We start from the raw sequence: 57,671 nt of genomic DNA, 5'->3' as shown, positions 1-57,671 counted from the left end.
TCGTCCATCGGTTCTTCGGCTGCCGGTGCGGCGTCGGCGGGGGCGTCCGCAGCGGGCGCGTCGCCGAACAGGTCATCGAGTCCGCCGTCGGCCGGTGCGGGTTCTTCCGTTGCCGGTGCCGCGTCGGCCGGAGCCGGATCGCCGAACAAGTCGTCCATCGGTTCTTCGGCTGCCGGTACGGCGTCGGCGGGGGCGTCCGCAGCGGGCGCGTCGCCGAACAGGTCATCGAGTCCGCCGTCGGCCGGTGCGGGTTCTTCCGTTGCCGCCGGCTCGGGTTCGGTTGCCGGGGTTTCGGGAGCCTTGTCAAACGGATTCGGTTCGGCCACGGCGGGTTCGCTTTCGGCGGGCATGGTCGCCGCCTCGCCGGTTTCCGCTTCGGTGGTCTTCGGGGCGTCGGCGGCCGGCGGTTCGGGTTCGGTGGCAGCCGGCTCGGGAGTCGCGGGTTCCGGAGCAGCGGGTTCGGCCGGTGCCTCGGGTTCGGCCGGTGCCTCAGGTTCAGCTGGCGGTTCGGGCTCGGCCGGTGCCTCGGGGGCCGGCGGTGCCTCGTCGGTGGCTGAATCGCCCGGGGTGGTACTCATCGGTGCGGTTTCGTGGGCCGCGGGCGCCGCGGCGCTTTCGCAGCAATCGACGGAAACGACCGGCGAGCAGGGGATCGGTTCGCATGTCGGAACGGGGTCGCAGCAGATCACTGGTGCGGGATCGCAGCAGCTGACCACGGGAGCGGGGCAGATCGGCTGGGAAACACAAGCCGGTTCCGGGCAGCAGATCTCTGCGCATGAATCAGACGAGTTTCCGCGGAGGCGTTTTAACAAGCCGCCGGCCGATGCAGGGCCGATGCCGAGCATCACGGTCAAGCAGACGACCAGGGTCCACTGAAATACGTTTCGGACCTTTCGATTCATGGTTTTGGGCTCCTCAGCGGCCGATGTGCCGCACGAGACACGCGGATGTTTTGGGAAGAATTCGGAAAGTGGTCAATGCGTCGCCGAAATCGGCGAATGTGCGAACCGACCATGCTAATTCGCCCAAAATCGCGTCACAAGCAGATAAACTGGGCAAATTGCTCTTGTTCTCACTCCAAGAGAACGTCGGAATCAGTCTGTCGACAGCCTCAGCATAGGCGATAAAACCAAGGTCTGTAGAACAACGGTCGGGGCGCGTGCTGCAACCATCGCGGCGTCGTGTCGTTCCAATCCCACCCGATTCGCCCATTCCAAACGATTCAAACTATCATGTTTCGCCTGGTTCAAGGACTGTTTTCGTCGATGAGCCTGGAGCGAAAGTGCCTGCTCTTCTTCGGGTCGGCCTTCACGCTGTTGATGTGCGGCGCGTTCTTGGTCGTGCAGACGCTGGGCAACCGTTTGGTCCAACGGACCACACAGCAGCGGGCCCAAGACTTGGCCGATGCGGAGCTGATGCTACTGCACAGCGATGCCAAATGGGCCCAGACCAGCAGCCCCGAGGCGATCGCTGCCAACCAACCGATTCTCGCCGGCCTGCGGGCGGAAATGCTGGCCAAGGACATCGAATTCGAAATTCTGGGGCTGGAAGACCGGGTGGCCTACACCAACCTGCCCCCGATCTCGCCGCCGGAGGATCCCGCCGAGCGGAAACGACTGCAGACGCTCGAGCCTCAGTTTCGCAGCCAGCTGGCCCGGCGGATCGCCCAGCAGCAACCGGACATCTCCGAGTCGATCGACTTGGGCGAAAACGAATCGATGAGCATGATCGGGCTCGGCACGCTGCCGGTGCACCAGCAACTCGGGCCGGTCGACGGTCGCTACATTTACTATCGCCCCGTCTTCCCAAAACTGACGTGCATCACCTGCCATGCCCCCGAAGGCGAAAAGGCGGCGTTGGCGACATCGGGCAGCCCCATCGAACAAGCCAGTTTGGCGCCGTTTCGCGTGATCCGCGTCAGCATGCCCTACAAGGACACGGAGAACCAAACCACCTGGATCAGCTCGATCGTCGTCGCCTTGGCCTTGTTCATCGTCGCCGCGACGCTGTACATGTTGCACGCGTTGATTCGCTACCTGGTCCTCGAACCGCTGTATCACTTGCGCGACGTCAGCGATTCGATCACCCATGGGGACGTCACGCAGCGCGCGGTGATCGAATCGGAGGATGAGTTTCGCGAGCTTGCCGATGCCTTCAATCGAATGTTGCGGGGGATGTTGGAAAGCCAGGAAAAAGAAAAGATCATCAACGCGGAACTCGACGGCCGGGTTGACCAGTTGGCCCAGTTGAACTGGCAACTCTATGAAGCCAACCGCGTCAAAAGCGACTTCATGGCCAACATGAGTCACGAGCTCCGCACACCGCTCAACAGCATCATCGGGTTCTCCGATGTCTTGCAAGGGATCGACTCGTTGACCGACAAACAGCGGCGTTACGCCCAGAACATTCAAAAGAGCGGCCGGCTGTTGTTGGAAATGATCAACGACATCCTGGATCTGGCCAAGGTCGAAGCGGGGAAAATGGAGGTCCGGCGGAACGAATTCGACCTCGGCCGCCTGGTCACCGCCCAGTGCGACATGATCGGATCGCTCTCGGAAGAAAAAGACATCTCGTTGACCGTCGACGTCCCCGACGATTTGCCGACCGCGTTTCAGGATCCCAACAAGCTCGGTCAGATCGTCAACAACCTGCTTTCCAACGCGATCAAATTCACACCCGAAGGCGGCATGGTGACGGTCCGCGTCGTCGATCTGTCCGGGGGGATTGCGACCGGGCGGTTCCGTCTGATGATCATCGACACCGGCGTGGGGATCGCCGAAGAGGATCAATCGGTGATTTTCCAAAAGTTTCGACAGAGCCGCAAAGTGCTCGACGGCGAAGGGCTGACCCGCGAATTCGCCGGCACCGGACTGGGGCTCTCGATCGTCAAAGAACTGGCCAAACTGCTCGGCGGCGAAGTCGGTTTTGAAAGCGAACTGGGACGCGGCAGCACCTTTTGGGTGGAACTGCCGTGGCGATTGAGCGACGAGACGCTGCAACTTGCCGCGGAACTCTCCCAGCCGCGCGGGTTGCCCGCACCGACCAAAGGCACCGTCGGCGACGTGCCCGGTGACATGGTCGCCAAGTAACACCGCCGGCCCGGTGGATCCACCGACGCCGCCGATCGACTTGCCATGCGAGGTGCTTTTTTGTTAGCGGTAGGGCGCGAGCCTCTCCGGTCTTTCAAGCTGGAATCGGACGGCTCGCGCCGTTCCGATCACGCCTTCAGTGCCAAAGTCGATGGCGTTAGGCTAACACCAGTACCAACCTACTCCTGCATCCTCCCGGCGGCTCGACTGCGTTCCCAGTTGACAGCACCGGCGATCACCGAAAGACTCTCTCGCGATGAAACCAGTCCAGCTCTATACCGACGGCGCATGCAGCGGAAACCCAGGACCGGGTGGCTGGGCATTCATCTTGCGCTGTGGCAAAACCGACAAGGAACTCGAACGCGCCGCCGGTGATCCCCAGACCACCAACAACAAGATGGAACTGCAGGCGGTGATCGAAGGCCTGAAGGCCTTGAAGGAACCCTGCGAAGTCACCCTGTATGCCGACAGCAGTTACGTGCTGCAGGGGATGCAAAGCTGGATGAAGGGCTGGAAGAGTCGCGGTTGGAAACGAAAAGACGGTTCGAAACTGGTCCCCGTCAAGAACGTCGAGCAGTGGCAGGAACTGGATCGGTTGATGCAGAAACACCAGATCAAGTTCGAACACGTCAAAGGCCATTCCGGCCACCTGGAAAACGAACGCTGCGACCAGTTGGCCGTCGCCGCGTATCAACGCTATTTGGTCAAAAAGTAGGTGCTTCAAATGAGCGACACGCCGTTGGCGGGCAAGAACGTGCTGATCCTGGTCGGAGACATCTACGAGGATCTGGAACTGTGGTACCCGAAATTGCGTTTGATCGAAGCCGGTGCGTCGGTCACCGTCGCCGGTCCCGAGGCGGGGCGTTGTTACGCCGGCAAAAATGGCTACCCCTGTGTCTCCGATGCCCGCATCGACGCGATGGACGAAGCGGCTTTCGACGCGCTGGTGGTGCCCGGCGGATTCATGCCCGATAAATTGCGGCGTGATCCCGTCGTGCTCGATTTGGTCCGGGCTTTCAATGATGCCAAAAAACCGATCGCCGCGATCTGTCACGGCGGTTGGATTCCGATTTCCGCCGGCGTCTACCGAGGCATCAACGTGACCGGATCACCCGGGATCAAAGACGACCTGGTCAACGCCGGTGCGACCTACGAAGACGCCGCGGTGGTCGTTGATGCAAACCACGTGACCAGTCGCCGGCCGGATGACCTGCCGGATTTCTGCCGCGAGCTGATCAAGCTCTGCCGCTGACAAATCAGCGTAGGCTGTTCGCGCTGCGGCGCGAGCGGCCTGTCGATTTAGTGAGTGAGCCGCGACGCGTGAGCGGCCGGGCCGCCTGGCGCTGCCCGTGGCCTTACGGCCGGCGGCTCACCATTGGATCGACGAATCCCATCACAGCGACAGCCCGCGAGCGGGCTGTCGGCGGCCCGGTGCCTAAGTGTCCCTCTGAGACGATCAACTTCGTGATTCGCTGCGACCAAGCGACGCAGCGCCGAAGGCGCCGATCCCGCAAACCAGTGCCAGGCTGGCGGTGATGACCGCATTCCACCCCAGCCTGGACTTTTTCGTGACAACGACGTGGTAGGTATACGGCGACACCAGGTCGAGCGAGCGGACTTCCATGTCCTCGAATTCCAGGATCACCGAAGCGGGCTCCACCCGCGCATAACTCTCCTCGATCTCGGCCAGGTGTGATTCCGTGGTGGTCGTCGTTTCGATCATTGCCCAGCGAACAGCGTTGTATCCGGCTCCCACCAGCAGCGCGACGGCGATCAAGCCGAGCATCAGGAAGACAATCGTGCTGCCGCCCGAGGGCGCGGTCGCGGCCGGCTGGTCTGGGGCGTCCCCGACCTGTGGCAATTCTCGCAGCTCACCCAGTTTTGGGATCGCGACATCGGCGTGACACTGGGGGCATGACGTGCTATCACCCGCCTGTGCAGGGGTGACCGTCAGTTCAGCGTGGCAATTTGGGCAAGATAGCAGGTACATCGGCTAAAATATGAAGAAGTTTTGAAGTTGTTGCGGGTGGACCCGACCGGCGACCAGACTAAAATCTTAGACGTCCTCGATCACGCCACATTACACGCCGCTCCCACACCGAACTGACTGCACGTCGGAGTGCGAAACGATTCGTCACTCCGCCCAAGATTGTAGTCACGACGCCTGTCGGACATCCCCGATGACCCGCGGTCAAATAACGAACTACTTTGTTCGTACGAGCAATCCGATGGATTCGGATCTGCGATTCACCTTTGTGGCGTGAACACGTCGGGAACGGCCAGGAAGGCGAAGGTCGAAGTCCATTACGAGCAACGGTTGCACGCATTCCAGGAACGAATCTCCATCGGTCGGCACAATCCTTGGCGCCAATCTCCCACCGCTTACGACTTGGAACGGTTCCGGTCGGCCGTGGCAAGACAGGACGCGAAGAATCGTACGCGAGAAAATTGTACGCGAAAAATTGTACGCGAAAAATTGTACGCGAGCATGAATCTGATGGTTCGATCTCGGACGCTGGGAAGGCTGGTTTAATCGTCGCGGAGTAAGGACAGGGGGCATGCTTGGGGAGAATTTGCACGGGAGAGGAAAAATGGGAGCAGCGCGAGCGCGCCTTCTCGCTCCCGGCAAAGTCAACCAATCACGGCCAACTGGGACAACTGGAAAGTTTTTCCAATTAGCCGAGGCCACCAGGGAAGCGTAAGGGGGGTGGTAGAGTTTCACCAGCGAATTTGAATCAGACACCGTTGGATAGCTCGCCATGGTTCCCGGCGATGCGGATTGGTCACGATCAGCCCGCGAACTGACCTGGAGTAAATGGTTTGGTGATTTTCACCAAAACCCCCTACGCCGAACCGACACACCGATCATTATTCATTACAGATACCCTGCACTGTTCCTCTTGGAGTTTTAGTTTTGTTCGACACCCTTTTGGACGAATTTGAAGACGTCGCCGCACATTCCGCTGAAGCGGTCACCGGTGGCTTTCGCAAACTTCCCATTGATGAGAACGAGGAGGATGGTGGCGTGGGTTCGCCCGCGCAAGTGGCCGAAGGTGAAGTCCAATTGGACAGTCCCGATGAATTGTTGGCCGTCGAAGAGGCGGAAACCTGGTCCGACGACCCGGTGCGGATGTACTTGACCCAGATGGGTGAAATTCCCTTGCTGACCCGCCGCCAAGAAATCGAATTGGCCAAGCGGATCGAAGAGACCCGTCGTCGCTTCCGCACCAAGTTGCTGGAAAACCATTACGTCTTGGTCGAAGCCTACAAGACGCTGAAGAAGGTCTACCGCGGCCAATTGCCCTTCGACCGAACCGTTCAGGTTTCGGTGACCGATCGGCTCGAAAAAGAGCAGATCATCGGACGGCTGCCGCACAACCTGCTGACCCTGCAAACGTTGCTCAAACGCAACAAGCACGACTGGAAAGTCGCGCTCAGCAAGAGCGCCTCCAAACGCCGTCGCGCCGAAGCCTGGCGGGCCCTGGCCCGTCGCCGACGTCGAGCGGTCCGGTTGATCGAAGAATTGGGCCTGCGGACCCAACGCATCGAAACCCGCATCGATTTGCTCGATAAATTTAGTCGCCGGATTTCCGAAATCGATTCCCTGGTCCGCGACCAACGCCGCACCAAACACGGCCGCGAAACCCGTGACGCATTGCTGCACGAGCGACGCCAAATCCTGACCGCGTGCCAGGAAACCCCGACCTCGCTTCGCAATCGCGTCCGCATGCTGAGAATGGTCTACGCCGAGTACCAGCAGGCCAAACGGGAACTGAGCGAAGGGAACCTTCGTCTGGTCGTTTCGATCGCCAAAAAGTATCGCAACCGCGGCCTGTCTTTCTTGGACCTGATCCAAGAAGGCAACGCAGGCTTGATGCGGGCGGTCGATAAATTCGAATACCGCCGCGGGTTCAAGTTCTGCACCTACGCCACCTGGTGGATTCGACAAGCGATCACCCGCGCCGTGGCCGACCAGAGCCGGACCATTCGGATCCCGGTCCACATGGTCGAAACGATGAGCCGCGTTCGCAACGTCGCACGTCAATTGCTGCAAGAACTCGGACGCGAACCCACGATCGAAGAAACGGCACGCCGGGCCGATGTGACCGTCGAAGAAGCACGCCGCGTGCTCACCATGAGCCGCTTCCCGATCTCGCTGGACCGACCGGTCGGCAACAGCGAAGACAGCCAGTTCGGCGACCTGCTGCCCGACGGAACCGCCGAAAGCCCCCAAATCGGCGCCACGCAAGAAATGCTCCGCGACCGAATCACCAACGTGCTCAAGTCGCTCTCCTACCGCGAACGTGAAATCATCAAGCTCCGCTACGGGCTCGGTGACGGATACAGTTACACGCTGGAAGAGGTCGGGCACATCTTCAAGGTGACCCGCGAGCGGATTCGACAGATCGAGGCCAAGGCGGTGCGCAAGCTGCAACAACCCAGTCGCAGCCAAGACCTGGTCGGGTTCCTCGACTAACCGCATCCAAGCAGTGGGGTAAGCATCCTGCTTGCCGTCAGCTTACAAACGCAAGCTGGAAGCTTACGCCACGCAGCCAATCTCAGAAATTAGGGCGACGATTGCAAAATCGCCGCCCTTTTCTTTTGGGTTAGACTCCTCCTGCCTCCCCGCTCTTCTCCCCCCAGACAGCTCGTTCCAATGCCGACCGTCGCCGATGTCCTCTCACAAGGCTGGAAAGTTCATCAAGCCGGCAAGATCGAGGAGGCGTTGCGTGTGTATCAGCACGTCATCAAGCAAGCGCCACGCAACCCCGAAGCCCATGTCTATCTCGGCATCGCGCTGTTTGACCAGCGACGCTACAACGACTCGATCAGCGCCTATCGCACCGCGCTCGCCCTCAAGGACGCGTTCCCGATCGCATGGAACAACCTGGGCAACTCGCTCCGCATGACAGGCGACGTCCAAGAGAGCGACGCCTGTTTCGAAAAGGCGTTCAAGCTGGATCCCAGCTACCTGTCGGTCTACAAGAATCGCGGAACGCTCTGGATCTGGTCCGGCGAAATCGAGCGGGGGCTTCGCTGGTACGAAAAGGGGCTGCAGATCGCACCCGACGACCCCGAACTGCATCGCAATCTCGGCGTGATCTATCTGTTGTTGGGCGATTTCGATCGCGGCTGGTCGGAGTACCGTTGGCGGTGGAAGATGGGCGGATTGCGCCGCCCCCAGTCGCACGCCCCGTTGTGGAACGGGGAGCCGATTTCCGGTCGTTCGATCTTGCTGTATCCCGAGCAAGGTCGCGGCGACGAGATGCACTTCATCCGCTTGGCCAGTGTGCTGGCGGCCGAAGGTGCCCGCGTGGTCGTGCAGACCGACCCGCAGATGATCCCGCTGTTCACCTCGGTCCGCGGCGTGCACACGCTGCTGCCGGTGGGGAGCCAATTGCCGCCGGTCGATTTCCAAGCGTCGTTTATCGATGCCGTCGATGGCTGGTACCAGGCGACCGGCCAATTGCCGTATGTCGCCAAGCATTTCGGCGAACGGGATGACCGCAGCGGTTACCTGAATGTCTCCGATCCGCTGGTCAACTACTGGCATCGCTGGATGGAAAAAAACGCGCTGGGCAAGGATCATCGAAAACGAATCGGCATCGCCTGGCAAGGCAATCCGAAGCACCACGCGGATGTCTACCGCAGTATTCCATTGGAAGCGTTTCGACCGCTTGCCGAAGATGAGGATTTGCATCTCGTCAGTTTGCAGTTCGGATTCGGCAGCGAGCAACTCGATCAAGTCGATTTCGGCAACGTCATCAGTCGGCTCCCTGCCGACACCGACACCAGTGGCGGCGCCTTCACCGACACCGCAGCGGTCATGAAAAACCTGGATCACGTGATCACCACCGACACATCGGTCGCCCACCTGGCCGGCGCCTTGGGTGTCCCGACCACCGTGATGCTGGGCCGCGTCCCCGATTGGCGCTGGCTATGCGATGGCGACCGCACCGAGTGGTACCCCAGCATGCGCCTGGTGCGACAACGTGAAATGGGCCACTGGAACGACGTCGTGCAGGAGGCGCACCGTTCACTGAAGCAGGTCGATCAAGTGCCGTAGGGCATGCTGTGCATGCCGATGGTCTTAGAACGTGGCGTAAGCTTTCAGTTCGCGATTCCAGCACCGCAAGCTGGACACGACAGCGAGTGGTTTTGTTGCACATGATATTGGCCTGATGGATCGACGACGTACGCTACAATAAATTGCGTTGCCGTTCCAACGTCTGTATCGCACCGATAACCGAATTCATGTCCGCGGCTCCAAAATACATTCCCCAATACACCGTCTCCGATTACCTCGGCTGGGACGGGGACTGGGAGCTATGGTCCGGTATTCCCATCGCGATGAGCCCCAGCCCCTTCGGCCGCCATCAAGCGGTTGCGTCGCGAGTCGCGTACGAATTGCGTAAGGCGATCGTCGTCGAAGTGCTTTCCGATGCGACACGCGAACGTGATCTCACCTTCAAGCAAGAGCTCTACCGTGATCACGATGTCGGTTCCTACCTGGTCTTGGATCCGGCCGACAAGAGTATTGTGATGTGGTTGCGTGGCAGTGATCGTCAGTGGCTGCGTTCGAGACCGGGCAGCCAGATCACGCTTCGTGTTTGCGAGGACTGCGAACGGACCCTGGATTGCGGCAACCTCTTTCCCTGAACCTTTCCCGAATTTGACCGACGACTTGATGACACACCACCGATTCGCGCGCGCGAATGCCGTTGCGCTTGCATTTTCCGCGTTTGCACTGACCGCGTTCACTCATGCGGCGGAGCCCACTGGTTCACCCACCCGGTTCGAAGCCAGGGCCAGTGAAATCGATCCCCGCTGTCAGGCCCATCCCGAAATCGGGTTCTTGATCGAAGACGCCAAGGGCCGCCCGGCCGACGTGCAACACGCGTCGGTCGACACGAGTGTCCCCGCCAAAGGCAAGCTGGTGATCTGGCTGATGGGCAACAACACCGCCCTGTTCGATCGTCTGAACAGCTACGGGTTGCATGTGATCCGGCCGCACTACGCCAACCGCTGGTTTTCGATTTGTTGCCGCGAGACGCCGGTCGGCGAACACTGTCGCGGAAACATTCGCCTGGAAGCGGCCACGGGAGAAGACTTCAGTGACGAAGTCGACATTCCCAAGCCCGATGGCATGATGGAACGGTCGCTTCAGTTCGTCCGCTGGCTCAGCGAGAAACATCCCGAAGGCAACTGGGATCAATTCTTGACCGAAGACCGTTCTCAGCTTCGTTGGGAAGACGTGATCATGTCGGGCAGCTCGCACGGATCGACCACCGCGGCCCGCTTCGCAAAACACGTGAAAGTCAGCCGCGTCGTGGCGTTGTGCGGCCCGCGGGACCAGCATCAGGTTTGGCAAGCCCTACCGTCGGCCACGCCCGAAAATCGGTACTTCGGGTTTTCACACGTTTTGGACGGAGGTTGGACGGGCGACCATTATTGCCGCAGTTGGGAATTGCTGGGGATGCACAAGTTTGGCCCGATTGTGAACGTCGACCAGGCGTCACCGCCGTACTCCAACACCCGTCGGCTGATCACCGATTTTGATGTCGGCGGCGACGCAGGCCGTGCCCACAGCAGCGTCCAACCGGGCAGCCGAGCCTACAAGAACCCGTCCGACGGTTCGTTCATGCACGATCCGGTCTGGCGCTATCTCTACACCCACCCGGTCGATCAAGTCGGTGAAGCCACACCGCCCGACGAGAGTTGCGACAAAGAACAGCGACAGTGAACCGGGTATCGCGGGGGACGTCGATTCTTTGACTGCAGGATTGGGCAATCGATTTAGTTTCTCTCCCTCTGGGAGAGACGGCGTTTGCGCAGCAAGCAAACGCCAGAGAGGGCCGGCGGCTTGCGAAAGTCTTGGCGCCTTCCTCCTTGTTCCCGGGCTCCGCCTGGGGACACATTGCTTTAGAGGCTCCCGCCTCTCGGCCGCGTACCGCATGTGGCAGAGCCACACCGACCTTGCGTTCCAAGGCGGAGCCTTGGAACGAGGGCAATGGTGAGCCGCTGGCCGTAAGGCCTCGGGCTCGCGCCTGGATGCCCGGCCGCTTACGCGTCGCGGCTCACTCAATCGACAGCCCGCTCGCGCCCTGCCGCTAACAAAAACCACCCCGTCTCCTTGTTCCCAGGCTCCGCCTGGGGACACATTGCTTCAGAGGCTCCCGCCTCTCGGTCGCGAACCGTGTGTGGCAGAGCCACACCGACCTTGCGTTCCAAGGCGGAGCCTTGGAACGAGGGCAATGGTGAGCCGCTGGCCGTAAGGCCTCGGGCGAGCGCTTGGATGCCCGGCCGCTTACGCGTCGCGGCTCACTCAATCGACAGCCCGCTCGCGCCCTGCCGCTAAAAGAACCACCCCGTCTCCTTGTTCCCAGGCTCCGCCTGGGGACACATTGCTTTAGAGGCTCCCGCCTCTCGGCCGCGAACCGCGTGTGGCAGAGCCACAGCGACCTTGCGTTCCAAGGCGGAGCCTTGGAACGAGGGCAATGGTGAGCCGCTGGCCGTAAGGCCTCGGGCGCGCGCTTGGATGCCCGGCCGCTTACGCGTCGCGGCTCACTCAATCGACAGCCCGCTCGCGCCCTGCCGCTAAAAGAACCACCCCGTCTCCTTGTTCCCAGGCTCCGCCTGGGGACACATTGCTTTAGAGGCTCCCGCCTCTCGGCCGCGAACCGCGTGTGGCAGAGCCACACCGACCTTGCGTTCCAAGGCGGAGCCTTGGAACGAGGGCAATGGTGAGCCGCTGGCCGTAAGGCCTCGGGCGAGCGCTTGGATGCCCGGCCGCTTACGCGTCGCGGCTCACTCAATCGACAGCCCGCTCGCGCCCTGCCGCTAAAAGAACCGTGCCAACGTCTTTTCGCTCGGCTTCGGTGTGACCAACGACACCGCGATCATGGTCACCAGCGAACTGGCCAACATCACGACGACCGGCATGATCTCGTACTCTTCACCACCCAAGGGTAACTTCAGCACAAACGTTCGCAGCGCGTCTTGCTCCAGTGCCTGATAGAACATCACACTCCAGCTGACGATCGCCGCAAAGATCCCGCTGATCGCGCCGGCTGCGGTCAGACCACGCCAATAGAGCGCCGCAAAGACGATCGGGAACAGGGCACTGAATCCGCTAAAGCACCAGACGCCCATCGCAAACACGCTTTTCACGTTGCCCAGGCTCAACAAGTACGTGATCGCGACGATTCCGATGATGAACAACCGCGTGTACAGCACTTGCTGGGCATCGGTGACGTTTTCTTTGCCCTTGTAATGCGTCAACACGTCGTTGGTGAAGATCGTGCCGATGCACAGGAATTGGCTATCCAGGCTGCTCATGATCGCCGCCAGGATGCCCGCGGCCAACAAGCCACCGAGCACCTTGCCGGTTTGCGTCTTGACCAGGAACGGCAAGATCGTGTTCGGGTTGCTCGGCAATGGAGGTTTCGCCGGAATTAAATCACCCGTCGCCCAGATGCCGACCAGCACGCACGGCACCCAAACGATCATGATAAAGATCGGGTGGCAGATCACCGGAACCTTGAACGTGTTGGCGCTTTTGGCCGTCATCCAGTGTTGGAACAGGTGGGGGAACATGCCCACCGACAGCGGAATCAGCAGGTAGGTGAAAAACTTCGTCTTACTCATCTCCATCCGCGTGATCTTTTCTTCGGGGACCGATTCGGCCAACGCGTTCAAGTTCGCCATCAATCCGTCTTGTCCGCCCAGGCGTGTCGCGATGATGTAAAACGTGACCACGCCCAAAATCATGAACACGATCGTTTGCAGTGTGTTGGCCCAGGTGGTGCCACGCATGCCGCCGAAGAACACGTAGATCAAGACCACGACACAAATCACCAGGGATCCCAGCCAGGGAGGGATGCCACCGTTGAGTGCGATGATCGGGTTCCCGTCGGGCGTGAGCGCCGGAAACATGTCCGGTGACAACCCGGCCGTCAACGATTGGATCACCGTTCCGCTGCTGATCACGCCGATCAACAGGTAGGGCACCACCAGTCCGACCAGGATCGGAAACAGCAGCAAGCCGATGAAGTCGCTTTCCAGCCGATCGCGAAAGAATTCGATTTGAGTCGTGTACTTGTGCCGCCGCGCGAATTTCCAAACCTTGACGCCGATCAAGAAGAAGCACAGCGAGTGGATGATTCCGCTGCTGCTGGCCAGCATCCCGTAGACGCCGATGCCTTCCTTGAACGCTTCGCCGCTGCTGCCGACCAACGCGAACGCCGTCATCGTGGTCCCGAACAGACTCATCAACAGCAGGAACGGGCCGATCGAATGGCTGGCGACCTGATAGTCTTCTTTGGTGCCCTTGAACAGGCGGCTCGACGACAGCCCGAGCAGCAGCAGCAAGCCCAGGTAGATCAGGATGATGATTAATTGGGGGAGTCCTGGATGGTTCACGATGCCGCCTCCTCGGTTGAAGACGCGTCGCCGTTCTCCGCCGCCTCGTCGTGAAGCGGCCACGCGATCACCGTTGCCAACGCCCAGGTCAAACTGGCGCCGATCGAGATACAGGCGTGCCAAAACAAGCCGATCGGCATGAAACCGAACACCAGCGTGTCATCGGTCCAAAACCAGTTGTCTTGGTGCAGTATCAGCAACAACACCACCAACGCGGCAATGATCCACATGCCGTTGGATTTCTGAGTCGTGGAACTCGTCATTGAATATCCGTCGAAAGTCGTTTTCTGAGGCGGGAAACGGGGTGGGCGAGTCCAAGAGTGTACTCCGTCCGCCAGGGTCGCTGGTAGTCGGGGCGAAATCGCCGAATCGACCCGTGGGATAGGCTTCCAGCCTGTCAGTCCCAGTGGGATAGGCTTCCAGCCTGTCGATCCCAGTGAAATAGGCTTCCAGCGCTTCACCCCGCCGATCCCCGCACCTATCCCGTCGCGACAGGTCTGTTATCCTCGGATAATCCTGCATCCGAACGAAATCCACCCCACGAAAAACCCCGTGCAATCGACCCACGATCTCATCGCCACCTGCGCCTTCGGACTCGAAGCGATCGTCCGCCGAGAGCTGGAATCACTCGGCGTGGAGGCTTCGATCGGGGAATCCGGGCGGGTGCACTTTCGCGGCGACCTGGAAATCGTCGCCCGGGCGAATCTGCAACTCCGCTGCGCCGACCGCGTGCTGCTCCGCATTGCCGAGTTCCCCGCGGCGGATTTCGACGCCCTGTTCGAAACGGTTCGCGCGCTCCCGTGGGGGGATCTGCTGCCGATCGATGCCGAATTTCCCGTCACCGGGCGATCCATCAAATCCCAACTCTCCAGCGTCCCGGCGTGTCAGCGAGCGGTCAAACGGGCGGTCGTCGATGCCATGATGCGCGATCATGCGACCACGGCGTTGGACGAAACCGGGCCCATCTTCAAAATCGACATCGCGCTGCTGAAAGACATCGCCACGCTGACGATCGACACCACCGGTCGCAGCCTGCATCGCCGCGGGTATCGCACCGACGTCTCCCAGGCCCCCCTCAAAGAGACCTTGGCCGCAGCGATGGTGCTGCTCAGCTTCTGGAAACCCGACCGTCCGCTGTTGGATCCGTTTTGCGGCAGCGGCACGATTCCGATCGAAGCGGCGCGCATCGGTCACAACATCGCCCCCGGCATTGACCGCGATTTTAGCTTCGAGTCCTGGCCCACAGTCCCCCCCTCGCTGTTGCCGGATCTGCGCAGCCAAGCACGGGCCGCACAAGTCGACTCGATCGAAGAACGGATTCTCGGCAGCGACATTGACGGACGTGTCCTCCGTGCAGCCCGAGACAACGCGACTCGCGCCGGGGTGGCCGATTCGATTCACTTTCAACCCGGCGACGCACTCAAGCTGACCAATCGACGCCGCTTCGGTTGTTTGATCACCAACCCGCCCTATGGCCAACGCATCGGCGAAGACCGAGAACTCGACACGCTCTACCGATCGCTTCCCGAAGTGCTGCGTGGGTTGCCGACGTGGTCGCATTACTTTCTGACCGCCTATCCGAATTTTGAGGCCGCGGTGGGGCGGCAGGCCGACCGGCGACGAAAACTCTACAACGGCCGGATTGAATGCACCTACTATCAGTTCCATGGCCCCAAGCGTGTCATCGGCCAGCAGGTCCCGGAATCCGACCAGCTGACAACCGACGCGGAAGCCGCATCCGATTACGAATCAAGCCCCAGCGAATCGAAGCCCAGCAAAGCCGCTACCCAAGCACCCGCCAAGCCGTACACGCACGCCGACGGACCGGCCGCGTTCGGTCACCTGGATGACAAGGCCGTCCATCAAGCCGACCTGTTCGCCACGCGGTTGCGAAAACGTGCAAAGCACCTGCGACGCTGGCCGACGAAACGCAACATCACGTGCTTTCGATTGTACGAACGCGACATCCCCGAAATTCCGTTGATCGTCGATCGTTACGAAGACCACTTGCACATCACCGAGTACGAGCGGCCGCACGATCGCGATCCCGCCCAGCACGCCAACTGGTTGGATCTGATGGCCCGGACCGCCGGCGAGACCTTGGACGTGCCGCCGGCCAATGTTCACTTCAAGCGTCGGGGGCGTCAGAAAGACAACACGCAACACGAGAAAGTCGATCACACCGGCAACCGGATCGTCGTCCAAGAAGGCGGCTTAAAGTTTCTCGTCAACTTGGACGACTACGTCGACACCGGATTGTTTCTCGACCATCGCATCGCCCGTTCGATGGTTCGTGACTTGGCCGAAGGGAAATGGTTGCTCAATCTGTTTTCCTACACCGGTTCGTTCACCGTCTACGCGGCCGCCGGCGGCGCGCGAAAAACGACCAGCGTTGATCTTTCCAACACCTACCTTTCCTGGACGAAAGAGAACCTGCGGATCAACGGGCTGATTGACGAGAAACGTCAAGACGGGCACACGTTCGTCGCCAGCGACGTCGCCCAGTTTATCGCCGATCATCCGCCGGGCGAACGCTATGACTTGGTGGTTTTCGATCCGCCGACGTATTCACGCAGCAAGAAGACCGAGCGTGATTGGAACGTCCAGACCGATGCCGTGCCGATGTTGCAAAGCCTGTTGCCGCTGGTGCGCAAGGGCGGCGTGATTTTCTTTTCGACCAACTTTCGCCGCTTCAAGTTTGATCCGGCAGATCTGGATGTATCCGAGTGCCACGAGATCTCCAAACAGACCGTCCCGGAAGACTTTCGCAACCGCCGCATCCACCGCTGCTGGCGCATCGTCCGCTAAGTGGGATAGGCTTCCAGCCTGTCGATGCCAGTGGGATAGGCTTCCAGCCTGTCATTCCAGCTTGCCTTCCCCCGTTTCACTCGTGAAACGCAAACTGCCAGCTTACACCACCTGCTCGCCGACCTTTCGTCTTAGCGTTGACAACGCCCGGATTCGCTCTTTGCCAACCGGCACGCCGGCAAGCCTAGAAAGCCCCGGCAGTCCGACAGCGCCCACTTCTTCTTTTGTGTCTACTTGTGCTTTTTGTGGCAATTGATTCGCCGTCGTTTGACCGTGACCCGAAGGACGCCCACCGGAATTCGTCGAACCTCAATTTCCTGGGATTCGCATTTGATGTCACGGTTTGATTGGTGCGCGGTCGACTCGGCCGACAAAGACAAACCGACGCCTGTCGATTTCAACTGTTGATCGTGACATCGCTGACTCCGACGATTGGATTCGGGTATGCCGGCAGAGCGAAGTGTCTTAGGCCCGGAGGGCCGGTAGAGTGTCTGCCGGTGGCGTCAGCCACCGGGGGCGGATTCAAAGGAATACTCAAGGCCCAGCGGGCCGACACAATGCCCGGGCTTCGAGTGGACCGGGAGACCCATTGTGCCGGCCTTCCAGGCCTCAGCAAATCCGCACTTTCGATACCGGTGGCTGACACCACCGGCAAGCATTGTGCCAGCCCTCCAGGCTTCATTGCGACTCCACAAAGACGTCGGTACAGCAACGGGAGTGAAATTTCCCACGGCGAACAAAACAAAGGTGTCAGGACTCTTTTTCGGACAAAGAGTCCTGACACCTTTGTGCCTTCTTCAGTGGGGCAGATAGTTCGACGTGACCCGGCGCCGTGTGCCGCGTCCTTGCGAGAGGATGCGTTGGCATCCTTGCCAACTTTCTCAACGGGAAGAGGAGCGGGGGGTATCGCTGATGAACCGCGTGTGTTGCAACGGCTGGAGATAAAGGTAGGAAGATTTTGGGTAGGAAGAGAGAGCACGGTGTTTGCCGGGTGTCTCGTTTTTCGGGCATCCGTTTTCCTACCCGAAATTTTCCTACCTTTCCTGCTGCGTTCTGTGGGTTGGAAAATCGGCTTGTCGCCAGTGATCGCTCCCGTTTTTTTGATCGGTCGCTCGCGATTCCATTGAGCGGGAGGCTGCAGACGGCGGGGTGTCGGAATTCGCTGCGACCCCGTCCGGGGTCGAGGGGAGGAACGGGGGCGTTGCCCGGAGGTGGCGCTGCGCTGACCTCCGGCTACTCGCTGTGATCCCTTCGGGATAGCTCGGATGCCGCGATGGGTGAAGGCTTTTCGCACTTGGTACGACTGGTAGCTGTTAAGAGAACAAGAAAGTGCAAGGGAGGCCGCGGCCGAATCGGATCGCCCTTCCGCCGCTCAGCTTGAATTCGCCTGGGCCTGAGAAACTGGCACCGTCTGGCAGGATCCGCTCTAATCAGCTTCGCGGGTGTCATCGTATCCGAAAATTCGGAGTAGAAAATCGGTGAGCCAGCGCATGCACACGAGCGACGGAGTCGAGTTGGTCTCTGTGTTTGGGGCTTTCGCCGTCGCCGTGTGATTCGTACCGTTCGCCGACTGAAACCTAAATGGATCGAAACGATGATCTCATTTCTCAAGCGATTGTTTGGACAGCCATCGAATGTGATTGATGTCGGACCGCCGACTGGCAAAACCGGCAACCAATGGACTGAGGACGACTTCTCACACCTGGAATCGGAACTCGCTACCGTTGGTGGAAACGAATTCGCGGACTTTTGTATCGCGCAGGGCAACTGCGATATCACCGGCGATGTGCTCGACAAATTCAAAGAAATACTGAAGCGTTATCCGACCGACGATGAAGAAGAGTACGACTTCCTCGGCGTAGTCGTGCGGCAGCGATTGGTTGCGGCAAATCTACTGCCCGACGGCGACCCAGATCGCTATCAATATAAAATCGCCCAGTGGGGATCGAGCCTAGCAAAACATGGCTAGGTTTTCACTGCGCCATCAGAGTAGTGTCGAATCTGCGGATGCACGTGAGATCCAGGGCGAGGATTTTCATGGTGACTGGCAGTCGTAAGCTGCCAGAATCACGGGGCCGAGTCGCCAGTTTACAAACAAATGACTCCCCCCCACCAAACCTCAGACTTACATGAATTCGTTCGTCGACGCAGACGATTGGCACCACGTTACCTGCCAGTGCCGCGTGTCGCTTCTTGATGACAGCGGCATCGAGACTCTGGCCGCCCAGTTCGACGGCGGTGCCCGTCAATGCGTCCGCGGTCGTGGCCCAGTAAACGGCGGACGGGCACAGGGCCACTTCGACGGGCCACTTCAAAGGGCCAATTCCACTCACGGCGAGCTACCGACCGCCTCCTCGACGCCATTGGCGAGCAGACCAGCGAACACCGCTTTTTCGAGATTGGGTCGGAAGAGCCAACCGAGTTGAGTTGGTACAGCAATTTCGTTTACAACGTCAGGATCGATGACGAAATGTTCGAGCGAACGTCACCTAACATCAATTGGTCGCTCGCCAATGATTCCCGTCACACTGATGAGGTTGATACCTCGCAGGACAGTTTCCCTGAAACAGATATTTCGAAACTCGGTCAGCGTGCACTGGTTGACGTCACCTATGAACGGCGTTCGTTCGACGACTCTGTGATCGTTAATCTTCGGACGATCGGACCATCGCATGACTCCGACTCCCGCGTTGAGTTCCCACGTGACGACATGCAGTTTGTCATCCAAGGAGCCAAGGGTGCTGTTGTCTTTGAATCCGGAATTCCGTGGAAAGATACGGGGAAAAAGACAATCGAAGGTATCCCGACATACACTGCGCGGTTTCTCGTACATCCTCACATGAAACACGGATTGATTTTGACTGAGTCTTCCGAGGGTCTGAAATTCGACACCGCAGTCGGGATCGTTACATTTCATTCTTTGTTCGAAAACTGAGAAAGCGACGAACCATCGATGCAACGGAGACGACCTTGACTTTTCATGGCTCAGACGGCCATTTACAATTGACGAAAGTTGCTGACGCATGGTGGCCCGAAGGTATTGACGAAAGGCGATAACCGTGGCATCCACCGGAGATCGCGAGTCGGCGTTTTTTAAGTGGAGCATCTACCGCGCGGCCCCGGTGATCCCCATCATTTGCCGACTGAACTACTCACTCTGCCTACGATCACACTCAACAAGCATGCTCCAGAAACCCGATCGCAAAACGACAATCGAAGAACGACGAATGGATTTGCGTTACCCTGACTTGGCCGCTGCATGCGAAGACATTTTGCATTTGCGCGAAGGTGGCTACGAATTGGTTGGGAACTGGAGCCTCGCCCAAATACTGGATCATCTGAACATGTCCATGCAAATGACGATTAGCGGTGCAGAGTTCACGTTTCCTGCGCTGTTGCGACCAGTGATGAAACTGATGTTCATGCCAACGATGCGGAAGGGCAAACCATCCAAACTTCGTGGCAAGGCGCCGCTGCAACTTCAGCCCGCCCTTGATCTCGATGAAGACGCTTGTGCAAACCGATTTTATGCGCTCGCGGAAACCTTAATGGACCCGTCGACTCAATTTGTCACGCACTATCCGATGCTGGGTCGACTCAATCGTGAACAATGGCTCTTATTGCAACAATGGCACGCTGCCCATCACTTAAGTTTCGTCGTACCGGACGCTTGACAGGCATTTCCCTTTCCACCCATCACGGACGTTCTGCCAACTTATGGGCAATCGAACGGTAATCATGGAATCGAGAAATAATCCATACCTCGCGCCGAATCATGCTATCGATGCCGAATCAGGTTCACGTCGAGGTTCGGTGCTCGGGTTGGTTGGGAAGATTCTACTCACTTCTGTCTGGACCATTGTGCTGTTCTTTGGCAGCGCGATGATTCTGGGATTTGCATCTGGCATCTATTTCGCGATGACGAGCTCATCAGCCGGAGCGCCATCGCAGCAAACTATGGAGTGGATCGGATTTGTTTGGGCTGTCGTTCCGATGTTCATGGGAGCCATTGGGGTTGTTTTGGGTGTCCTCGGCTATCTGCCTGGAACACGATGGCGGAAGCGATCCAGATCTGACACGCTGTCCAGCGAGGCAGGGCGATGAATTGCACCAAAGCATGGGAGTTGGGTTGGATTGAAGTGGCGGAGTCCTCCGCCTGTGCCTGGTGAAGTCCGGTGTTCGTGTTGCTGCCCCAATTTTTTCGCGACTTCTCGTGCTTTTTGTGGCAATTGATCTGTGGCGGTTGATGTGCGGTCGCAGTTGGGCGGGATTGCATGGGGCTCCGGGCCGAAAGGATGACGCCAGCTTCTCAAGTCCTCTGGCCGTAGGTCGTCGGCGTTTGGGTGTGGCAGCCGTCTTGATCTTTTGTGCCCCATCGAGTGATCCAGCGGCGCATGACTCCTCCATCACGCGCGTGTAGTCCGAGGGTGTTTTTCTTTGACTCTATGACGAATGCAATCGAACGCACGACGCGTCGTTGTTTGGGAGTCGAGCGCCTTTGGGGTTTTGAAGTGCACCAATGAGATCAAAATGCGGTAGGCGCCGTGACGCTGATGAACCGCGGGTGTTGCAACGGCTGGAGATAAAGGTAGGAAGATTTTGGGTAGGAAGACAGAGCACGGTGTTCGCCGGGGGTGTCGTTTTTCGGGCATCCGTTTTCCTACCCGAAATTATCCTCCCTTCCTGCTGCGTTCTGTGGGTTGGAAAAACGGCTTGCTGCCAGTGATCACTCTCAGTTTGTGGGTCGGTCTCTGAGGTTTCCATATCGCCGGAGGCTGGGCTCGGCGCGGTGCTGGTATTTGCTGCAACCCCGTCCGGGGTCGAGGGGCGGATCGGGGGCGTTGCCCGGAGGTGGCGCTGCGCTGACCTCCAGCTACTCGCTGTGATCCCTCCGGGATACCGCGGACGCTGCGATGGGTGAAGGATTTTCGCACTTGGTAGGACAGGTAGTGCGAAAAGTGAACAAGAAAATGCAAGGGAGGCCGTGACCGATCCGGACCGCCCTCCTGCCGCTCCGCTTGATTTCACCTGGGGCTGAGAAACTGGCACCGTCTGGCAGGATCCGTTCTAATCAGGTCCTGTGACCGGCCCACCTGAGAGGCGACAAAGTTCCGGCGCACGATGGATTCCCGAAAACAAAGGTGTCAGGACTCTTTTTCGAACAAAGAGTCCTGACACCTTTATGCCGGTTCCGTGAACCGGAGCGGCGAAGTCGGGCGGTTTTGAGACGGGCAATCTTTCCTCGCCGCCCGGGTGACCACCGACGTTCCCCGACAGACATCCACATGACGAAGAATCCTTACTCAACGCCATTGTTTGACGCGTCTTCCGCAACCGCAGATTCGCAAGCTGCATCCACGAAGTCACTTTCTCTTGGTTCGATCGCCAAATCGACCTTTCTGGCATGGGAACGGCTGCGACTCATCTTCGTCGTCGTGCTGGGGTTGCTCACGCTGTTACTCGCCGGACCCGATCTCACGAAACTGCGCACTCTCGTACTGATTGCCGAGGGCGCTATCATCGCCAACGTTTGCTTCTTCGCTGGCCCCATCATCGAAACCTACGTTCGATGGCTTGGATATGATCGCAAATGGGTGCGGTGGTTCCTTTTCGTGGGCGGTACGATGCTGACGGCGATGCTGGCCGTTGCTACGATGGCTTCAATTTTCCTGCCCGACCAAAACTGATTTCAATCAGCGGGGAACCACGAAATGCGGTCGAGCTCAGGAGTCGCGGTTTTGGGTCGGCTTGAACGTCTTTTGCCCCTCCCGCCTGATTTTTTCCGTTCTATGCATGAGGGGTAAATGCGAAAATTAATCCGTCGATGGTTGACGCCAGTTCCATCGGTTGCCGGAACGCATCGATTGATCGACAGCACAACGTTGAATGACGATGTTCTTGGTCAATGCACACGGCGCAGTGCCGACGATGCGACGTTCGAAACCTCCATCAGGCTAGATTCTGCTGGGCCTGTTCCGGTGACTTTCTTCGCTGATGAACCGCTTGACGACACACTCACATACGTCCGAGCAATCGTGTCTGCACTGCCGGCGAACGACGCTAGGTACCGCCGCTACGCCGCCGCCGATGTCCGGCATTTACACATTGCACTTCGAAATGGTGTCCCCCCAACGCCCGTCACCGAGTTTGCTTCGCGAATGCGTCTTTCTCACATCGTCGTCTACTATCCAACGCCTGAAGAAGGCGCGACACTCTGGTACACTTGCGATAACCTGATTCCCAACGCACTGGTTTGTGTGACCTTAGATCATGAGCGTCGATTTGCTGGCGGTGGCATCGGCTGAGCGTGGTTTTTGAAGTAGAAGCATCGGCTGGAGTTACAGGTAGGAAAATTTTGGGTAGGAAAAGAGAGCAGGGTGTTTGTCGGGTGTGTCATTTTTCGGGCATCCGTTTTCCTACCCGAAATTTTCCTGCCTTCCTGCCTGCGTTCTGTGGGTTGGAGTAACGGCTTGCCGCCAGTGATCGCTACCGATTTTCGGGTCGGTTGCTGGGGATTCCATTGAGCGAGAGGCTGAACACGGCGGGGTGTCGGGATTCGCTGCGACTCCGTCCGGGGTCGAGGGGGGATCGAGGGCGTTGCCCGGAGGTGGCGCTGCGCTGACCTCCGGCTACTCGCTGTGATCCCTTCGGGATGCCGTGGACGCCGCGACGGGTGCAGGCTTTTCGCACTTGGTAGGACTAGTACCTGATAAGAGAACAAGAAAGTGCAAGGGAGGCCGCGGCCGAACCGGATCGCCCTCCCGCCGCTCCGCTTGATTTCACCTGGGGCTGAGAAACTGGCACCGTCTGGCGGGATTCGTTCTAATCTGGTCCTGTGACCGGCCCACCTGAGAGGCGACAAAGTTCCGGCGCACGATGGATCCCCGTTCCTCCTGATGCGCGGATCGATCGCAATTCGTTATCCTCGTCAGGCGAATTCATGATTACAGCCCAGTCAGTGTTTCGCTTTACTGTCGATGACCTTGAAACATCTCAGTTGGCTTCGACCTTCAAGATATTGAAGAACCTCGACTCAACTCTCACCATCTCTGACGTGCGACGGTGCCTTTCCGAGCCCACTGCCGTGGCACAGTATCAGGTGGCGAATGCTGATTTCGGGGCATTTGTCTCAAACCTTGGCGTCGTGGTTGAAACGGCGGAATCACTCAGTGGCAACTCGATTCCGACAACAATCGAGGACTTAACCACTGCAGCAACGCTCTCGCTTTCACAGCTGCGGGCTTCTTATGACCATCACGTTTCATTCCTGAATGTCACTCTCAACTCTGCGGTGACATCTTTCCTTTCGTCACTGCGGGACGCCGATTGGTTTCAAAATCTCGGCAAGGATCTTGATGGCAACATTCGAGTCGTGCTCGAAGCACCTCCTTCGGGCACATTCACCTATCCGTGTATCGGAATTCAGAATGCAATTCTTGGGCAACTCATGGATGCCAACGAATGCCATTTTGCATGCCTTTCGCCGTTCTTCAGGATCGCGAATGATCAAGTCACTTCGTTGTTAGACTACAAACTTGCAGATCCCCCGGGCGATCTGCCAGATTTGCCGTTGGATGACGTGCAGGCGATTATTTCTCACGCATGTTTGGAGCTTCAATTCCTACCTGAACAAACGAAGAAGCATGCCGTAGAATGTTGCCAGTGGCTCTTGCGCGGAAAGCTTCCTGTTGGATGGGACGGGGATTTCCCTCAGGGTGAACTCCTCGTCACATAATCGAGAATGACACTGGCATGCCGCGCTTGAACAACAAGTGCTTGCGGTATTCATAGAATCACTTCGCCGTATTCCGATTGTCACCGCTTCATCTAAAACAAACGAAGCGTTTGTTCAGATGCTTAATTTTCCCGAACGACCAGTTTATTTCGCTGTGCCGTGGCCTGGCGACGATGTATCGGACGCCGAATTTGATACACTTTCAATGTTCAGCAACCACTACGTCGCCAATGTGTTGACGCAACACAGTGGGTAGCCACGCGATGATGCGGAGCGGCGATGGCGCGGGTTGTCGTCGTGGCCGGACGCGTGAACCATCCGCCCGCACACGCAGACGCGGAGTCGGCTTCAACCGAAAACACAATGTCGTTCGCCGTGCCGCGGTGAACGGCCAGACGTTCGTCAGAGTCTTATTTGCTAAAAGGGGTAGCGATGCGTTTTGCTTGTCAATTGTTTTCTGTTGTGATCGCATGGGCCACGCTGGGTGTGGAACTGAGTGCGGATGATGCTGGCGCCCTTCATTGCGACTTGGCAAATGCGACATACGTTCGCGTCACGTCGGATGCTTCACCGAAGGTCGTTATTGAATCACGGCTTATCCACGCAACAGAAAGGCAACGTACGGTGACGATCACGAAGCTGGCGAAGGAGACTCGACGTCGAACGGTGAAGGTGAACGGTATCGACACACAGCAAGTATTCGTTGTCACCGTTCCGATGCGGGAAGATGTTTCTCAGCGATATAGTGTCAATCCCGGACATGGCCATGGCTACGCGGAATTCGCGTTTGACGAAGTTGTGCTTTGGGACCTGTCAGGAAAGAAGCAAAAGCCGAAAGAGCTTTTGAAGCGGTCCTCTCGTTTTGCTGCAATACTCTTGCCTTTACCTTGGCCAACTGAGGTAACGCTATCAGACGCCCAGAAGGCGGTTTTGGGTGATGACACGCTTTTTGTTTACGCGCCGACGGCAATTTGGATCGGGCACCAAGTTAAGGCCAATGTCGATGAATGATGTGCGGTCACGATGGACTGAGGTTGTGTGGGACACTGGGCCGAAAGTCTGACGCCAGCTTCTTGAATCCTCTGGCCGTAGGTCGTCAGCGTTTTGGTGCGACAAGCGTCTTGATCTCTTGTGGCCCAACGTGTGATCCAGCGGCGCATGATTCCTCCGTCACGCGCGTCGTGTGGTCCGAGGGTGTTTTTCTTTGACTCTATGACGAATCCAACTCTGCGCACGAAGCTCTGATCTTCGGAAGACAATCTGCCCCAGCGATCGTTTCCGGCATTAAGGTCGGTCTCTGTGTTTGGGGCGTGCGCGGTCGCCATGTGATTCATACCGTTCGCCTAGGTAAGCTGTTCCTCCACACCAGCCATTTCGTCTTTCATCCCACATTCGACAGCACGCAATGCCAAACCCGTATCGCTCAAGCAGTTCGTCCGCCATCCTGAGTACACCGAATCATGAGACAGCGAGGCGAATCGTTGTCGGAATCGCCTGCTTTATGGTCGCACAATCGATCGTGTTGATGCTGCTGCAAGTCCTGTTGTTCGGTAATTCACCAGGGGTTACTCAGATTGTCAGGCTCGGCCTCACGGGACTGCTCGCCTTTTTTCTATTCGCTGGCAGCAACATCGCTCGATACCTGACGATGGTGTTCTATGGATTTTGGGCCGTCATGTCCGGAGTGGCACTTCCGACCGTCTACGAAACGCAAGGACTTGTGTTTACACTGATCGTGGGTTTGCTCGTCCTTGCCAATGCAGCAATTCCCGTTCTGCTCAAGGCACCGCAGGGGATTGACGATCAGTTTTCTTAAGCATTTTTGCGTATCGCACCACGGGAAACCGTCCCGTGGTGTTTGAAGTGCACCAGTGTGATCAAAACGCGGTTCGCACCGCGACGCCGATGAAGGGCGTGCAAGTGACTTCAGAAGCGGACGGTGATCGGAGAGCTGATCGTTCGACGTGGCCGGGCGCCGTGTGATGCATCCTTGCCAGCTTCCTCAATGTGAAGAGGCGCGGTTGTACTGATGATGGCCCGTGGTTGATGCATCAGTTGGAGTTGGAGGTAGGAAGATTTTGGGTAGGAAAAGGGAGCAGGGTGTATGCCGGGTGTGTCATTTTTCGGGCATCCGTTTTCCTACCCGAAATTTTCCTACCTTCCTGCCTGCGTTCTGTGGGTTGGAGTAACGGCTTGCCGCCAGTGATCGCTACCGATTTTCGGGTCGGTTGCTGGGGATTCCATTGAGCGAGAGGCTGAACACGGCGGGGTGTCGGGATTCGCTGCGACCCCGTTCGGGGTCGAGGGGAGGATTGGGGGCGTTGCCCGGAGGTGGCGCTGCGCTGACCTCCGGCTACTCGCTGTGATCCCTCCGGGATACCGTGGATGCCCGGGAGGGAAGGCACAATGTTTGTCGGCGGTGTTGTTTGTCGGCGGTGTGAACCGCCGACGATCACTGCTTGTTCTTTTTCGCCGCCTGGTTTCTGCGTTGGCGGTTGCGGACGGTACCCGGATCCGAATCTTCGGGGACACCAAACTGGTCCCTCGCGGCGGCCAACTGTTTCATCAGCCGTTTCTGGACGCCTGCGTAGTCGGTGCTTCCATAGACGCTTTGCAGTTCGTTCGGATCGGCTTTCAGATCGAACAATTCCCAATCGTCGATCTTCTTGCCTTCGAGCGCGTAGTAGTGAATCAATTTGTGCCGACCGTTCGTCACGCCGTAATGACGGGCGACGTTGTGGGCTCCGGGGTTTTCGTAGTAGTGGTAGTAGAAAACCTGACGCCAATCGTCCGGCGTGTTGCCCTTGAGCAGCGGTACCAGTGATCGGCCTTGCATGTCGCTGGGCACGTCAACGCCGGCCAGATCCAAGAACGTTTCGGCGAAGTCCAGATTTGAAGTGATGTCGTTGTTGGTGGATCCCGGCGCGATCTTCCCGGGCCAGCGTGCCAGCAGCGGCGTGCGCAGGGATTCCTCGTACATCCAACGTTTGTCGAACCAACCGTGTTCGCCGAGGTACCAGCCCTGGTCGGAGGAATAGATCACGATGGTGTTGTCGGCCAGCCCGCTTTCGTCCAGATAATCGAGTACTTGCCCGATGCCGTCGTCGACGCTTTTGACGCAGCGCAGATAGTCTTTGACGTAACGTTGGTACTTCCACTTGATGATCTCTTCTTCGGTCATCGAGTCTTTGGCGGCTTCGAAGGCTTCGTTCTTGGGGCCGTAGGCGGCGTCCCAAGCGATCTTCTGTTGGTCATTCATATTGCCGTATCCGGACAACTTCAGGTCGTTGGCGTTCAAGTGGGTCTTGATCGTCATCGTTTGCCGGCTGGCCGACTGGGTGCGGCCCTGGTAGTCGTCCCACAGCGTTTCCGGTTCGGGGATCGTCACGTCGTCCAGCCAGGTCAAGTATTTCGGCGCCGGTCTCCAGTTACGGTGTGGTGCCTTGTGCTGGTACATCACCATGAACGGCTTGTCGGGATCACGATCCTGCTTCAGCCAGGCGAGTGTCTTGTCGGTGATGATCTCGGTGGTGTATCCGGTGTGCGGGCGCGTGACCGGTTGCCCGTCGTCGCCCTCGGTGATCATCGGCGGGTTGTAGTACGGGCCTTGGCCTTTCAAGACGTCGTAGTAGTCATAGCCTTGGGGCGTGGTCGCGAGGTGCCACTTGCCGATCACGGCGGTTTGGTAGCCGGCCGCCCGGAGCAGCTTGGGGAACGTTTGCTGGTCGCCGTTGAATCGGTTGCCGTTGCGGATGAAGCCGTTCAGGTGGCTGTACTTGCCGGTCTGAATGACGGCCCGGCTGGGGCCACAGATGCCGTTGGTCACGTAGCAGCGATCAAACCGCATGCCCTCGCGGGCGATGCGATCCATGTTGGGCGTCGTGATCCGCGTCGGGTCGTAGGCGCTGAGGGCTTGGGTGCAGTGGTCATCGGTAAAGATGAACACGATGTTGGGGCGATCGGACTCAGCGGCGGAGGCGGCGGCGTTCACGCCGATGGCAGCGCAGAACGAAAAAACCAGTGCCAGGAAGGAACGCCAGCGAGGAAACGAATTCGGTGGGGACGCGATCATCGGCGGATCCGGAGAGGTGCGAAGGCAGGGGAAATCGTACGAGGATGTCCCTGATGGTAGCTGCTCGGGTCACGGCAGACAAATCAGCGTGAGAAAGCGTCGCGTGCCTGGAATAAGGTGTCGGACCTGAATGGCACGGGGATAGAAATCGCCTAAAGAGACCGTCCGGCTTAGCACTAGCGCGAAACGCGACAAATCTGAATGATCTGACCGAATGGGTGAGAGGTGGTTGGCGGAGGGGTGTACGACGTCCTTTCTAGGTCGTCGCGCAGAGCCCCACGGGCGACGGCCCGGAAGGGCCATCGTACATCCGAAAAGCGATCGCCTTAAGCTGGACGGTCTCTAAAGGCTAAACACTAACGTCGTCAGCGCGACAGCCAGCCTAGGTCCACGACCAGGCGGCAGTTGTCGCAGATCGAGAGTTGGACGTGTTCTGAGACGGGAACGGATTCGTATTCGCCAAGGTCGCTGAGCCGAAGCAGTTGAACGGAGAAGTCGCGGGGATCGGCGATCAGATACCAGGGAACTCGGTTCTCTTGATACAGCGTTCGCTTCTGTTTCGTGTCACGGTCTCGCGTGGAATCGGACAGCACTTCGACGATCATCGCCGGGGTCGATTCGATATGCCCCTCGGGAGGCCCGCCGCAAAGGACGCTTGCATCAGGGCGAACAATCGTGTCGTCCGAGATGATCCAGTCGATCTCGGCGAGCACGCAGGCATCGCACTGGGCTTGATCGATTGCAATCGTCAGCGCGGTACAGAGTTTGACGAGCAGTCCACCGTGCCGGCCGAACGGGCTGGGCGTCATCGCGACGGCTGTCCCGTGCCACAATTCCCAGTCGCCTTCCCACTGTCGGTAATCCGCGACGGTGTAGTGCGGGATATCTCGGGCAGCTTCACTCATCCATCACATCCCAAGGGACGACCAGGCGGCTAGTGCTTCGTCAACTTTTATACTTAGGGTACCGCGGAAAAGGGGTCAGGTACCAAAAATGCGAAGCACCCTGCGGGCCATTTGGTTTTTGGTACCTGACCCCTTTTCCGCTCGACAAACGCAGGCTCGAAAATTGAAAGCTGACAAAGCACTAGGGAACAAACTTTACACGCATCAGTTTAACATGAACTGGGAATCGACACAGCGTTGGTCTTGTTTGATTCCCATGGTGAATCGTGGGATTAACGGGTGACGCGGAGGCGAGCTTGCTTTTGAAGTGCGTCGACTTCATCGATGATCTCCAGCAATCGCCGACCGAACGAAGTCAAATCGTATTCGACTCTCGGTGGGATTTCGGGATAGCTCGTTTTTTCGACCACGCCAAATTCGACAAGACGCTTCAGCCGCTCCGCGAGTACTTTCGCCGTCATCCCTTCAACGGCCCGTTGCAACTGCCCCGGTCGCTTCACGCCGACTTCGATGTGCCTCAGCAGTGCCACCATGTATCGGCACCCCAAACATTTCTCAAAGACCTCGGTCACCTCTGGATCGCTCATCGTTTTTGAATTCCTCCCTAAAAGAAAGTACCCCACAAATTTGTGCCCAGTTGCCCTCGCCGAGTACCCGGACATGATACCGGCACGGTCGAAAAACTACCGTCGCCGACACGCCTTCGGCAACCGCCCAAATTCAGATTGGAGAATTGAGATGAATCACCTGTTGCACATCGATTCGAGCCCGCGGTTCGATCGCTCTCACACGCGTCGTCTAACCGCCGAATTTGCGGAACGTTGGAAACGCACCCATCCGGACGGTACGGTGACGTATCGGGACATCGGGCGAGACCCGTTGCCACATGTGACGCAGGAGTGGATTGCCGCCGCATTTACGCCGGCGAATCAACGCAGCATCGAAATGCAAACGGCGTTGCGGTTGAGCGACGAACTCGTCGACGAACTCTTCAGCGCCGACCTGATTGTCGCCGGGATCCCATTTTACAATTTTGGCATGCCGAGCGGCTTCAAAGCCTATGTTGACCAAATCGTTCGTGTCGGTCGGACGTTCGATTTTCATCCCGATGATCCAGATTCAGCCTACACACCACTGGTTCGTGGGAAACGTCTCATCGCCGTGATCTCACGAGGTGACGGCGGCTACGGGCCCGGCGGTCGCAATGAACCCCTGAATCATCTTGATCCCCACTTGCGAACGGTGTTCTCTTTCATCGGCGTGGAGCAGGTCGAAATCGTCGCTGCCGAGAATGATGAACACGGGGGCACCGCTTTGGCCGATTCCTTGAACTCGGCTCGCCGCAGGCTGCTGAGACTCGCCGGAAACAGTTCTGTCTGCCGTTCCGATCACGGCTGACGCTGTGCCCTGGCAATGCTGTGCCCTGGCAATGCTGCCCTGGCAATGCAGTCGGTAGCGGGGGGACACCGTGGGGGAGTGTCTGTGCGAGAACGCTCGTGCTGGTACTCGATTTCCCCCGGGGGGCATTTTTCTGCCGCGAAGTGGTACCGCGGTGCCGCGCGAATTAGACTCTGTGCTGTGAGCCAGCCGTTCGATTTCGAATCTGATTCGGATCGCTCGTGCGACTCGCTGCAGATCTTCCCGCCTCGGTTCCCCGCATTTGGCCCTATTGCCTCCCATGTCACTGCATTTCAACACGTTTGGTTTCCATTCCGCTCCGGCGTTGCTCGTCGCAGCGATGCTGCTGATCCCCGTCTCCGGTTATGCCCAGAAGCCGACGATCATCCCCGGAAAAGGCCCTGCCTACACGGTGCCGCCCGAAGATGAGCCGAATTATCCCCTGATGGGTGAGTTCGTCGGACAGATCGGTGCCAAAGGCGAAAAGAAAAACAGACAAAGTGTGGCGTTGCAAATCCGCCCGGTGGCGGGAGACCAGTTCCACGCGATCGCGTTTTACGGCGGGCTGCCGGGTGAGCCCAACCACCAAAGTGAAGAGATGCGTTTGATCGGGCTGCGGGGCAACGACAGCCTGGTGCTTTCCGGCGGTCCCTGGGCGATCTTCGTCGACCCCAAGGGATGCAACTTGGTCAGTTCCAACGGCAAGTTGCTCGGGCGGCTCAAACGCGTTCACCGTGTCAGCCCCACGCTCGGTGCGAAAGCTCCCGAGGGCGCGACCGTCTTGTTCGACGGCAGCAACGTCGATCATTTCGTCAATGGCGAAATGACCGACAACGGTTTGCTCAAACAAGGCGCGTTGATTTCGCCGATGTTTCAAGATTTCGATCTGCACGTCGAATTTCGATTGCCCTACATGCCGCAAGCCGAAGGCCAACAGCGGGGCAACAGCGGTTTGTATTTGCAAAGCCGCTACGAGTGCCAGGTGCTCGATTCGTTCGGAACCGAAAAGATGTTCAACGGGCTCGGGGCTCTGTACCGCATGAAAGCCCCCGACGTGAACATGGCACTGCCGCCGTTGGTCTGGCAAACCTATGACGTCCATTTCACCGCGCCACGTTGGGCTTCTGACGGTAGCAAGATTCGCAACGCCCACGTGACCAGTTGGGTCAACGGGGTCAAGGTGCAAAACGACGTCGAACTGGTCAGCAAGACCGGCGCGGGCAAACCGGAAGAACCGACGTTGTCGCCGATCAACATTCAAGACCACGGCGACCCCGTCCGTTTCCGCAACATTTGGATCGTCGACCGCGGCATCACCACCGCCGAATTCCCCGTGATCGCGTCCAAAAAGCAGCGCCAAGCAGCGGCCAAGCTGGAATGGAACGAAAAACCGAAGCCCGAGGAACCCGCTGCCGAACCGGCCAAGGACGCGGCGCCCGCGGAGAAGGCTGAGAAGGAAGAGGCCGCCAAAGAGCAGCCGAAGTCGGAGGGAAAGTCCGACGCGAAGCCCCCGGCAAAGCCCGAAGCGAAACCCGCAGCGAAGGAGTCGGCTGAGGCGGCGCCCCCGAAAAATGAAAAGCCGAAGGCCGAGACCGCCAAGTCGGAGCAAAACTAGTGGACCGTCTAGCGGTTAACGTCATGCGCCGGCCATCCGTGGGTGTGATCCATTGCTGTGGTACCGGAGATCGTCTGTTCGATCGATCGAGGGAAGCCGATTGCCAGACGGTCCAGGGCTCTCTCGCATGACATCTACCGATAGACGCTGCACGAGCGGCAGATGATTCGGGCCGGCCGGCCGTCTGCTGCAACCGTCGTGGCCGGAAAGGAAGTGGTCAAACGATGGGGTGGTCAAACGATGGGGTGGTCAAACGATGGGGTGGTCAAACGATGGGGTGGTCAAACGATGGGGTGGTCAAAGGGATGGCGCCGGCTCGGGATTTGATTTTTTGACGACTAAATCTTTTGACCCATTGCTCCAGTTCTCCTGTCGCTGATTCACCCGTCGGTCCAGATTGATCTTGCGCCGCCGGGTCGTTTTGGCGTACTCTCGTCCGCAGCGCTTTTCAGGTGAAGGGATTTCTGTGCGGCAGGCACAAGGATGTGACCGTGGTGAGAGACGACTATTTGCTAGATGATCTCGAGCGAACTCAGCTCGATGCCACGCGGCGACGACGTTCCAACCGCTCCCGACGCTACTACCGAATGCTGTTGCTGGCGCTCGGATTTCTCGCCCTGTTGGCGCTTGCGGCCCCCAGTTTAGTCAGCCACACCGGGGTCGCTCGATCCATGCTGGCTTCGAGTGCTCAGGCCTACGGCTGGACCGCCTCGGCCGACTCGATCGACGTCGGCTGGATCACCCCGCTGTCGATCCGTGGTCTCGAACTGGTCGGTCCATCGGGTGAAACGGTGATCCAAATCGATCGCGCCGACACTGCGTTGACGGTGATGGAGTTGCTGCGACTGGATCCGGCGGCTGTCGGTGAAGTGTCGTTGCGTGGCGTGGGGCTGGCGTGCAGCGTGGACGAAGGTGGTTCCTCGATCGAGTCGGATTTGGCTCCGTTGCTGGAACCGAGTGACCAGCCGGCGTCACAGGTTTCCGCATCCATTCAGATTCAAGATTTTGGCGCGACCGCCACCGATTCGACGTCGGGCGAGTCGTGGTCGCTGAGCCAATCGAATGTCAGCGTGACGCTCGACGGGGCGCAGATCAGCGGTGAGATTGCCGGGGTGGTCAATGAACCCGGTGGCAGCGGCGGAGCGATCCAAAGCCAGTTTGACTGGCAAGCCGAGTCCGCCGAGTTGTGGAAGGTGTCGTTGGAGACGGAGTCGTTTCCGTTGTCGGTCGCCAATCTGATTGCGCGACGGTTTTCGGGTGTGATCGACGGATTTCCGCAACAGGTCTCCGGCGACACGACCGGTCGGTTGCAGTTGGCCGGCGCTCCCGATGGGGCGATCCAGGCCAGCCTGGGTGACGTCCGGATTCGCAACCTTCGCACGATCGTTGCGTCTTCCGGCGGCGCGTCGACGAACGACGGGCAACCTCAACCGGCCCCCGCCAAACAATGGAACAACGAACTTGCGACACTCGACGGAAACGTCGCGCTCTCTGGCGGTTGGCTGTTAGGACAGGGGCTGGAACTGACAACGGATTTTGCATCGGCAACACTCGACGGCTCGTTCCCGACCACGATCTCCCTGGTCGGATCGGATGACAATCCACTCAGTTGGCTGCAAGCTTTGGATGGCAAGGCGCGCGTGGATGTGGATTTAGCATCGCTTGATCAAGCGTTGCCGGGTCTGATCCCGTTGCGGAGCAACGTCACCTTGGTCTCGGGTCGAGCGAGCGGCATCATCGAAAACACGCCGGCGCCCCGTCGAAGCAATCTGACCGTGTCCAGTAATTCATTGCGTGCCCGCGCCGATGGGCGGATCGTCATGATTGACCCGATCGAATTGACGGCCACGGTGACCGATGACAACGGTTCATTGCGCGCCGAGCGATTCAACGTCACCAGTTCGTTCGCCCAGGCCTCCGGCTCCGGAACGCTCCAAGACGGGATGGCTGAGTTGCAGATTGATTTTGGTCGTCTTTACACGATGCTTCGGCCGGTCATCGATCTGTCGGATCTTTCGCTCGACGGGACCGCCGGCGGCGAGGTGAAATGGACCGTCAATCGATCGGGAGCCGACCAGGCAGACCGGTGGGATCTGCTGGGCAGTGGGGAAGCGAAAAATCTGCTGGTGACCTTGCCCAGCGGACACCGATTTCAACGCGCCATCGTTCAAGGTGACGTCGCGGCCAAAGGCCAATGGAACGGACGGACGCTTGAGCAATTGACCACGGCCGACCTCGCCATTCGCAGCGGCGGCGTCTCGTTTGGCGTGGAATTGATGTCGCCGGTGTCGCGGCCGACGCCCGATTCGATTTATCCGGTGCGTTTGGAATCCGACGGACGCCTGGAGAATCTCAGCGAGTCCCTGCGACCTTGGCTGCCCGAGTTGCTCCGCAGCGCCGAAGGGCGGTTGACGGGTTCGGCGATCGCCAACGTCAGTCGCGCGGGTGGTTCGCTTTCCAAAGCCGAATTTGTCGTCAGCCAGCCACGCATCAATTACGACAGCCAGTGGTACATCCAGCAGAGCGTGACGGTCAATTTCGACGGCGTGTTGGATTGGCCGAGCGGGAACTTTTCGTCGCAAGAGTTGACGGTCCGCGGCGAAGCGCTGTCGCTGGCGGTCCGTGGTGCTGCGAGTCGCGAGAAAACGAACTTGGACATCGCTTGGAACGCGGATTTGAAGCGGTTGCAGGAGAGCGTGGGGGCGACGATCGCACGCGCCGCATCGACCAATCTGGTTCGCCCGATCAGTTACCGGCCGGTGCAAGAGCATGCCTATCAGATCAGTGGACTGTCCAGCGGCAAATTGAACATCACCGGCGGCCCGGTGAAGTGGGACATCGACGCGTCGGCCTCGGCAACCAATGTCGCCCTACACGCTCCGTCGGATCAACGCAATTATCCTCCGGGGACTCCCGCGGGGGCATACGGTCCAAGCCCGCGGCCGACGTTTGGACAAGGTTTCGGAAACGCTGCACAGGCCGAACTGGGCGAACTGATTTGGCAGGAACCACGCGTGAAGGTCGATGGGCGGCTGCAATACAACACCGACAGCGGTGTCGTCACGCTGCCCGCACTGCAACTGGCCAGCGACGGGTTTGCCGGCACCATGGCCGGCGAGGTGCAAACCGGGGGCGAAGCGTTGGCGGTACAGCTATCCGGCCCGTCGCGATGGAAGATGGATGTCGTCGCCGCGCGGCTGTCGAACCTGCTGGGGACTCCGATCCAAGCGAGCGGGATCCACGAAGCACCGTTCGAATTCAAGTGGACCGCAGCAACCGGCCAATCGGCAACCGGCCAATCCTCGACCAGCCAGAACGCGACGCTGATCGTCAAGGGAGAACTGGGATGGGACCAGTGTGAAGTCGCCGACCTTCGCATCGGACAAACCACGCTGCCGTTCCAAATGACCGACCAGTCCCTCAAGATCGCTCGAACTTCGTTCCCGATCCTTTCGCTCGGTTCGCCTTCTGCGACGACTGCGGGGGCGACCCCGGCCGAGGCCGGCCAAGTCGACTTGGCAGCACAGGTCGATTACATGGCCAGTCCGATGACGGTGCGATTGTCACCGGGGGCCAAAGTCAAATCGTTAAAGATCACACCGTCGACGGCCGCCGGTTGGCTCAAATACCTCGCTCCGCTGGCGGCCAATGCGACGACGATTGATGGCAACATCGCGGCCGAGTTCGACGAAGTGGCGTTCAATGTCGACGACCCCTACGCCAGTGTGGTCCGCGGCAGGCTCGACGTGCAAGACATGCGACTCTCCTCCGGGCCGCTGGCAAACCAATTGATCCAAGGCGTCGAGCAAATCAAATCACTCGCGCGGCTCACCGGCGGACAAGCCGAACCGGCCAGTGCCAAGACGCTGATCGAGATGCCGCCCCAAAGTGTCGAGTTCAGTTTCGAAGACGGAGTCGCCACCCACCAGCGGATGTATTTCAAAATTGATCGCGCGAATTTGATGACCAGCGGACGTGTCGCTTCCGATTCCAACATCAATCTCGTTGCCCAGGTCCCGCTGGACGCCCGTTGGCTCGGCAGCGATCTGAAGGGTCTGGCCGGCCAAACGCTGACCTTTCCCATCACCGGAACGCTCGATCGCCCCAAGTTGGACGATTCCGCCGTTCGCAACGTGATGACCGAACTGGGGAGCAAAGCCGGCGCCGAAGTGATTCAGAATCGACTCGACGGCCTGATCCAAAAACAACTCGGTTCGGGCATGGAGCAAATCAATTCAGGACTCGAAAAGATCCTCGGCTTTTGAGCTGACTGTCCCGCTCCATTTTTCTGGCCACCCTTTTTCGGTTCTTCGTGGATTTTAGTGGCTAATCGCTCAGGACCGAGGTTTTTCGAGGCATTGCTGCGATGTCCGAATGGGGAGAGCGAGGACAAACGCTCGGTTCAAACGACCCGCCGCCGACACGGGGGCCGGCGGAGAGCACGAAGCACCTTCGGCGCATCGCAGACCAGGTGATTCCTTGGCGGGTTGCTCCTCAGCCGCCGCAGGCCACAAGTGACCAAATGATTCCGAGGAACTGGGTGTGAGGATTATCATGTCGGATACGCGGCGGGTCGTGGAGGCCGTTCTCTACGTGGTGCTTCGTGCCCGCTTCTCAGCCTGGTCCCGGGAGTTTGCTTGAAAATGACATTGGTGGCTCGCCTCACGGCGTTGACCCCGTTTGAGAGAATAACAGAGCCCTACTCCCGCGCCTGCCGCGTTTTTCCGTTGAAGTCACCTTTCGGAGTTCCGCCATGGCCAAGAAGAAATCCTCTGGGAAACCTAAGCGTCGATCACGTGGTGGGTTTCCGATTGACAACGCACCCGTTCCACAATCACTTGACACAATCAACTTGAACGCTGCCGGCATCGATATTGGTTCGACCCAGCACTATGTTGCCGTGCCCTCCGATCGCGACTCATCACACGTTCGCTGCTTCGGCACCTTTACATCCGATCTGGCGTCGCTCGCAGATTGGTTGGAAGAGTTCGGCAATTTGTGTTCTGCGTTCTTACATGCGGCAACGAGCCATGCTCGTCGCCAACGCGAGCGAGCATATCCAACGGATGCAGAAGGCGATGATGGAAATGAATGTCCAGCTCCATCACGTCATTTCGGACATCACCGGCACCACTGGCCTTGCCATTTTGGATGCCATTGTTGCGGGCAGTCGAGACCCTCACCTACTCGCAAAACTTCGCGATCCAAGGTGCAAAAATGACGAGTCGACGATCGCGAAAGCTCTGGAAGGCAATTGGCGTGAAGAACATGTATTTGCGTTAAAACAGGCTCTGGAACTGTACCGTTTTTACGGTTCCAAACTGTCGGAAGTCGATTCCAAGCTTGAAGAACATTTGGGTACATTTTCCGACCGAAGTGACGGTGAGATTCTGCCGAAGCTGAAGGCTCCTAAAGCTGGAAGCAATAGCCCCCGGTTCGATATGCGCAATCAGCTCTACCGGGTGCTGGGCGTCGACATGACGACCATTGATGGGATTAGCGGTCAATCCGCAATCACACTGATTTCTGAAATCGGTACCGACATGAGTAGGTGGGCAACAGAGAAGCATTTCACTTCTTGGCTTTGCCTATGTCCGGGCAGTAAGAAGACAGGTGGGAAATTGCTCAGTGGTAAAACACGTACAAGTGCGAACCGAGCCGCCGCCGCACTTCGAACAGCCGCCGCGTCCCTGGCACGATCAAACTGCGCCTTAGGAGCGTTCTTTCGCAGGATCCGTTCCCGTCTTGGTTCACCCAAAGCGATCACGGCGACGGCCCACAAGCTCGCGAAAATAGTTTATGGGATGCTGAAGTACGGGAGGGAATATGTCGATGTCGGCAACGACTATTACGAACAGCAATACAAGAAGCGAGCAATGGAAAACCTGGCGAAACGGGCAGCTGCACTCAACCTGCGAGTGGTCCCCAATGAACTAGCTGGGTAGGAAGTTCCTTGAGAGCAGAGCCCGCCTCCGCTTCACCTGGCTTCGCCATCCTACCGAACAGAACCATCGGACATCGCAGTCATCCCTCAAAAAACCTTCCCCGAGTATTCGAGAGCACCCGCTAAAATCCGCGAAGAACCCCCTGGTATGCCCCCCAGCCCTCACCTCCCGTAACCTGTGCTTGTCCCTAAAATAAGGACATGTCACAACAAAAATGGATCGAGGCCTGGGAGACACTGACTTTTGATAACCGCTTCACCCGGCACTTGCCGGCGGATCCGGACGAGTCCAATCAGATCCGTCAGGTGCACGGGGCGTGTTATTCCCGTGTCGTTCCGAAAACCGTCTCCGCACCACGACTGATCGCTCATTCACGTGAAATCGCCGAGCAGTTGGGGATCACGCCCGAGCTATTGCGGTCGCAGCAATTCGCCGATGTCATGGGTGGCAACGCGGTTCATCCATCGATGGATCCGTTTGCGATGTGTTACGGCGGGCACCAATTCGGAAACTGGGCCGGTCAACTCGGCGACGGACGTGCGATCAATCTTGGCGAAGTCGTCGACGTTGATGGGCGTTATCAAACGTTGCAGCTCAAGGGCGCTGGCCCGACCCCCTACTCCCGATTCGCCGACGGACTGGCGGTGTTGCGCAGCAGCGTTCGTGAATTCCTGTGTAGTGAAGCGATGCACCATTTGGGCGTGCCGACGACACGGGCGCTCAGTCTGGTGCTGACCGGCGACGCCGTGACCCGCGACATGTTTTATGACGGCAATCCCAAGCAGGAGCCTGGGGCGATCGTTTGCCGTGTCGCGCCGTCGTTCGTTCGACTGGGGAGTTTTCAAATCTTCGCCAGCCGCGACGACGTCGACACGCTGCGCCGTCTGGCCGACTTTACGATCCGGCACGACTTTCCCCACCTGGGCGAGCCCTCACCGGAGGTTTATGCCGAGTTCTTTGCCGAGGTCTGTCAGCGGACGGCCGAGTTGATGGTGCACTGGATGCGCGTCGGTTTCGTCCACGGCGTCATGAACACCGACAACCTGTCCATTCTGGGGCTGACGATCGACTACGGCCCCTACGGGTGGCTGGAAGATTACGACCCGGGATGGACGCCGAACACCACCGATGCCCAGGGGCGACGTTATCGTTATGGGCATCAACCCCAGGTCGCCCAGTGGAACTTGGCACAGTTCGCCGGATCGTTGTTGCCGCTGGTCGATCACGATGTCGACGTGCTGCAAAAAGGATTGCATCTGTATGTCGAAACGTTTGACGACGGATGGAATTCGATGATGTCCGCCAAGCTCGGCCTGGACAAGTTTCGCGGCGAAGCGGATCAGCGTCTGTTTTCAGGGTTGTTTGACGTCCTGCAATTGGCCGAGACCGACATGACGCTGTTCTATCGACGGCTGGCCGATGTGCCGAGCGACAGTGATGCCGAATCGGTGTGTGACCTGCTCCGCGATGCGTATTACAAGCCTGCAGAGATCAATGACGAAGTCCGCACGGCGACGGCGGACTGGTTCAGCCGCTACCAAACCCGACTGGCCGGCGCCGGCGTGTCGGATGAAAAGCGACGCGCGCGAATGAACCGCATCAACCCGCTGTATGTGCTCCGCAACTACTTGGCTCAATTGGCGATCGATCGCAGCGAGCAGGGAGACCATTCCGGGATCGCCGAATTGCTGGAGGTGCTTCGCCACCCCTACGATGAACAACCCGGTCGGGAAGCCTATGCCGAAAAACGCCCCGAGTGGGCACGGCACCGCGCGGGGTGTTCGATGTTGTCCTGCAGCTCATGATGGCCACACCCCAAAGTGGCGTAAGCTTCCAGCTTGCGATCCCCATACGCCACCGGCGTACCCGTGGAGTAAGCTTCCAGCTTGCGATTTACGACCCGTCTAGCGTGCCGGTGGTAAACCACTGGAGATGGCAAGCTGGAAGCTTACCCCACAGTGGTGCACATCGCGTCGCTAGGGCCGTTCGTGCGCGGCGAGCTTGACCACCAGGAGTTTCGCCCTCGCATCAAACTTGCTAAACCCGCTAAACTGCCGAAGCCCACTCCACTCGCCAGTCCTTCATCCACAAGAGACACGCTCGTGCCCCCGGAAGTTCGCCGCGGATTCGTGATCTTTGCGGGCCTGTTCACTGTTGTCGCAGTGATCTGGGCCGCGCGAATGGACCATATTCCTCCGGCCGACTTTTCGCTTCAAAACGGTACCGACCCGAGTACGTTGGACCCCCACCGGGCGACCGGCCAGCCGGAGAGCCGAATCATCTTCGAGCTGTTTGAAGGCTTGTTGAGGATGTTGCCCGAGGGCGATCCCGATCCGGAAACGGGATTGCAGCCGCTGACGCCCCAGCCGGCGATGGCGGAGCGTTATGAGGTTTCCGAAGACGGCAAGACCTACACGTTCACGCTTCGCGAAGGCATCCGTTGGACCGACGGAAGCCCGGTGACCGCCCACGATTTCGCCTGGTCGTGGCAGCGGATGCTGCACCCGGCGACGGCTTGCGAATACGCTTATCTGATCACCGAAGTCCGCTTGGCGACGGAGTACAACAGCTCGGTCGTCAACATCGGTGATCGCGTCGAAGTCGAACTCTGGGATCGGCCCGGTGAGACGCCGACCAGCGAAGCCAACATCCAGCACTTTCCGCGCGGCACGATGAAGTACGGAACGCTGCGGGCGATCGTCAAACCCGAAGGTCCGGAGTCGAGTGCCGACGCGACGGAAGAAGAACGCGAGCAGGCACAGCTCGATTGGGAAGACCGATGGATCTATGAAGTCGACGTGACCGATCCGGACGCAGCTGGCGAGCGTGAAGGCGAGACGACGTTGCAGCGTTTCGCCGTCTCGGCGGAGGTGGCCGCCGGCGACGAATCCGTCGAGCGGATGCACGGGGTGCTGGTCGACTTCAAGCACTTCGGCGGCGCCCAAGCGATCGACGACCGAACCTTCGTCGTTCACCTGAACAATTCGGTGCCGTATTTCTTGAATCTGGCCGCGTACTACCCGCTGTTCCCGGTCAACCGGGAGTGCGTGAAAACCCATGGCAGCCCGCTGTGGACCAAGGCGGAAAACATCGTTTCCAACGGCCCCTACCAATTGAAGTTTCGTCGCCTGCGCGATCGTGTTCGCGTGGAGAAAAACCCGTACTATTGGCGAGCCGACAGCGTCTCCTTTGAAACGATCGACTTCGTGTCGCTGGAAAGCCAAAACACGGCGATGAACATGTACGAGACGGGGCAACTGCAATGGGTCTATGATCTGCCCGCTTCGGTGTTAGAAGAACTGAGGGACCGCGATGATTTCCACAGTGCGCCCAAGCTGTCGATCTATTTCTACAAACTCAACAACGACGTCCCGCCGCTCGATGACGTCCGTGTCCGGCAAGCGCTCAGCATGGCGATCGATCGGCGTCAAATTGTCGAGCAGGTGACCAAGGCGGGAGAGCAACCGGCCTACGCCGTCGTGCCTCCGGGGATCGCCGGTTACAAGGGCCCCGAAGGGCTAAAGGAAAACGTCGAGAAGGCTCAAGCGTTGCTGGCCGAAGCCGGTTTTCCCGGTGGACGCGGTTTCCCCAAGATGTCGCTGATGTACAACACCAGCGAACGCCATCGGCCGATCGCCGAAGTGATCCAACAACAACTGCAGAACAACTTGAACATCAAGTTGGAACTGAAGAACATGGAATGGGGCAGTTTCATTGAGACGGTCCAACAAGGGAAGTACGAAATCGCTCGTTACGGTTGGGTCGGTGACTATCCCGATCCCAACACGTTCTTGGACCTTTGGGTGACCGGCAATCCGCAGAGCAACACCAATTGGAGCAACCCGGAATACGATCGTTTGATCAGTGCCGCCAGCAGCGAGTTGGATCCGAAACGCAGGATGGAATTGCTGCGACAAGCGGAAACGATTTTGGCGACCGAGATTCCGATCATTCCGATCTTCTTTTACACGTCTGCCGAGATGGCCAAAACGAACATCGAAGGGTTCGCGCCGTCTGCCCAGGATTTGCATCCGCTGTCGATTCTGCGTTATCGATCCGACGACCCTTCAACGGCGCCATCGAAGGACTGACTTCCCAGCATGCGAAATCTGATTGGCTATCTGCTCAAGCGAGCGGCATGGATGATACTGACGCTGTGGGCCGTCTACACGGTTTCATTCATTTTGATGCGCAGCGTGCCCGGCAACCCGTTCAGCGGCGAGCGGAGTCTGCCCCCGGCGATCGAACGCCAGTTGAAGGCGCGTTACAACTTGGACGCACCGCCGCTACAGCAGTACGTTGATTATCTGGTCGGGATTGTCACGCGATTCGATCTGGGCTGGTGCATGGGGCTGGAAGATTACAGTGTCAATCAGGTTCTGGCCGAAGGGTTTCCGGTGTCGGCAACGCTGGCGATTTTTGCACTCGTGTTTGCGATCGTCCTGGGCGTCACCGCCGGCGTGATCTCGGCGGTCTATCGTCGCACCAAAGCGGATGTGGCGTTGATGTTTGCCGCGGTCTTGGGGATCGCGATTCCGAATTTTGTGTTGGCCAGTCTGGCGATTCTGTTGTTCGTGTTCATGATCCAGATTTTTCCCGCCGGTGGCTGGGGAACGTTGCAGCAGATCGCGTTGCCGGCGTTCTGTTTGGGGCTGCCGGTCGCGGCCTACATCGCCCGGCTCAGCCGTACGGGGATGTTGGAAATGCTGACGAAGGATCATGTGCGAACGGCGATCGCCAAGGGATTGCCGCACCGCACCGTGATCCTGCGACACGTGTTGCCGGGCGCCTTGTTGCCGGTCGTGTCCTATCTCGGCCCCGCCGTCGCTCGGGTGCTGACGGGATCGCTGGTGCTGGAAAAAATCTTTGCCCTGCCGGGGATGGGAAGCCACTTTATCAACGCCGCCACGCAGCGTGATTACACGCTCGCGATGGGCATGGTGCTGACCTACACCGTGATCCTGTTTGTGATGAACACCCTGGTCGACCTCGCCTACGCCATCATCGATCCGAGGGTCAAATTACAGTGAAATCGGAAGCGGATCGCGAAACTTTGGAACGTATTCTCGCCGAATCGCGCGAGATCCGTGGCGTGTCGCTTTGGCAGGACGCCTGGAAACGATTGCGACGCAACCGGACCGCGATGATCTCGCTCTGGTGCCTGCTGACGCTCTCGGTGCTGGCGTTTTTGACACCGGTGTTGCCGCTGCAAAGTCCGATCGACAAGGATTTGGACAACCGCAAATTCCTGCCGCCGGGTTTCAGTTCGGTCGTGATGGGCAGTCGTCCCGGATTAAAATTCGCCGGCGGAACACTGACCGGCGAGCTGGCGGAGTTCAATCAATCGATCGAACAGTTGCGTGCCCAGCTTGCTTCGGCGGGTCCCAAAAAACGTCACCTGATCGAAGCGACGATCGCCGATCGCATCGACGTGGAGCATCCCTTCAATCAGATGTGGAACGAACTCGGTCCGGTGGCCTGGTGGATGACGGAGATCCGCATCGCGATTTTTGGCGACTATGCGATCCCCAGCCTGTTCGGCACCGACAAACTCGGACGGGACCTGCTGGCGCGTGTCTTTTGGGGCGCACGGGTTTCCTTGATCGTGGGCATCGTGGCGACGCTGGTCAGTCTGATCATCGGGGTCAGCTATGGTGCGATCGCGGGCTACTTCGGCGGCAACGTCGACGCGGCGATGATGCGATTGGTCGACATGCTGTACTCGATTCCGTTCATCTTCGTCGTCATCTTCCTGGTCACGTTTCTGGGTGAAGACTCGGTCAAGAAAAAACTGGATTCGGTCGGCATCGACCAGATCACGATTTTCTACATCGTGATCGGTGCGATTTATTGGTTAACGATGTCGCGTGTCGTCCGCGGCCAAGTGATGTCGCTGCGTCACGAACAGTTTATCGAAGCGGCGCGGACCGTCGGCGCGTCGTCGTGGCGGATCGTGTTTCGACATCTGGTGCCGAACGTGCTGGGCGTCGTGATCGTTTACCTGACGCTGACGATCCCCAGCGTGATGCTGTTCGAAGCGTTTCTGTCGTTCTTGGGGCTGGGCGTTTCGCCGCCCGACGTGTCCTGGGGACTGCTGCTCAACGACGGCGTGGAAGCGTTGTCGATCATCAAGGTGTTTTGGTGGGTCGTGGTCTTCCCGGGCGGAGCCTTGGCCGCAACCCTCTTTGCACTCAACTTTCTCGGCGACGGCATTCGTGATGCGCTCGATCCGAGGATGAAGAACCGAGATTGACAACATGGTTGAATCAGAGCCGCTGCTGAAAGTCGAAGACTTGCAAGTCAGTTTCAAGACGGATGAATCCCAGGTCCGCGCCGTCCGCGGCGTGTCGTTCGACGTCTATCCCGGCGAAACCGTCGGGCTGGTCGGCGAAAGCGGCAGCGGAAAGAGCGTGACGAATCTGGCGTTGATGGGGTTGGTCCCCAAACCGCCGGGCCGCATCGATGGCGGACGCGTCCACTATCAGGGACAAGATCTGCTGAAATTGAGCGATCGACAAATGCAGTCGATCCGTGGTCGTCGCATCGCGATGATCTTTCAAGATCCGATGACGGCGCTCAATCCGTTGATGACCGTCGGGCAGCAATTGACCGAGATGACGCGTTTGCATCTGGGCCTCGGTCGCAAGGAGGCGAATCGTCAAGCGGCCGAGATGTTGGAATTGGTCGGGATCAGCGGCGCCGAAAAGCGGCTTCGCGATTACCCCCACCAATTCAGCGGCGGGATGCGGCAACGTGTGATGATCGCGATGGCCCTGTCCTGCGAACCGGACTTGTTGATCGCCGACGAACCGACGACCGCGCTGGACGTGACGATCCAGGCGCAGATCTTAGATTTGCTCCGCGACCTGCAACAGCGCCGCGGCACCAGCATCATCATGATCACGCATGACCTGGGCGTGGTGGCAGAGATCTGTCATCGGGTGCTGGTGATGTACGCCGGACGTGTCGTCGAAAAAGCTGAGGCCAATGCCTTGTTCGCCGACCCGAAACACCCCTACACGCAGGGCTTGCTGCGCTCGCTGCCACGGTTTGATCAATCGGCTGACACGTTGGAAGCGATACCGGGACAACCGCCCGATTTGGGCAACCTGCCCGGCGGTTGTTCGTTTCGGCCGCGCTGTCCCCTGGCCATTGATGCCTGCCAATCGCGGGATCCCGCATTGATGAACTTGGACGGTCGACATGAAGTTGCGTGCCTGGTCGCGCAGGAGGCTGTTGATGTCTGAATCCAACCCACCGTCGTCCGCACGAGCGGGCACACCGCCGACGGCACCGTTGCTGTCCGTCCAAGACCTGCGCGTGCATTTTCCCTTCAGCCGCGGTACGTTCCTCAGTCCCCAACGGGGCGTGATTCGTGCCGTCGACGGATTATCGTTTGACATCAACAAGGGCGAAACGCTGGCGCTGGTGGGCGAATCGGGGTGCGGTAAATCGACCACCGCTCGCGCGATCATCAATCTGGTGCATCCCACCAGCGGCTCGGTGCGACTGGACGGTGTGGACATCACGCGGCTGGGCGACCGCGAAATGATGCCGTATCGGCGCGTGGTGCAAATGGTTTTCCAGGACCCCTTCGCGTCGCTCAATCCACGCATGACCGTCGGCAGCATCATCGGTGAACCGCTGGCGGTGCACGGATTGGCATCGGGCAAAGACCGCAAACTGGAAGTGTTGCGGTTGATGGATTTGGTCGGGCTGAATCCGAGGTTTTTGAATCGTTATCCGCACGAATTTAGCGGCGGCCAGCGACAGCGGATCGGCATCGCCAGGGCCTTGGCAGTTCAGCCGAAGTTGATTTTGTGCGATGAACCGGTCAGTGCGCTCGATGTGTCGATCCAGGCGCAAATCATCAATCTGTTGATGGATCTGCAGCAGCGACTGGGGCTGTCGTACTTGTTCATCGCGCACGATTTGAGCGTGGTCCGGCACATCGCCACGCGCGTCGGCGTGATGTACTTGGGCCGGCTGGTCGAATTGGGTGAGGCCGAATCGGTGTATTCGCATCCGACGCACCCGTACACCGAAGCGTTGTTGTCGGCGGTGCCGGTCCCGGATCCGTCCAAAGCGGCGTCGCGTCAGCGGATTCGTTTGGAAGGCGAGGTCCCGACGCCGGATCGAGAGCACGTGGGGTGTTCCTTTGCCGATCGCTGCCCCCTGGTCGTCGACAAATGCCGATTCGACCGCCCGGTTCATCGGCAGATTGACCAGGCGACCGAAGTCCACACGGTGGCCTGTTGGGAGCGGGGGTAGGGAGGAAGCGGAGCGGGAAGTGGCAGAAAAAGGGGGGGCAGAAAAATCTCAAATCTCAAATCTGAAATCTGAAATCTGAAATCTGAAACCTGAAACCTAGATCCTCCGCTGCTTTCGCCGCCAGTATTGGTAACCGGGGACGAAGAAACAGAGTGCCGAGACGATCCCAAAGATCAGGTGCGCCCAGCGCGGGGCGATCGCCATCAGCAGCGACGCGGCGAACAGGGCGATGGCTTGGAAGTAGAACGCACCGGTCAGCATGCCCGCTTTGACCACAAACACGATGGCGCTGATCACGCCCAGCAGCGGCGAGAGCACGAGCACGTCCAAGCCGAGCAGCCACTCGATTGGAAACAGCATGCCGATCGCGATCATGCTGCTGCCCCAGACGTGTGCGATCTGGCGTTCAATAAACGTCACCGGCCCCATTCGCTGTCGCAGTTTCCAAAACACCGCCGCCCAGGTGCCCAGTCCGACGGTCCAAACGCCCATGTAGATGAAGCGATTTTCGCAGCCGAGAAACTCGAGTTGCCAGGTCAAGTAGCAGGCCACCAGCAGCACCAGGGAATGCCACATCCAGAGCGTGCCCCAGTTTTCCAGCACGGCGGCGTGGTGGGTTTCGCGAAAGATCCTGGCGATCACTTGTGCGAACCGACCGCTGCGGGCGGCCACGATTTCATCGGCCAGAAAGGCATCCAGATCCTTCGCCAGGTCGCCGGCCGTGGCATAACGCAGATCGATCGGTTTTTGCAAACAGCGAATCACGATCATTTCCAGGTCGCGATCGAGACCCGGGCGGAGTGCCCGTGGGGGACTGGGGTCTTGTTCGATCACCAGCATCACCATCTCGACAGGCGTTTCCGCGACGAATGGCGGTCGGCCGGTCAAGGTGAAATACAGCATGGACCCCAGGCTGTAGATGTCGGTTGCCGGTCCGAGCAACTCGCGTCGACCGCCGGCCTGCTCGGGCGACATGTAGGCGGGCGTTCCGACCAGCATGCCGCTGCGGGTCAGATTGACGTTGGTGCCCGATTCTTTGGCCAACCCAAAATCGGTGATCAGCGCTTGGCCTTGTTTGGTGAGCAGAATATTGCTGGGTTTTAAATCGCGATGAACGAATCCTTGGTCATGGGCGAATTGCACGGCACGGGCGACGTCCGCGATGATTCGGGCCGCTTCACGCTGCGGAAGCGGTCCCCGCGCGGTCCGATCGGCGAGCGTTTCGCCTTTGATGTATTGCATGCTGAAGAACGGACGGCCGTCGATGTCGCCGACTTCGTAGACGGGGACGATTCCCGGATGGACCAATCGCGCCGTCGCGGCCGCTTCGGCCAGAAAGCGTTCCAGGTCGACGTCACTGGCCAACCGGCCGCGCAGGATCATCTTGACCGCGACTTCGCGGTCCAGACTGATCTGACGGGAGCGGAAGACGACCCCCATGCCGCCACGACCGACTTCTTCGATCAGTTCGTAGTCACCGATCGTGGTGGGCAGCTTCAGGCGACGCCAGCGGCCGTCATCACCGGACGGTGTCGCCGGCCGCTGGTCGGATGCAACGCCCGCCGTGTCGGTCACCAACACGGCGCCCCACAGTTTGCGCAGTTCGTCGGCCAAGTCGGGGTTCTCGCGACAGACGCGATCAAAATCGATCGGTTGGTCGCGGCAGATCGCGTCGGTCAACTCGGCCAACAGGTCCGCCAACCGCTGCTCGTCGCCGGCCGACAGGTCGCTCACTGGAGAGTCTCATCGCCGGTCGGTGACGTCTGGTCGTCCTCTTGAAGCACTTCGCGCAAACGACGGACGGCGCGGAGGTAGCGCATGCTTGCCGCGGGCGGGTTCAGCCCCAGCACCTCGGCGATTTCCAGATTGGAAAGATGCTCGTAGTGCCGCATCAGAATGATTTCGCGATCCTGATCGTTCAGCGTCTCGATCGCCGCTTCGACCTTGGCGGCAATCTCGCGCTGCGTGGCGGCCGCCGCGGGTGTCAACCCGGGGTCACACAGTTGGACGGCCAGCTCCATCGTCGACTGGTCGGGACCGCCCGGCGAGGTCATCGGTTGCTCGCGGTCCATGTTCCGCTTGGCGCTGACCCGATGCCGTCGATAGGTGTCGATGATCCGATCCCAAGCGATTTGACGCAACCAAAGGTGGAACGCCATGGCCGGGTCGGACAGGTATTTGTCGAGCCGACCGCTGGCTTCGATCATTACGTCTTGAACGACATCGCTGACGTCGACACGTCGCTGCACCTTGCGGTCCAGACGCAATTCGACCAGCCGCCGGATCGGTGCCCGGTGCTTTTCCAGCAAACGATTGACCGCGTCGTCATCGCCCGACCGCGCAGCGGCGAGCAGTGTTTCCGTTTGATCGTCACCGGCCCAGATCGACTTTGTCATCAGATACTCCTACGGAAACCATAGTCGATCGGGAAGCCTATCCCACGAGCCGCGCCGCTTTACTCGGCCGGGTGCAGCACGATGTTTTTGAAACGCACCACCATCGGGTCGCCGCGGTGCAATTGAAACGCGATCACGCCAGAGGAAGCGGATTTGCCGGGCTGGTTGTCAAACACTTCGGCCGTCATCGTTTCGTTGATGAAGTGTTGCAGGTGGTTTCCTTTGGCGACGATCCGATAGTCGTTCCACTGACCGGGGTGAATGCCGTTGCCGAGTTTGGCACCATCGGCAAAGGTCTTGTGCGACTTCTCACCGTTCTCGTCGATCGTGACCGACTGACCGCGTTGGGCCAAGATACCGCGGCCTTTTTCTTCATACAGAATCCCGGCAAAGCGATTTGTAAAATCGATGTCGGCCTGGTAACCGCCGACGACAAATTTTTCCTTGTCCAGAATCTTGCTGCGATATTGCACGCCCGAGTTCGTGTTTTCGATCTTGAATTGGAACGTCAACTCAAAGTCACTCGGTTCGCTGCCGGTGTAGATCAGAAACGTGTTTTGCTGCAGCGGTTTTTCCGCGACGGTGCGGCCAACAATCTGGCCGTCTTCGACGGACCACAAATCGGCACGCCCGATCCACCCGGAAAGATCTCTACCGTTGAACAAGGAGACGGATTCGGTGGGCGTGGTCGAATCGTCTTGGCAAAAACCGGCGGAGGCCAGCAGGACGAGCGCGGCGAGCGCGGTAGCGAAGCGGGGCATATCAGCTCTGGGGGTCTGGGAGGAACGCCGGACGCCCGTTTCTGGTGAGGTGACGTCGGCTGTGAATCCAGGGATTGTAATCAATCCTGCCGCCCGTCGAGACGGTCCACCCACGGAAGTCCTCCCTGGGCGACGATCGCTGCCCATGGAAGGACCAATCGCGTTACCGGGGTTGCGCTGAGACACGGAGACGCTGAGACGGCCGTGGTTACTTGCGAGGTCGGTAGAGGTGCAAGTATTCGACATTCGTCAGCCAGACTTCTTCGGGCCCGCTGCTGTGAATCATCGAGCTGTGGCAGATGCGACAGACGATTCCCGGCGCGATGCCCTCGTTGAGCGACACGACCGCTTTTTCAAAGTCTGATTTCTGCGAGCTCAAAAACGCCAGGCCGCCTTGGCTGATGTCGCGCGTGATGGCGAAGAACGACCTCCCGCTCTCCTTCATCTGCAGATCCATGGGTTGGACCGAGATTTCGAGCGTACGCGGGACGCGGCGGCTGGCACGGCGTTCGGGCCCCACGTATCCGCTCGCCGAAGGAATCAGGCCATGGATTTCCTCACCGCTGATGGTTTCACCCACATCCACAGGCTGTGCGACGTGTGGCGTTGCCGAAGTTTCCATCGCGGTGTTTGGCGCTGAGTTCATGATTGACAGGGGGGCGTTTCGTTTCGGATGTCCGGCCCAGAGCGGCTGGTCTAGGGCGGATCGAGCGGCCGGCTCGGAGCGGCTGCTTCGGGCGGGCGGTCCTTCGATGAACCAATGACGGACCACACAAAATCTATGTCGAAAAACGCCCGTGTGTTGCACACTCTTGCATTTGTCCGATTGCCCTCAGGTCGTGTCCCGTCGCGCTTCGGCGCTGGCGATCATTTGTGAGACGATCTCTCGCAGCGAAACACGGATCTTCCAGTCGGGATAGTCGCGGCGCAACTTGCTCAGATCGCTGATGTAGCAGATGTGATCGCCTTTGCGGTTTTCATCGCCGAGTGTGTACTCGACTCGATGTCCGCTGATCTCTTCGATCAGCGCGATGCATTCCAGCACACTGGCTGCGTTTTCCCGTCCGCCCCCGATGTTGTAGACCTCGCCGGGGCGAGGGTTTTTGGCAAACGCTTCGAAGGCGCGGACGACATCGGAGCACTCGATTTGGTCGCGGACTTGTTTCCCCTTGTAGCCAAAGATCGTGTACGGTTTACCCGTCACGGCGACATGGACCAGGTAGCTGAGAAAACCGTGCAATTCCACTCCGCTATGGCTGGCTCCGGTCAGACAACCGCCGCGAAAGATCCCGGTCTTCAATCCGAAGTACTTTCCGTACTCCTGGGCCAGTACGTCGGCGGCCGTTTTACTGGCGCCGAACAGCGAATGCATGGTCTGGTCGATGCGACAGGTTTCGTCGATTCCGTGGTAGTCTTCCTGACGCGCGTAGTCCCAGCGGGTCGGGTGTTCGTTCAGCGGCAGTTCATTGGGGGCGTCGCCGTAGACTTTGTTCGTGCTCATGTGACAGAACACGGCGTCGGGCGCGTGGCTGCGTGTTGCTTCCAACAAATTCAGTGTTCCGACCGCGTTGACTTCGAAATCCAGAAACGGGATCGAGGCCGCTTTGTCGTGCGAGGGCTGGGCCGCGCAATGAATGATCAGATCGGGCGTTTCGTTCTTGAACAAGTCCAGGATTGAGTCGCGGTCACGAATGTCGATGGACTCGGTGCGGAAATTTTGGGTCTCCGACTCCAGTTGCGTTTGGTTCCACCGGGTGCTGCCGTCGGGCCCGAAAAAGGTCGAGCGCATGTCGTTGTCGATGCCGATGACTTGATCGCCCGCTGCGTCCCAATGACGCACCGCAGCTGACCCGATCAATCCGCTGGATCCGGTGACGATGACACGCATGAATCGATGGCCAAAAAGAATGAAGGTCGAAGAGAAGGGAAAGGATCGCTAGAATCCGACGTCGGCTACGGAACCTCGAATGAATCGACAGGCCGTGGGCTGCATGCTATTTAAGACAAAAATGGAGTGCTGTCCACCTGGACGGTCGTCGATGGAACGAAATCGCCTGCCGCCGCCATGTCCCCGTCATCAGGTGTCCCTGGTGTCCCACTCGCCGATTTTCAATCTATCGGAATATCCGTGAACGCAATCCAATCTGACAGCGGAACGAGTTCGAATCCCGCCGGTTCGCCCGCCAACACGGTGATCATCGGCGGGGGGCTGGCGGGGCTGTCCTGTGCCAAGCGGCTTGCCGGACGCGGTCATCCGATCACGTTGCTGGAGGCCAGTGATCGCGTGGGAGGGCGTGTCAGGACCGACATCGTCGACGGGTTGAAATTGGATCACGGTTTTCAGGTCTTGCTGACCGCTTACCCGGCTTGTCGCGAGTTGCTCGATTACGAAGGTCTGCGTCTGCGGGCATTTGAGCCGGGGGCGTTGGTGCGCAAGAACGGTCGGTTCGCCCGACTCGGCGATCCCTGGCGTCGACCGGGACAGGCTTTGGCAACCGCGACCAGTCCGGTCGGGTCGCTGTTGGACAAACTGCGGATCGCCAAGGCCAGGTTTTTGGCCGGCCGGGGAACGCTTCAGGACGTGTATCACCGCGGCGGCGAGTCGACGGAGCAGCGACTGGATCAGCTCGGTTTTTCCAAGCCGATGATCGATGAGTTTTTTCGGCCATTTCTCGGCGGCGTTTTCCTGGACGAATCGCTTTCGACTTCCAGCCGGATGTTCGAGTTTGTGTTTCGCATGTTTGCCGCCGGCGACATCGCCATCCCCGCCGACGGCATGGCCGCCATCCCACGCCAGTTGGCGGAAAGCCTTCCGCGCGGAACGTTGCGGTTGAACACCACCGTCGCATCGATCGAGCCCGTCGGTCGATCCCATCGGGTTCATCTGACCGATGGCAGCCACATCGATGCCGACGCGGTCGTCGTCGCAACCGAAAGCAACGCCGCGGCAAGATTGCTCGATGCGCCCGGTCTGGCCACCGAGTGGAACGACGCCACCACGCTGTACTTCGTCGCCGACCAGTCTCCCCGATCCGGCAAGCTGTTGATGTTGCGGGGGGATGAAACGGGGCCGATCCAGACCGCCGTCGTGCTCAGCGATGTCGCGCCCGAGTATGCCTCCGGCGGCCGATCGCTGATTTCCGTCAGCATCTCGGACGCCCAGACCGAGCAACCGGCCGACGCCTTGGAGCATGCGGTCCGCGACCAGGCACGGCGTTGGTTCGGCAACGGTGTCGACCGATGGGAACTGGTTCAAACCATCCGCGTCCCGTACGGCTTGCCCGCGTTGAGCCTGGATCCCGTCGTCCAACCCGTTCGCGGTGATCAAATCGATGGGCTCGATGCTCCGGCGAATCTTTACGTCTGCGGCGACTACCGGGAAACCCCCAGCATTCAAGGCGCGATGAACAGCGGATTGAGAGTGGCAGCGGAGATTCTCGGCGTGAAACCGGGTTAGGCGGTACCCCATGACGTGGCAATCCGATCGTCGGAGTGTTTTGGCACCGCTTCATGATGGGGTAGCGGATTTCGTCAACGGCCTGTTGATTTATCGGGATCCGCTGAAGCAATGGTGAGCCGCTGGCCGTAAGGCCTCGGGCAACACCAGCATGCCCGGCCGCTTACGCGTCACGGCTCACTATGTCGACAGACCGTGACGCTTCCCGCTGACGTGTGGTGTGACGGGGGCTGGGGCCCGCGGGGTACCAACATCGCCCCGGCCCACGGTTTGATCGGAATCGCCGGAGTGGCTATTCTGGGGCTCCCCCCCTTCGAGTTCGTCGCCGGCAGGTTGGCGGCCCGTTCTCACCGTTCTCGTCACCCTTCTGATCAGCCATGGATCACTCGATGCACATGCATCCGCAGCGAGCTCATTCGTCTCCGAATTCGTTCTCGGTGAGCTAGACATGGCCGACCCTGAAACTGCCGGTTCTGAAACTGCCGGTTCTGGCGCCTCCCACCCTGAGGCTTGGATCGAAGCGATCAACCACGCCGCGAAGGAACTCGGGGAGGGCTGGATCGCGCTGCGTCGCTATCTGCATCAGCACCCGGAACTTTCCGGCCGCGAAACGCTGACGACTCAGTACCTGAAAACGTTGCTCGCCAAATTGGATTTGCCGATACGCGTCGCCGGTGACGGTCGTGGATTGGTCGCCGACTTGGTGACCGACAAAGCGTTGGCGAATCACCCCCGGATTGCGATCCGCGGCGACATCGATGCGTTGCCGATTCAAGACGAAAAATCGGTCCCTTACCACAGCACGGTCGACGGGGTGATGCACGCCTGCGGACACGACGTCCACGCGACCGTGATCATCGCCGCCATGCAACTGCTCTCGCACCTGCAACACAGCGGCGGGTTGCCCTGGCCGATCGCGGCGCGGGCGATCTTGCAACCGGCCGAGGAAACCGCCGAAGGTGCCCGGCACATGATTCATCATCATGCCCTGGCCGACGTCGGAGCCATTTTGGCGTTGCACGTCGATCCCACCCGCCAAGTCGGCTGTGTGGGGTTGCGCGAACACGCTTTGACCGCGGCCTGTGACATGTTGGAGGTCCAATTTATCGGTTCGGGCGGCCACGCGGCGCGGCCGCATTTGACCAACGACCCGATCGACGCCTGCACCCGTTGGGTTCAATCCGCTTATCGGCGTGTCCATCGCGCCATCAACGCGCACGAGATCGTCGTGCTGTCGATCGGAATGATCGACGCCGGTCACAGCCCCAACGTCATCCCCGATACCGCGACGATCAAGGGGACGCTCCGATCACTCAGTGTGGAAGCACGCCGCAGGACACTGGAGGTGCTCGAAGACATCGGCGAAGCCACGGCGCGGGAAACGGGATGCGAGGTCCGGTTGCGACTCGGTTCCTCCGCCCCGGGTGTGATGAACGATCCGGCGCTGGTTCGATTGCTGCACGAATCGGCGATCCAAGTCCTGAACCCGGCGGCGGTCGATTGGATCAACGAACCGAGTATGGGCAGCGAAGATTTTTCGTTCTATTTGGAGCACGTCCCCGGCGCGATGTTCCGCTTGGGCGTCGCGGGCGATCAGGTCGGCGGGGCGCCCCTGCACACCGGAAATTTTGACGTCGACGAGCACGCCATTGCTCATGCCGCTAAACTATTCGCAGCGTCGATCATCAACTATTTTGCCCCGGGCCGGTGATGAGCAAGTTTCAGTTTCATTCGAACGCGTCGCAAACCGTCGGGGTCGAATTGGAACTCGGAATCGTCGACACCGATTCGTTCGCGCTGTCCAGCCGCAGCAGTGAATTGCTGTTGACCCTGCCCGGTGACATCTCTGAATCGTGCAAGCACGAATTGATGCAGTCCTGTGTCGAAGTGATCAGCGGCGTCTGCACCACGGTGTCCGAGGCCCGCGAGGATCTGTCCGGAAAACTCAGGTCCCTGCAACATTCCGCCGACAATCTCGGGCTCGGGCTCTGGTGGGGCGCCACACATCCCTTCAGCCACTGGCAAGACCAGGTCGTCACCGATGACGAACGCTATCGAGGGCTGGTCCGATTGCTGCAGGAGATGGCGCGGCGACTGATCACGTTCGGGTTGCATGTTCACGTCGGCGTCGATTCGGGCGACAAAGCCGTGATGATTTGCGATCGAATCATGCAGCACTTGCCCTTGTTGTTGGCATTGTCGGCCAGCAGCCCCTATTGGGAAGACCGTGACACGGGGCTGCACTCCCACCGCAGCAAAGTCATGGAAGGGCTGCCGACGGCCGGCTTGCCCACGCTGATGCGCAACTGGAGCGAATACGTGTGGCTGGTCAATCACATGGAAGAGACCGGTTTCATCAACACGATTCGTGAGATCTGGTGGGACGTGCGGCCACACCACAACTTCGGCACCGTCGAAGTCCGGATGTGTGACATGCCGGGGAACATCGATCACGTCTGTGCGTTGGCGGCGTTGATCCAGTGCCTGGTCAAGTACCTCAGTGATCGGATCGACGAGGGAACGTACCAGTTCGACTGTCACCCGATGATGGTCCGTCAAAACAAATGGCGGGCGGCGCGCTACGGAGTCGCCGCAACGCTGGTCGACACCTTCGACTACTCCGAACGAACGGTTGCGGAGATCGTCGAACGGTTGTTGAACAAACTGCGCGGCGTCGCGCAAGACTTGAATTGCGAAACCGAGTTGATGATGGTCCGAGAGATCGCCGGCCGACTCGACTGCGCCGATCGCCAACGCCAGATCTTTCAGAAGACCGGAAAACGCGAAGAGATTGTCAAACAGCTGATCCAGCAGTCGAGGGTTCAGTAGTGACGCCGGCAGAGCCTGGCCTGCGCAAAATTGATTGTTGCACCCGGTCCCAATCTTTGGCGGAAATCGTTCCGCAGCATTTGCCCAAAGGGCATCCACAACATAGCCTGGGGTCAGGGAACGAGCGCAGCGGAGTGACCGCCACCCCAGGGAAAGAAAGCCAAACCCGCTCTCTCCCCCTTTCGATCGGCCGGCGGCTCTGCCGCCGGCCGATCGAAAGGGGGAGGGTTTTCGTTGGATCGTGGACCTGGGGTTACGCCCGGATTCGCTGGGGCTCATCCGGTCTCACCCCAGGCTATGTTGTTGATCGCCTTTGGCGAACCGAGCCGAGTGATCCTTGATCCACGACGGAACAAGTGCGTCCTCAAAACGAGCCGCCGCCTCCCATGGCTCCTCCCATGCCTCCGCCGAAGCCGCCTCCCATTCCGCCGCCGCCGGAGCGATTGAACCGGAGGTCGTTGCGCATCTGCTGTTCGACGTCGTTGCTGACGATCGATTGTGTCCGGTCCATTTCGATCGTGTAGTCGTAGTGATGGTCATAGGCGGTGCTGCCGAAGCGTTTGGCGGGGATCGTCAAATCCCAACGCAAGATGCCCGTCGGACGCTGCATCCTCAGGTACTTGGCGTCCGTGGACAAGTTTCCCAGTGAAGTGGAATCGGTGACGACGTTAACCGTTCCCGAATCGCTGGTGATCGGAATCCGATCATACAACTGAATTTCGATCGCTTCGGGGTGGTAGTTGGAGATGACGAGCCGATAGTCGAGTTTCGACAACCGGTTTCCGCCCTGGATGGACTCGTTGCGGGCGAGTAATTCGCGACGTGTGCGGACTTGACGATCGGCCCCCAAGCCGACGGCAAACTCGCCTCCTGCGGCGGTCGGAGGCAGCGTGGTTCGTCCGACGAATCGCCCGTCGAGAAAGACGGTGGCGTCACCGCCGACCAGACTTTGGCCGGTTTCGTTTTCCAACGCCGCCTCGCGGTAGGCGAAACTGCTTAGCAGCGGTGTGACGACGCGATAGATCGGGCTTTCGATATTCCAACGCAGGATCGTGATCGCCTGGTCGGCGGTCTGGTCGGCCACGTCGATCCGTCCGGCGACGCGATAGGTTTCGTCGGTCAAGTTATTGTTCGCGTCATCGGCCATCTCCCGCTGCACGCTCTGCCGCCGGTTGATCTCGTAAACCTGTCGGCCCGCCGCTTCGGTGTTCAAGGCAAGGTTGCGTTGCCACAATGCCGGATCTTCCCAGGCCGGTGCGGTGCCCGCCGACTGCCGCGATTTGGCATAGCCGGCCATCGGATCGGTGCCTTTGCCGGACGCCTGATTGACCGAAACGCGGAGCGGAACCAGCAGCGGCGTGGCGGCTTGCAGGTTGGGCACACCGGTGCAGAAAGCCAGTCGGACGCCGCGCCAGTCTTCGCCACTGTGCTGCGTCACGGTCCCGTCCAGTTGAACGACAAACGCATCGGCGTCTTCTTGCCGGGCGGTTGCGTGGATGGTGTATTGCGGTTCCCAAGAAACCTCGTCCACCCAGTAGCTCAACCGCAGCAACCCGCCGCGTGGTGCGTCGACCATCAACGTTGCATCAAACGTTGATGCGGGTTTTGAATCGGTCTTCTGTTGCGTTTGACGCATCGATTCTTCCATCTGATTCTGCAACGTCTGTAACTCCCGTCGCGCGACATGCAGTTCTTTGGCGAGCGCTCGTCGACGCTGCATGACGAAATCCGCGATCGCCGTGACCGAATCCACTTTCAGTTCAGATTGCCTGAGATCGTCGTTGGTCTGGGCGGACGAAAACGTGACCAAATCCTCAATCGTTTCCAGGTCTTGCTCGATGACGGCGACTTCATGGGCCGCGTCTTGCAGGGCTTGGTTTTGTCTGCCCCGTTCTTCCTCCCGCGCCCGTCGCTTTGCATCGTCCGGGGGGATTTGGTGCGGCGTGACACGCAACGAACGGACCGTGA

The 57,671-nt window shown here is 59.1% G+C and carries 43 protein-coding genes and 1 pseudogene (2 of these 44 cut by a window edge); 31 read left to right on the top strand and 13 right to left on the bottom strand.

Annotation, left to right across the window (positions count from 1 at the left end):
* Positions 1 to 578, bottom strand: partial view of an SHD1 domain-containing protein gene (locus Enr13x_RS39510; RefSeq protein WP_145391293.1) — the 5' portion only. Its footprint begins 973 nt before the window's first position; 578 of the gene's 1,551 nt are visible here — the first part of the coding sequence; the start codon lies at positions 576 to 578; the stop codon falls past the left edge of the window.
* Between Enr13x_RS39510 and Enr13x_RS33755 the strand changes: the two genes are divergently transcribed.
* The 4 genes from Enr13x_RS33755 (at position 568) to Enr13x_RS33740 (ending at position 4,341) form a co-directional block, all read left to right on the top strand.
* On the top strand, positions 568 to 876 hold the full coding sequence (locus tag Enr13x_RS33755) for a hypothetical protein (protein ID WP_145391291.1): 309 nt from the start codon (positions 568 to 570) through the stop codon (positions 874 to 876). The genes Enr13x_RS39510 and Enr13x_RS33755 overlap by 11 nt on opposite strands.
* 356 nt (positions 877 to 1,232) lie before the next feature.
* Positions 1,233 to 3,089, top strand: a complete 1,857-nt coding sequence (locus Enr13x_RS33750; protein ID WP_145391289.1) for a sensor histidine kinase — start codon at positions 1,233 to 1,235, stop codon at positions 3,087 to 3,089.
* Positions 3,090 to 3,345: 256 nt separating this feature from the next.
* Positions 3,346 to 3,804 carry a ribonuclease HI gene (gene rnhA, locus Enr13x_RS33745; RefSeq protein WP_145391288.1) on the top strand — a complete coding sequence of 153 codons (459 nt, stop codon included), beginning with the start codon at positions 3,346 to 3,348 and terminating at the stop codon, positions 3,802 to 3,804.
* A gap of 9 nt (positions 3,805 to 3,813) precedes the next feature.
* The gene (locus Enr13x_RS33740) at positions 3,814 to 4,341 is read left to right on the top strand and encodes a type 1 glutamine amidotransferase domain-containing protein (protein WP_145391286.1); all 528 of its coding nucleotides are present in this window, start codon (positions 3,814 to 3,816) and stop codon (positions 4,339 to 4,341) included.
* 204 nt (positions 4,342 to 4,545) lie between these two features.
* Here the strand turns inward: Enr13x_RS33740 and Enr13x_RS33735 are convergent, their stop codons facing one another.
* Positions 4,546 to 5,079, bottom strand: coding sequence for a hypothetical protein (locus Enr13x_RS33735; protein ID WP_145391284.1), 534 nt, complete (start codon positions 5,077 to 5,079; stop codon positions 4,546 to 4,548).
* 924 nt (positions 5,080 to 6,003) lie between these two features.
* Between Enr13x_RS33735 and Enr13x_RS33730 the strand changes: the two genes are divergently transcribed.
* From Enr13x_RS33730 to Enr13x_RS33715, 4 genes are all read left to right on the top strand, one after another.
* Entirely contained in the window at positions 6,004 to 7,566 is a 1,563-nt protein-coding gene (locus tag Enr13x_RS33730; protein WP_145391282.1) for a sigma-70 family RNA polymerase sigma factor, read from the top strand.
* Positions 7,567 to 7,746: 180 nt separating this feature from the next.
* Entirely contained in the window at positions 7,747 to 9,156 is a 1,410-nt protein-coding gene (locus Enr13x_RS33725; RefSeq protein ID WP_145391280.1) for a tetratricopeptide repeat protein, read from the top strand.
* Between the two features lie 188 nt (positions 9,157 to 9,344).
* A complete protein-coding gene (locus Enr13x_RS33720; protein WP_145391278.1) occupies positions 9,345 to 9,749 on the top strand; it encodes a Uma2 family endonuclease in 405 nt (134 codons plus the stop codon).
* Positions 9,750 to 9,777: 28 nt separating this feature from the next.
* Complete coding sequence (locus tag Enr13x_RS33715) at positions 9,778 to 10,833, top strand: BPSS1187 family protein (protein ID WP_231743941.1); 1,056 nt, start codon at positions 9,778 to 9,780, stop codon at positions 10,831 to 10,833.
* Positions 10,834 to 11,930: 1,097 nt separating this feature from the next.
* Here Enr13x_RS33715 and Enr13x_RS33710 read toward each other — a convergent pair.
* Positions 11,931 to 13,514, bottom strand: coding sequence for a sodium:solute symporter family protein (locus Enr13x_RS33710; protein ID WP_145392842.1), 1,584 nt, complete (start codon positions 13,512 to 13,514; stop codon positions 11,931 to 11,933).
* Positions 13,508 to 13,774, bottom strand: coding sequence for a DUF3311 domain-containing protein (locus Enr13x_RS33705; RefSeq protein WP_145391276.1), 267 nt, complete (start codon positions 13,772 to 13,774; stop codon positions 13,508 to 13,510). The genes Enr13x_RS33710 and Enr13x_RS33705 overlap by 7 nt, the downstream gene beginning before the upstream one ends.
* A 289-nt stretch (positions 13,775 to 14,063) precedes the next feature.
* On the opposite strand from Enr13x_RS33705, the gene rlmKL reads away from it, so the two are divergent.
* From rlmKL to Enr13x_RS33655, 10 genes are all read left to right on the top strand, one after another.
* Entirely contained in the window at positions 14,064 to 16,319 is a 2,256-nt protein-coding gene (rlmKL, locus tag Enr13x_RS33700; RefSeq protein ID WP_145391274.1) for a bifunctional 23S rRNA (guanine(2069)-N(7))-methyltransferase RlmK/23S rRNA (guanine(2445)-N(2))-methyltransferase RlmL, read from the top strand.
* Positions 16,320 to 17,913: 1,594 nt separating this feature from the next.
* Positions 17,914 to 18,288 (top strand): hypothetical protein, encoded by a 375-nt coding sequence (locus tag Enr13x_RS33695; RefSeq protein WP_145391272.1) that lies wholly within the window; start codon positions 17,914 to 17,916, stop codon positions 18,286 to 18,288.
* A gap of 501 nt (positions 18,289 to 18,789) precedes the next feature.
* A complete protein-coding gene (locus tag Enr13x_RS33690; protein ID WP_231743939.1) occupies positions 18,790 to 19,254 on the top strand; it encodes a hypothetical protein in 465 nt (154 codons plus the stop codon).
* A gap of 292 nt (positions 19,255 to 19,546) precedes the next feature.
* On the top strand, positions 19,547 to 19,993 hold the full coding sequence (locus tag Enr13x_RS33685) for a DUF1569 domain-containing protein (protein ID WP_231743938.1): 447 nt from the start codon (positions 19,547 to 19,549) through the stop codon (positions 19,991 to 19,993).
* Positions 19,994 to 20,057: 64 nt separating this feature from the next.
* Positions 20,058 to 20,423: a hypothetical protein gene (locus Enr13x_RS33680; RefSeq protein ID WP_145391266.1), complete on the top strand. Its 366-nt coding sequence runs from the start codon at positions 20,058 to 20,060 to the stop codon at positions 20,421 to 20,423.
* A gap of 1,181 nt (positions 20,424 to 21,604) precedes the next feature.
* Positions 21,605 to 22,006 (top strand): hypothetical protein, encoded by a 402-nt coding sequence (locus tag Enr13x_RS33675; protein WP_145391264.1) that lies wholly within the window; start codon positions 21,605 to 21,607, stop codon positions 22,004 to 22,006.
* A 177-nt stretch (positions 22,007 to 22,183) separates the two neighbouring features.
* The gene (locus tag Enr13x_RS33670) at positions 22,184 to 22,624 is read left to right on the top strand and encodes a hypothetical protein (protein ID WP_145391262.1); all 441 of its coding nucleotides are present in this window, start codon (positions 22,184 to 22,186) and stop codon (positions 22,622 to 22,624) included.
* Between the two features lie 635 nt (positions 22,625 to 23,259).
* Positions 23,260 to 24,054, top strand: coding sequence for a hypothetical protein (locus tag Enr13x_RS33665; RefSeq protein WP_145391260.1), 795 nt, complete (start codon positions 23,260 to 23,262; stop codon positions 24,052 to 24,054).
* Between the two features lie 432 nt (positions 24,055 to 24,486).
* A complete protein-coding gene (locus tag Enr13x_RS33660) occupies positions 24,487 to 25,065 on the top strand; it encodes an EAL domain-containing protein (RefSeq protein ID WP_145391258.1) in 579 nt (192 codons plus the stop codon).
* Between the two features lie 394 nt (positions 25,066 to 25,459).
* A complete protein-coding gene (locus Enr13x_RS33655; RefSeq protein WP_145391256.1) occupies positions 25,460 to 25,870 on the top strand; it encodes a hypothetical protein in 411 nt (136 codons plus the stop codon).
* 636 nt (positions 25,871 to 26,506) lie between these two features.
* On the opposite strand, the gene Enr13x_RS33650 is transcribed toward Enr13x_RS33655, so the two are convergent.
* From Enr13x_RS33650 to Enr13x_RS33640, 3 genes are all read right to left on the bottom strand, one after another.
* Positions 26,507 to 28,126: a sulfatase family protein gene (locus Enr13x_RS33650; protein WP_145391254.1), complete on the bottom strand. Its 1,620-nt coding sequence runs from the start codon at positions 28,124 to 28,126 to the stop codon at positions 26,507 to 26,509.
* A gap of 365 nt (positions 28,127 to 28,491) precedes the next feature.
* Entirely contained in the window at positions 28,492 to 29,031 is a 540-nt protein-coding gene (locus tag Enr13x_RS33645) for a Uma2 family endonuclease (protein WP_145391252.1), read from the bottom strand.
* Between the two features lie 272 nt (positions 29,032 to 29,303).
* Positions 29,304 to 29,618, bottom strand: coding sequence for a winged helix-turn-helix transcriptional regulator (locus tag Enr13x_RS33640; RefSeq protein ID WP_145391250.1), 315 nt, complete (start codon positions 29,616 to 29,618; stop codon positions 29,304 to 29,306).
* Between the two features lie 151 nt (positions 29,619 to 29,769).
* On the opposite strand from Enr13x_RS33640, the gene Enr13x_RS33635 reads away from it, so the two are divergent.
* The 10 genes and pseudogenes from Enr13x_RS33635 to Enr13x_RS33590 all read left to right on the top strand — a co-directional run bounded on the left by Enr13x_RS33635 (position 29,770) and on the right by Enr13x_RS33590 (position 46,260).
* Complete coding sequence (locus Enr13x_RS33635; RefSeq protein ID WP_145391248.1) at positions 29,770 to 30,429, top strand: FMN-dependent NADH-azoreductase; 660 nt, start codon at positions 29,770 to 29,772, stop codon at positions 30,427 to 30,429.
* 280 nt (positions 30,430 to 30,709) lie between these two features.
* Positions 30,710 to 32,044: a 3-keto-disaccharide hydrolase gene (locus tag Enr13x_RS33630; RefSeq protein ID WP_145391247.1), complete on the top strand. Its 1,335-nt coding sequence runs from the start codon at positions 30,710 to 30,712 to the stop codon at positions 32,042 to 32,044.
* Between the two features lie 494 nt (positions 32,045 to 32,538).
* Complete coding sequence (locus Enr13x_RS33625) at positions 32,539 to 36,309, top strand: translocation/assembly module TamB domain-containing protein (RefSeq protein ID WP_145391245.1); 3,771 nt, start codon at positions 32,539 to 32,541, stop codon at positions 36,307 to 36,309.
* A gap of 545 nt (positions 36,310 to 36,854) precedes the next feature.
* A pseudogene (locus tag Enr13x_RS33620) lies at positions 36,855 to 37,989 on the top strand (transposase).
* Positions 37,990 to 38,189: 200 nt separating this feature from the next.
* Positions 38,190 to 39,794 (top strand): protein adenylyltransferase SelO, encoded by a 1,605-nt coding sequence (locus tag Enr13x_RS33615; RefSeq protein ID WP_145391243.1) that lies wholly within the window; start codon positions 38,190 to 38,192, stop codon positions 39,792 to 39,794.
* 297 nt (positions 39,795 to 40,091) lie between these two features.
* Positions 40,092 to 42,080, top strand: coding sequence for a peptide ABC transporter substrate-binding protein (locus Enr13x_RS33610; RefSeq protein WP_145391240.1), 1,989 nt, complete (start codon positions 40,092 to 40,094; stop codon positions 42,078 to 42,080).
* Positions 42,081 to 42,089: 9 nt separating this feature from the next.
* A complete protein-coding gene (locus Enr13x_RS33605; RefSeq protein ID WP_145391239.1) occupies positions 42,090 to 43,019 on the top strand; it encodes an ABC transporter permease in 930 nt (309 codons plus the stop codon).
* Entirely contained in the window at positions 43,016 to 44,242 is a 1,227-nt protein-coding gene (locus Enr13x_RS33600; protein WP_231743937.1) for an ABC transporter permease, read from the top strand. The genes Enr13x_RS33605 and Enr13x_RS33600 overlap by 4 nt, the downstream gene beginning before the upstream one ends.
* A 4-nt stretch (positions 44,243 to 44,246) precedes the next feature.
* A complete protein-coding gene (locus Enr13x_RS33595; protein ID WP_145391236.1) occupies positions 44,247 to 45,236 on the top strand; it encodes an ABC transporter ATP-binding protein in 990 nt (329 codons plus the stop codon).
* The gene (locus tag Enr13x_RS33590) at positions 45,229 to 46,260 is read left to right on the top strand and encodes an ABC transporter ATP-binding protein (RefSeq protein ID WP_145391235.1); all 1,032 of its coding nucleotides are present in this window, start codon (positions 45,229 to 45,231) and stop codon (positions 46,258 to 46,260) included. The genes Enr13x_RS33595 and Enr13x_RS33590 overlap by 8 nt, the downstream gene beginning before the upstream one ends.
* A gap of 96 nt (positions 46,261 to 46,356) precedes the next feature.
* Here the strand turns inward: Enr13x_RS33590 and Enr13x_RS33585 are convergent, their stop codons facing one another.
* The 5 genes from Enr13x_RS33585 to Enr13x_RS33565 all read right to left on the bottom strand — a co-directional run bounded on the left by Enr13x_RS33585 (position 46,357) and on the right by Enr13x_RS33565 (position 51,305).
* Positions 46,357 to 47,994: a serine/threonine-protein kinase gene (locus Enr13x_RS33585; protein ID WP_145391234.1), complete on the bottom strand. Its 1,638-nt coding sequence runs from the start codon at positions 47,992 to 47,994 to the stop codon at positions 46,357 to 46,359.
* Positions 47,991 to 48,656 (bottom strand): sigma-70 family RNA polymerase sigma factor, encoded by a 666-nt coding sequence (locus Enr13x_RS33580; RefSeq protein ID WP_145391233.1) that lies wholly within the window; start codon positions 48,654 to 48,656, stop codon positions 47,991 to 47,993. Before Enr13x_RS33580 ends, Enr13x_RS33585 begins: the two co-directional genes overlap by 4 nt.
* A 59-nt stretch (positions 48,657 to 48,715) precedes the next feature.
* On the bottom strand, positions 48,716 to 49,417 hold the full coding sequence (locus tag Enr13x_RS33575; protein ID WP_145391232.1) for a 3-keto-disaccharide hydrolase: 702 nt from the start codon (positions 49,415 to 49,417) through the stop codon (positions 48,716 to 48,718).
* 208 nt (positions 49,418 to 49,625) lie between these two features.
* Positions 49,626 to 50,063, bottom strand: a complete 438-nt coding sequence (locus Enr13x_RS33570) for a PilZ domain-containing protein (protein WP_145391231.1) — start codon at positions 50,061 to 50,063, stop codon at positions 49,626 to 49,628.
* Between the two features lie 186 nt (positions 50,064 to 50,249).
* A complete protein-coding gene (locus tag Enr13x_RS33565; RefSeq protein WP_145391230.1) occupies positions 50,250 to 51,305 on the bottom strand; it encodes an NAD-dependent epimerase/dehydratase family protein in 1,056 nt (351 codons plus the stop codon).
* 240 nt (positions 51,306 to 51,545) lie between these two features.
* Between Enr13x_RS33565 and Enr13x_RS33560 the strand changes: the two genes are divergently transcribed.
* The 3 genes from Enr13x_RS33560 (at position 51,546) to Enr13x_RS33550 (ending at position 55,703) form a co-directional block, all read left to right on the top strand.
* The gene (locus Enr13x_RS33560; RefSeq protein WP_231743936.1) at positions 51,546 to 52,874 is read left to right on the top strand and encodes an NAD(P)/FAD-dependent oxidoreductase; all 1,329 of its coding nucleotides are present in this window, start codon (positions 51,546 to 51,548) and stop codon (positions 52,872 to 52,874) included.
* 448 nt (positions 52,875 to 53,322) lie between these two features.
* Positions 53,323 to 54,585: an amidohydrolase gene (locus Enr13x_RS33555; RefSeq protein ID WP_145391229.1), complete on the top strand. Its 1,263-nt coding sequence runs from the start codon at positions 53,323 to 53,325 to the stop codon at positions 54,583 to 54,585.
* Positions 54,585 to 55,703, top strand: coding sequence for a carboxylate-amine ligase (locus Enr13x_RS33550; RefSeq protein ID WP_145391228.1), 1,119 nt, complete (start codon positions 54,585 to 54,587; stop codon positions 55,701 to 55,703). Before Enr13x_RS33555 ends, Enr13x_RS33550 begins: the two co-directional genes overlap by 1 nt.
* A 364-nt stretch (positions 55,704 to 56,067) precedes the next feature.
* On the opposite strand, the gene Enr13x_RS33545 is transcribed toward Enr13x_RS33550, so the two are convergent.
* Positions 56,068 to 57,671, bottom strand: the 3' portion of a protein-coding gene (locus tag Enr13x_RS33545) for a DUF4139 domain-containing protein (protein ID WP_197455552.1). Its footprint extends 286 nt past the window's final position; 1,604 of the gene's 1,890 nt are visible here — the last part of the coding sequence; the start codon falls outside the window, past its right edge — the gene reads right to left on this strand; the stop codon is at positions 56,068 to 56,070.

The organism is Stieleria neptunia (genome assembly GCF_007754155.1).
Classification (GTDB): Bacteria; Planctomycetota; Planctomycetia; order Pirellulales; family Pirellulaceae; genus Stieleria; species Stieleria neptunia.
This window is presented reverse-complemented; position numbering and strand designations above follow the sequence as displayed.

Bases quoted from the DNA above. Each gene is read 5' to 3' on its own strand.
- Enr13x_RS33750 (WP_145391289.1), top strand. From the start codon at position 1,233: ATGTTTCGCCTGGTTCAAGGACTGTTTTCGTCGATGAGCCTGGAGCGA.
- rnhA (WP_145391288.1), top strand. From the start codon at position 3,346: ATGAAACCAGTCCAGCTCTATACCGACGGCGCATGCAGCGGAAACCCA.
- Enr13x_RS33740 (WP_145391286.1), top strand. From the start codon at position 3,814: ATGAGCGACACGCCGTTGGCGGGCAAGAACGTGCTGATCCTGGTCGGA.
- Enr13x_RS33735 (WP_145391284.1), bottom strand. From the start codon at position 5,079: ATGTACCTGCTATCTTGCCCAAATTGCCACGCTGAACTGACGGTCACC.
- Enr13x_RS33725 (WP_145391280.1), top strand. From the start codon at position 7,747: ATGCCGACCGTCGCCGATGTCCTCTCACAAGGCTGGAAAGTTCATCAA.
- Enr13x_RS33720 (WP_145391278.1), top strand. From the start codon at position 9,345: ATGTCCGCGGCTCCAAAATACATTCCCCAATACACCGTCTCCGATTAC.
- Enr13x_RS33715 (WP_231743941.1), top strand. From the start codon at position 9,778: ATGACACACCACCGATTCGCGCGCGCGAATGCCGTTGCGCTTGCATTT.
- Enr13x_RS33705 (WP_145391276.1), bottom strand. From the start codon at position 13,774: ATGACGAGTTCCACGACTCAGAAATCCAACGGCATGTGGATCATTGCC.
- Enr13x_RS33695 (WP_145391272.1), top strand. From the start codon at position 17,914: ATGATCTCATTTCTCAAGCGATTGTTTGGACAGCCATCGAATGTGATT.
- Enr13x_RS33690 (WP_231743939.1), top strand. From the start codon at position 18,790: ATGTTCGAGCGAACGTCACCTAACATCAATTGGTCGCTCGCCAATGAT.
- Enr13x_RS33685 (WP_231743938.1), top strand. From the start codon at position 19,547: ATGGATTTGCGTTACCCTGACTTGGCCGCTGCATGCGAAGACATTTTG.
- Enr13x_RS33680 (WP_145391266.1), top strand. From the start codon at position 20,058: ATGGAATCGAGAAATAATCCATACCTCGCGCCGAATCATGCTATCGAT.
- Enr13x_RS33675 (WP_145391264.1), top strand. From the start codon at position 21,605: ATGACGAAGAATCCTTACTCAACGCCATTGTTTGACGCGTCTTCCGCA.
- Enr13x_RS33665 (WP_145391260.1), top strand. From the start codon at position 23,260: ATGATTACAGCCCAGTCAGTGTTTCGCTTTACTGTCGATGACCTTGAA.
- Enr13x_RS33660 (WP_145391258.1), top strand. From the start codon at position 24,487: ATGCGTTTTGCTTGTCAATTGTTTTCTGTTGTGATCGCATGGGCCACG.
- Enr13x_RS33655 (WP_145391256.1), top strand. From the start codon at position 25,460: ATGCCAAACCCGTATCGCTCAAGCAGTTCGTCCGCCATCCTGAGTACA.
- Enr13x_RS33650 (WP_145391254.1), bottom strand. From the start codon at position 28,126: ATGATCGCGTCCCCACCGAATTCGTTTCCTCGCTGGCGTTCCTTCCTG.
- Enr13x_RS33645 (WP_145391252.1), bottom strand. From the start codon at position 29,031: ATGAGTGAAGCTGCCCGAGATATCCCGCACTACACCGTCGCGGATTAC.
- Enr13x_RS33640 (WP_145391250.1), bottom strand. From the start codon at position 29,618: ATGAGCGATCCAGAGGTGACCGAGGTCTTTGAGAAATGTTTGGGGTGC.
- Enr13x_RS33635 (WP_145391248.1), top strand. From the start codon at position 29,770: ATGAATCACCTGTTGCACATCGATTCGAGCCCGCGGTTCGATCGCTCT.
- Enr13x_RS33630 (WP_145391247.1), top strand. From the start codon at position 30,710: ATGTCACTGCATTTCAACACGTTTGGTTTCCATTCCGCTCCGGCGTTG.
- Enr13x_RS33615 (WP_145391243.1), top strand. From the start codon at position 38,190: ATGTCACAACAAAAATGGATCGAGGCCTGGGAGACACTGACTTTTGAT.
- Enr13x_RS33605 (WP_145391239.1), top strand. From the start codon at position 42,090: ATGCGAAATCTGATTGGCTATCTGCTCAAGCGAGCGGCATGGATGATA.
- Enr13x_RS33595 (WP_145391236.1), top strand. From the start codon at position 44,247: ATGGTTGAATCAGAGCCGCTGCTGAAAGTCGAAGACTTGCAAGTCAGT.
- Enr13x_RS33590 (WP_145391235.1), top strand. From the start codon at position 45,229: ATGTCTGAATCCAACCCACCGTCGTCCGCACGAGCGGGCACACCGCCG.
- Enr13x_RS33580 (WP_145391233.1), bottom strand. From the start codon at position 48,656: ATGACAAAGTCGATCTGGGCCGGTGACGATCAAACGGAAACACTGCTC.
- Enr13x_RS33575 (WP_145391232.1), bottom strand. From the start codon at position 49,417: ATGCCCCGCTTCGCTACCGCGCTCGCCGCGCTCGTCCTGCTGGCCTCC.
- Enr13x_RS33570 (WP_145391231.1), bottom strand. From the start codon at position 50,063: ATGAACTCAGCGCCAAACACCGCGATGGAAACTTCGGCAACGCCACAC.
- Enr13x_RS33565 (WP_145391230.1), bottom strand. From the start codon at position 51,305: ATGCGTGTCATCGTCACCGGATCCAGCGGATTGATCGGGTCAGCTGCG.
- Enr13x_RS33555 (WP_145391229.1), top strand. From the start codon at position 53,323: ATGGCCGACCCTGAAACTGCCGGTTCTGAAACTGCCGGTTCTGGCGCC.
- Enr13x_RS33550 (WP_145391228.1), top strand. From the start codon at position 54,585: ATGAGCAAGTTTCAGTTTCATTCGAACGCGTCGCAAACCGTCGGGGTC.